54 protein-coding genes (1 of these 54 only partly in view) are annotated in these 57,671 nt (G+C 41.9%); 38 read left to right on the top strand and 16 right to left on the bottom strand.

Annotation, left to right across the window (positions count from 1 at the left end; all coding sequences use genetic code 11):
• Positions 1 to 267 precede the first annotated feature (267 nt).
• From infA to aroQ, 10 genes are all read left to right on the top strand, one after another.
• On the top strand, positions 268 to 486 hold the full coding sequence (gene infA, locus B2746_RS06235) for a translation initiation factor IF-1 (RefSeq protein WP_234863970.1): 219 nt from the start codon (positions 268 to 270) through the stop codon (positions 484 to 486).
• A 10-nt stretch (positions 487 to 496) separates the two neighbouring features.
• The gene (gene ykgO / locus B2746_RS06230; RefSeq protein ID WP_014220631.1) at positions 497 to 613 is read left to right on the top strand and encodes a type B 50S ribosomal protein L36; all 117 of its coding nucleotides are present in this window, start codon (positions 497 to 499) and stop codon (positions 611 to 613) included.
• A 55-nt stretch (positions 614 to 668) separates the two neighbouring features.
• Complete coding sequence (rpsM, locus tag B2746_RS06225; protein WP_290791993.1) at positions 669 to 1,049, top strand: 30S ribosomal protein S13; 381 nt, start codon at positions 669 to 671, stop codon at positions 1,047 to 1,049.
• 110 nt (positions 1,050 to 1,159) lie between these two features.
• On the top strand, positions 1,160 to 1,561 hold the full coding sequence (gene rpsK / locus B2746_RS06220) for a 30S ribosomal protein S11 (RefSeq protein WP_290791992.1): 402 nt from the start codon (positions 1,160 to 1,162) through the stop codon (positions 1,559 to 1,561).
• A gap of 131 nt (positions 1,562 to 1,692) precedes the next feature.
• Positions 1,693 to 2,298, top strand: coding sequence for a 30S ribosomal protein S4 (rpsD, locus tag B2746_RS06215; protein ID WP_290791991.1), 606 nt, complete (start codon positions 1,693 to 1,695; stop codon positions 2,296 to 2,298).
• A 46-nt stretch (positions 2,299 to 2,344) separates the two neighbouring features.
• Positions 2,345 to 3,343: a DNA-directed RNA polymerase subunit alpha gene (locus B2746_RS06210; protein WP_290791990.1), complete on the top strand. Its 999-nt coding sequence runs from the start codon at positions 2,345 to 2,347 to the stop codon at positions 3,341 to 3,343.
• Positions 3,344 to 3,551: 208 nt separating this feature from the next.
• Positions 3,552 to 4,085, top strand: a complete 534-nt coding sequence (rplQ, locus tag B2746_RS06205) for a 50S ribosomal protein L17 (RefSeq protein ID WP_290791989.1) — start codon at positions 3,552 to 3,554, stop codon at positions 4,083 to 4,085.
• An 88-nt stretch (positions 4,086 to 4,173) separates the two neighbouring features.
• Positions 4,174 to 5,283 carry a glutamine-hydrolyzing carbamoyl-phosphate synthase small subunit gene (gene carA / locus B2746_RS06200; protein WP_290791988.1) on the top strand — a complete coding sequence of 370 codons (1,110 nt, stop codon included), beginning with the start codon at positions 4,174 to 4,176 and terminating at the stop codon, positions 5,281 to 5,283.
• A gap of 17 nt (positions 5,284 to 5,300) precedes the next feature.
• Complete coding sequence (locus tag B2746_RS06195) at positions 5,301 to 5,840, top strand: GNAT family N-acetyltransferase (protein ID WP_290791987.1); 540 nt, start codon at positions 5,301 to 5,303, stop codon at positions 5,838 to 5,840.
• Positions 5,837 to 6,253 carry a type II 3-dehydroquinate dehydratase gene (gene aroQ, locus B2746_RS06190; protein WP_290791986.1) on the top strand — a complete coding sequence of 139 codons (417 nt, stop codon included), beginning with the start codon at positions 5,837 to 5,839 and terminating at the stop codon, positions 6,251 to 6,253. Before B2746_RS06195 ends, aroQ begins: the two co-directional genes overlap by 4 nt.
• On the opposite strand, the gene B2746_RS06185 is transcribed toward aroQ, so the two are convergent.
• Positions 6,235 to 8,769, bottom strand: a complete 2,535-nt coding sequence (locus B2746_RS06185) for a VPS10 domain-containing protein (protein WP_290791985.1) — start codon at positions 8,767 to 8,769, stop codon at positions 6,235 to 6,237. The genes aroQ and B2746_RS06185 overlap by 19 nt on opposite strands.
• 44 nt (positions 8,770 to 8,813) lie before the next feature.
• Here B2746_RS06185 and B2746_RS06180 point away from each other — a divergent pair, with 44 nt between their 5' ends.
• Complete coding sequence (locus B2746_RS06180) at positions 8,814 to 9,479, top strand: hypothetical protein (protein ID WP_290791984.1); 666 nt, start codon at positions 8,814 to 8,816, stop codon at positions 9,477 to 9,479.
• Here the strand turns inward: B2746_RS06180 and B2746_RS06175 are convergent.
• The gene (locus tag B2746_RS06175) at positions 9,473 to 10,339 is read right to left on the bottom strand and encodes an alpha/beta hydrolase (protein WP_290791983.1); all 867 of its coding nucleotides are present in this window, start codon (positions 10,337 to 10,339) and stop codon (positions 9,473 to 9,475) included. The genes B2746_RS06180 and B2746_RS06175 overlap by 7 nt on opposite strands.
• A gap of 130 nt (positions 10,340 to 10,469) precedes the next feature.
• Here B2746_RS06175 and B2746_RS06170 point away from each other — a divergent pair, with 130 nt between their 5' ends.
• Both B2746_RS06170 and B2746_RS06165 read left to right on the top strand, forming a co-directional pair.
• Positions 10,470 to 11,333 (top strand): SPFH domain-containing protein, encoded by an 864-nt coding sequence (locus B2746_RS06170; RefSeq protein WP_290791982.1) that lies wholly within the window; start codon positions 10,470 to 10,472, stop codon positions 11,331 to 11,333.
• Positions 11,334 to 11,365: 32 nt separating this feature from the next.
• The gene (locus tag B2746_RS06165) at positions 11,366 to 11,575 is read left to right on the top strand and encodes a hypothetical protein (RefSeq protein ID WP_290791981.1); all 210 of its coding nucleotides are present in this window, start codon (positions 11,366 to 11,368) and stop codon (positions 11,573 to 11,575) included.
• Between the two features lie 258 nt (positions 11,576 to 11,833).
• Here the strand turns inward: B2746_RS06165 and B2746_RS06160 are convergent, their stop codons facing one another.
• Together B2746_RS06160 and B2746_RS06155 are read right to left on the bottom strand one after the other, a co-directional pair.
• The gene (locus tag B2746_RS06160; RefSeq protein WP_290791980.1) at positions 11,834 to 14,203 is read right to left on the bottom strand and encodes a M1 family metallopeptidase; all 2,370 of its coding nucleotides are present in this window, start codon (positions 14,201 to 14,203) and stop codon (positions 11,834 to 11,836) included.
• On the bottom strand, positions 14,200 to 14,817 hold the full coding sequence (locus tag B2746_RS06155) for a HupE/UreJ family protein (protein ID WP_290791979.1): 618 nt from the start codon (positions 14,815 to 14,817) through the stop codon (positions 14,200 to 14,202). The genes B2746_RS06160 and B2746_RS06155 overlap by 4 nt, the downstream gene beginning before the upstream one ends.
• Positions 14,818 to 14,875: 58 nt before the next feature.
• On the opposite strand from B2746_RS06155, the gene B2746_RS06150 reads away from it, so the two are divergent.
• Positions 14,876 to 15,364 carry a DUF6702 family protein gene (locus tag B2746_RS06150; protein ID WP_290791978.1) on the top strand — a complete coding sequence of 163 codons (489 nt, stop codon included), beginning with the start codon at positions 14,876 to 14,878 and terminating at the stop codon, positions 15,362 to 15,364.
• Here B2746_RS06150 and B2746_RS06145 read toward each other — a convergent pair.
• Both B2746_RS06145 and B2746_RS06140 read right to left on the bottom strand, forming a co-directional pair.
• Positions 15,361 to 16,662, bottom strand: a complete 1,302-nt coding sequence (locus B2746_RS06145; protein ID WP_290791977.1) for a hemolysin family protein — start codon at positions 16,660 to 16,662, stop codon at positions 15,361 to 15,363. The genes B2746_RS06150 and B2746_RS06145 overlap by 4 nt on opposite strands.
• Positions 16,663 to 16,672: 10 nt before the next feature.
• A complete protein-coding gene (locus B2746_RS06140) occupies positions 16,673 to 17,260 on the bottom strand; it encodes a phosphatase PAP2 family protein (RefSeq protein ID WP_290791976.1) in 588 nt (195 codons plus the stop codon).
• Between the two features lie 79 nt (positions 17,261 to 17,339).
• On the opposite strand from B2746_RS06140, the gene B2746_RS06135 reads away from it, so the two are divergent.
• Entirely contained in the window at positions 17,340 to 19,340 is a 2,001-nt protein-coding gene (locus B2746_RS06135; RefSeq protein ID WP_290791975.1) for an LTA synthase family protein, read from the top strand.
• Here B2746_RS06135 and B2746_RS06130 read toward each other — a convergent pair.
• Complete coding sequence (locus tag B2746_RS06130) at positions 19,333 to 20,085, bottom strand: class I SAM-dependent methyltransferase (RefSeq protein WP_290791974.1); 753 nt, start codon at positions 20,083 to 20,085, stop codon at positions 19,333 to 19,335. The genes B2746_RS06135 and B2746_RS06130 overlap by 8 nt on opposite strands.
• A gap of 116 nt (positions 20,086 to 20,201) precedes the next feature.
• Between B2746_RS06130 and glmM the strand changes: the two genes are divergently transcribed.
• A complete protein-coding gene (gene glmM, locus B2746_RS06125) occupies positions 20,202 to 21,584 on the top strand; it encodes a phosphoglucosamine mutase (RefSeq protein WP_290791973.1) in 1,383 nt (460 codons plus the stop codon).
• A gap of 85 nt (positions 21,585 to 21,669) precedes the next feature.
• Entirely contained in the window at positions 21,670 to 22,797 is a 1,128-nt protein-coding gene (locus B2746_RS06120) for a cysteine desulfurase family protein (protein WP_290791972.1), read from the top strand.
• On the opposite strand, the gene B2746_RS06115 is transcribed toward B2746_RS06120, so the two are convergent.
• A complete protein-coding gene (locus B2746_RS06115) occupies positions 22,769 to 23,812 on the bottom strand; it encodes a glycerophosphodiester phosphodiesterase (protein ID WP_290791971.1) in 1,044 nt (347 codons plus the stop codon). The genes B2746_RS06120 and B2746_RS06115 overlap by 29 nt on opposite strands.
• A gap of 17 nt (positions 23,813 to 23,829) precedes the next feature.
• Positions 23,830 to 26,457 (bottom strand): DNA mismatch repair protein MutS, encoded by a 2,628-nt coding sequence (gene mutS, locus B2746_RS06110; RefSeq protein WP_290791970.1) that lies wholly within the window; start codon positions 26,455 to 26,457, stop codon positions 23,830 to 23,832.
• Positions 26,458 to 26,548: 91 nt separating this feature from the next.
• Here mutS and B2746_RS06105 point away from each other — a divergent pair, with 91 nt between their 5' ends.
• From B2746_RS06105 to B2746_RS06085, 5 genes are read left to right on the top strand one after another with little or no spacing between them, the layout of a single operon-like run.
• A complete protein-coding gene (locus B2746_RS06105; protein ID WP_290791969.1) occupies positions 26,549 to 27,076 on the top strand; it encodes an RNA methyltransferase in 528 nt (175 codons plus the stop codon).
• A 6-nt stretch (positions 27,077 to 27,082) separates the two neighbouring features.
• The gene (locus B2746_RS06100) at positions 27,083 to 27,970 is read left to right on the top strand and encodes a UbiA-like polyprenyltransferase (protein WP_290791968.1); all 888 of its coding nucleotides are present in this window, start codon (positions 27,083 to 27,085) and stop codon (positions 27,968 to 27,970) included.
• A gap of 18 nt (positions 27,971 to 27,988) precedes the next feature.
• Entirely contained in the window at positions 27,989 to 28,402 is a 414-nt protein-coding gene (gene ruvX / locus B2746_RS06095; RefSeq protein WP_290791967.1) for a Holliday junction resolvase RuvX, read from the top strand.
• 26 nt (positions 28,403 to 28,428) lie between these two features.
• The gene (gene def / locus B2746_RS06090; protein WP_290791966.1) at positions 28,429 to 29,007 is read left to right on the top strand and encodes a peptide deformylase; all 579 of its coding nucleotides are present in this window, start codon (positions 28,429 to 28,431) and stop codon (positions 29,005 to 29,007) included.
• 21 nt (positions 29,008 to 29,028) lie between these two features.
• Entirely contained in the window at positions 29,029 to 29,964 is a 936-nt protein-coding gene (locus B2746_RS06085) for a hypothetical protein (protein WP_290791965.1), read from the top strand.
• Here the strand turns inward: B2746_RS06085 and B2746_RS06080 are convergent.
• The gene (locus B2746_RS06080) at positions 29,944 to 31,020 is read right to left on the bottom strand and encodes an RluA family pseudouridine synthase (RefSeq protein WP_290791964.1); all 1,077 of its coding nucleotides are present in this window, start codon (positions 31,018 to 31,020) and stop codon (positions 29,944 to 29,946) included. The genes B2746_RS06085 and B2746_RS06080 overlap by 21 nt on opposite strands.
• 58 nt (positions 31,021 to 31,078) lie before the next feature.
• Between B2746_RS06080 and lipB the strand changes: the two genes are divergently transcribed.
• Complete coding sequence (gene lipB, locus B2746_RS06075) at positions 31,079 to 31,774, top strand: lipoyl(octanoyl) transferase LipB (protein WP_290791963.1); 696 nt, start codon at positions 31,079 to 31,081, stop codon at positions 31,772 to 31,774.
• On the opposite strand, the gene B2746_RS06070 is transcribed toward lipB, so the two are convergent.
• Positions 31,758 to 32,657, bottom strand: a complete 900-nt coding sequence (locus B2746_RS06070; protein ID WP_290791962.1) for a hypothetical protein — start codon at positions 32,655 to 32,657, stop codon at positions 31,758 to 31,760. The genes lipB and B2746_RS06070 overlap by 17 nt on opposite strands.
• A 39-nt stretch (positions 32,658 to 32,696) precedes the next feature.
• The gene (locus tag B2746_RS06065) at positions 32,697 to 33,596 is read right to left on the bottom strand and encodes a 1-aminocyclopropane-1-carboxylate deaminase/D-cysteine desulfhydrase (RefSeq protein ID WP_290791961.1); all 900 of its coding nucleotides are present in this window, start codon (positions 33,594 to 33,596) and stop codon (positions 32,697 to 32,699) included.
• Positions 33,597 to 33,636: 40 nt separating this feature from the next.
• Between B2746_RS06065 and B2746_RS06060 the strand changes: the two genes are divergently transcribed.
• The 5 genes from B2746_RS06060 to B2746_RS06040 all read left to right on the top strand — a co-directional run bounded on the left by B2746_RS06060 (position 33,637) and on the right by B2746_RS06040 (position 41,920).
• Complete coding sequence (locus B2746_RS06060) at positions 33,637 to 34,536, top strand: nucleotidyltransferase family protein (protein WP_290791960.1); 900 nt, start codon at positions 33,637 to 33,639, stop codon at positions 34,534 to 34,536.
• A 138-nt stretch (positions 34,537 to 34,674) separates the two neighbouring features.
• Positions 34,675 to 37,020 carry a DUF1549 domain-containing protein gene (locus B2746_RS06055; protein ID WP_349680605.1) on the top strand — a complete coding sequence of 782 codons (2,346 nt, stop codon included), beginning with the start codon at positions 34,675 to 34,677 and terminating at the stop codon, positions 37,018 to 37,020.
• A 21-nt stretch (positions 37,021 to 37,041) separates the two neighbouring features.
• On the top strand, positions 37,042 to 38,478 hold the full coding sequence (locus tag B2746_RS06050; RefSeq protein WP_290791958.1) for a DUF1501 domain-containing protein: 1,437 nt from the start codon (positions 37,042 to 37,044) through the stop codon (positions 38,476 to 38,478).
• A gap of 19 nt (positions 38,479 to 38,497) precedes the next feature.
• The gene (locus B2746_RS06045; RefSeq protein ID WP_290791957.1) at positions 38,498 to 41,197 is read left to right on the top strand and encodes a c-type cytochrome; all 2,700 of its coding nucleotides are present in this window, start codon (positions 38,498 to 38,500) and stop codon (positions 41,195 to 41,197) included.
• Between the two features lie 3 nt (positions 41,198 to 41,200).
• Positions 41,201 to 41,920, top strand: a complete 720-nt coding sequence (locus tag B2746_RS06040) for a 3-keto-disaccharide hydrolase (protein WP_290791956.1) — start codon at positions 41,201 to 41,203, stop codon at positions 41,918 to 41,920.
• Here B2746_RS06040 and B2746_RS06035 read toward each other — a convergent pair.
• Together B2746_RS06035 and B2746_RS06030 are read right to left on the bottom strand one after the other, a co-directional pair.
• Complete coding sequence (locus tag B2746_RS06035) at positions 41,914 to 43,011, bottom strand: S1 family peptidase (RefSeq protein WP_290791955.1); 1,098 nt, start codon at positions 43,009 to 43,011, stop codon at positions 41,914 to 41,916. The genes B2746_RS06040 and B2746_RS06035 overlap by 7 nt on opposite strands.
• Positions 43,008 to 43,577 (bottom strand): RNA polymerase sigma factor, encoded by a 570-nt coding sequence (locus B2746_RS06030; RefSeq protein ID WP_290791954.1) that lies wholly within the window; start codon positions 43,575 to 43,577, stop codon positions 43,008 to 43,010. Before B2746_RS06030 ends, B2746_RS06035 begins: the two co-directional genes overlap by 4 nt.
• A 136-nt stretch (positions 43,578 to 43,713) precedes the next feature.
• Here B2746_RS06030 and B2746_RS06025 point away from each other — a divergent pair, with 136 nt between their 5' ends.
• From B2746_RS06025 to B2746_RS06005, 5 genes are all read left to right on the top strand, one after another.
• Positions 43,714 to 43,923, top strand: a complete 210-nt coding sequence (locus B2746_RS06025) for a hypothetical protein (protein WP_290791953.1) — start codon at positions 43,714 to 43,716, stop codon at positions 43,921 to 43,923.
• Between the two features lie 435 nt (positions 43,924 to 44,358).
• Positions 44,359 to 46,341: a T9SS type A sorting domain-containing protein gene (locus tag B2746_RS06020; RefSeq protein ID WP_290791952.1), complete on the top strand. Its 1,983-nt coding sequence runs from the start codon at positions 44,359 to 44,361 to the stop codon at positions 46,339 to 46,341.
• Positions 46,342 to 46,362: 21 nt separating this feature from the next.
• Entirely contained in the window at positions 46,363 to 46,908 is a 546-nt protein-coding gene (locus tag B2746_RS06015) for a hypothetical protein (protein ID WP_290791951.1), read from the top strand.
• 25 nt (positions 46,909 to 46,933) lie between these two features.
• Positions 46,934 to 51,079: a beta strand repeat-containing protein gene (locus B2746_RS06010; RefSeq protein WP_290791950.1), complete on the top strand. Its 4,146-nt coding sequence runs from the start codon at positions 46,934 to 46,936 to the stop codon at positions 51,077 to 51,079.
• Between the two features lie 6 nt (positions 51,080 to 51,085).
• Positions 51,086 to 51,346, top strand: a complete 261-nt coding sequence (locus B2746_RS06005) for a hypothetical protein (protein WP_290791949.1) — start codon at positions 51,086 to 51,088, stop codon at positions 51,344 to 51,346.
• Positions 51,347 to 51,421: 75 nt separating this feature from the next.
• On the opposite strand, the gene B2746_RS06000 is transcribed toward B2746_RS06005, so the two are convergent.
• The gene (locus B2746_RS06000; protein ID WP_290791948.1) at positions 51,422 to 52,657 is read right to left on the bottom strand and encodes an isocitrate dehydrogenase (NADP(+)); all 1,236 of its coding nucleotides are present in this window, start codon (positions 52,655 to 52,657) and stop codon (positions 51,422 to 51,424) included.
• A 103-nt stretch (positions 52,658 to 52,760) separates the two neighbouring features.
• Between B2746_RS06000 and B2746_RS05995 the strand changes: the two genes are divergently transcribed.
• Both B2746_RS05995 and B2746_RS05990 read left to right on the top strand, forming a co-directional pair.
• A complete protein-coding gene (locus B2746_RS05995; protein ID WP_290791947.1) occupies positions 52,761 to 53,360 on the top strand; it encodes a Crp/Fnr family transcriptional regulator in 600 nt (199 codons plus the stop codon).
• Positions 53,357 to 53,968 (top strand): Crp/Fnr family transcriptional regulator, encoded by a 612-nt coding sequence (locus B2746_RS05990; RefSeq protein WP_290791946.1) that lies wholly within the window; start codon positions 53,357 to 53,359, stop codon positions 53,966 to 53,968. The genes B2746_RS05995 and B2746_RS05990 overlap by 4 nt, the downstream gene beginning before the upstream one ends.
• 3 nt (positions 53,969 to 53,971) lie before the next feature.
• Here B2746_RS05990 and B2746_RS05985 read toward each other — a convergent pair whose 3' ends face one another.
• Complete coding sequence (locus B2746_RS05985) at positions 53,972 to 54,649, bottom strand: metal-dependent transcriptional regulator (protein ID WP_290791945.1); 678 nt, start codon at positions 54,647 to 54,649, stop codon at positions 53,972 to 53,974.
• Between the two features lie 97 nt (positions 54,650 to 54,746).
• Here B2746_RS05985 and B2746_RS05980 point away from each other — a divergent pair, with 97 nt between their 5' ends.
• The 3 genes from B2746_RS05980 to B2746_RS05970 all read left to right on the top strand — a co-directional run.
• Complete coding sequence (locus B2746_RS05980) at positions 54,747 to 55,721, top strand: hypothetical protein (protein WP_290791944.1); 975 nt, start codon at positions 54,747 to 54,749, stop codon at positions 55,719 to 55,721.
• A gap of 70 nt (positions 55,722 to 55,791) precedes the next feature.
• Positions 55,792 to 57,453: an alpha-glucan family phosphorylase gene (gene glgP, locus B2746_RS05975; protein WP_290791943.1), complete on the top strand. Its 1,662-nt coding sequence runs from the start codon at positions 55,792 to 55,794 to the stop codon at positions 57,451 to 57,453.
• 86 nt (positions 57,454 to 57,539) lie between these two features.
• Positions 57,540 to 57,671, top strand: partial view of a PKD domain-containing protein gene (locus B2746_RS05970; protein ID WP_290791942.1) — the 5' portion only. The gene runs 201 nt beyond the window's last position; 132 of the gene's 333 nt are visible here — the first part of the coding sequence; the start codon lies at positions 57,540 to 57,542; the stop codon falls past the right edge of the window.

Genomic DNA, 57,671 nt, shown 5'->3' with positions numbered 1-57,671 from the left:
TGAATCGCCTTTATTTACACTCTCTTTTCCGATATTATCAGGTGTTTCACCAGCCCCCGACAATATTCCCGCTTAAAAAGCGTACGCCCTAGATTTCACCCGACGGGTACCCATCGGGTGGTTTTTGTCCCCTTTCCCCCTTCTCCTTTCCCTTTTTTTCCTTATTTTTGCAGCCTAAATGCAAGATTTTCAACTGAATGGGGAAAAAATCTCCATTTTTTTCATTTTAACTAATATTAATACTATCTTTGCGCTCCCAAAATCTGTATGGCAAAACAAGCACTCATTAAACAGGATGGAATTATTGTTGAAGCACTTTCGAACGCAATGTTCAAAGTGAAGCTCCAGAATGAACATGAAATTCTGGCTACTATTTCAGGTAAAATGAGGATGCACTATATCCGGATTCTGCCTGGTGACAAGGTAGGAGTGGAGATGAGTCCATATGATTTAACAAGGGGTAGGATTATTTTTAGGTATAAATAATAATAGCATCATGAAAGTTCGTGCATCCATTAAAAAGCGCAGCGCCGATTGCAAAATAGTGCGTCGGAAGGGAAGGCTGTATGTGATTAACAAAAAAAATCCGCGTTATAAGCAAAGACAAGGGTAATACCTGGTTGCTTTAACTAATCAGTCATTCGTAAAATTGAAAATAGAATCAGATTATGGCTCGTATTGCCGGTGTTGACTTACCAAAAAACAAAAGAGGCGAAATAGGCCTGACCTACATCTTCGGAATCGGTCGTTCTACTGCCAAGCAAATTCTTGATCAGGCTGGAATCAGTCATGATAAGAAAGTGAATGAGTGGAACGATGATGAATTAGCGGCTATCCGTAATTTCATCACCGACGAAATCAAAGTGGAAGGCCAGTTGCGCTCTGAGGTACAGATGAGCATCAAGCGTTTGCTTGATATCGCTTGTTACCGTGGTTTACGTCACCGTAAAGGGTTACCGCTTCGTGGTCAGCGTACCAAAACGAACAGTCGTACCCGTAAAGGAAAACGTAGAACAGTTGCTGGTAAGAAAAAAGCTCCTAAGAAGTAAGACATAGTGCGTTCGCTACCGGATCCAAATCTTAGGAGGGGGAGGAGCGAAGCAGTCCTGATTCAGGTGAAACAGGAAATTTTAGTAAAAGATTACCTCATTATTAAGTAATGGCAAAACAACAGACCAGCGCAAAAGCCGCTGCCAAGAAAAGGATTGTGAAGGTAGATGCATATGGTGATGCCCATATCTCTGCTACATTCAACAACATTATCATTTCATTGACGAACAAGAATGGTCAGGTTATTTCCTGGTCATCAGCCGGTAAAATGGGCTTCAAGGGTTCAAAAAAGAACACTCCTTATGCTGCCCAGATGGCCGCTGCAGATGCTGCTAAAACCGCTCTGGATGCCGGTTTGAAGCGTGTAGATGTATTCGTTAAAGGTCCGGGTTCAGGACGTGAAGGAGCTATTCGTTCCCTTAGTCAGTCAGGAATTGAAGTGGTACAAATTAAAGACGTTACTCCGTTGCCACACAATGGTTGCCGTCCTCCTAAAAAACGTCGGGTTTAAACTTTTTTATATACCGAAACCCAAGGCCCCATCAGGCTTTGGGTTTCGGATTTTGTATTTTCTAACATGGGTGTACAATTAATTTTAAGATTTTTACCGATTGTACATCGCAACTAAAAAATCAAGTTGATATGGCACGTTACACTGGTCCAAAGACCAAAATTTCAAGAATCTTCGGTGAGCCTATCCTGGGTAACGGGAAATGGCTGAACAAGAACAGCAATCCTCCCGGACAGCATGGTGCTGCCCGTAAGCGCAAGAGCCTGGGTGAATACGCCCTACAGCTCCGCGAAAAACAAAAAGCCAAATACACCTATGGTGTATTGGAGAAACAATTCCGCAGAACGTTTGAAGAAGCTGCACGTAGGAAAGGCGTAACAGGTGAAAACCTGATCAAATTGCTGGAAGCCCGTTTGGATAACACTGTTTTCCGTATGGGTATTGCTCCTTCCCGCCCGGCTGCCCGTCAGTTGGTTAGCCATAAACATATAATGGTAAATGGTGAAGTAGTGAATGTTCCTTCTTTCCAACTGAAAGCCGGAGATATCATTACCTTCAAACCAGGATCTGACGAAAAATCAGGACTGACCAGCCAGGTTCGCGGAAAAAACCAGAAATTCAGCTGGATCGACTGGAACGAAACTACTATGACCGGTACATTCATCACCTATCCTGAAAGGGAAAGTGTTCCTGAAAATATCAAGGAACAACTGATTGTTGAATTGTACTCTAAGTAATAGAGTTTAGTTAATAACCCATACAAAACGTAAATCGAACATACAAATGGCCATTTTAAACTTTCAGAAACCCGACAAAATCGTTTTGCAGAAAGCAAATGATTTTGAAGCACAATTCGAATTCCGTCCCTTAGAGCCAGGATATGGTGTAACCATCGGAAATGCCCTTCGCCGGGTATTGCTCAGCTCATTGGAAGGTTTTGCGATCGTGGGTATCAGAATTGAAGGGGCTGAACATGAATTTGCTACCATCAAGGGGGTAACAGAAGATCTTACTGACATCATCCTGAACCTTAAGCAAGTTCGTTTTAAGAAGGTAGTAGATACAGAAGTTACCAACGAAAAGATTGTTCTGCATGTTAAAGGTAAAAGTGAATTTACTGCAGGTATGATCCAGGATGGTACGCAAAGTTTCCAGATCATGAACCCTGAGCAGTTGATCTGCACAATGGATCCTTCTGCGAAACTTGAAATTGAACTGACAATCGGTAAAGGCCGTGGCTATGTTCCTGCTGAAGAAAATAAGCAGAAAGATGCGCCTCTTGGATTTATTCCAATTGACTCTATTTATACGCCTATCAAGAACGTTAAATACAGTGTGGAAAATACAAGGGTTGAACAAAGAACCGATTTCGAAAAGCTGATCATGGATGTTGCTACCGATGGAACCATCCATCCGGAAGAAGCGGTGAAGCAGGCTTCCCGTATCCTGATTCAACACCTGATGATCATCACTGATGAAAACATCACATTCGATAATAAGGAAGAGAAAAAAGAAGACCTGGTAGACGAACAAACCCTGCAACTACGCAAGGTATTGAAGACTCCACTGGAAGATCTCGACCTGAGCGTTCGTGCGTTCAACTGCCTTAAAGCAGCAAAAATCAATTCGCTGAGTGAGCTGGTTCAGTACGAGCAGGAAGACCTTATGAAATTCCGCAATTTCGGTCAGAAATCGCTGGCAGAAATCGAGCAGGTTTTACATGAGCGTGGACTAAGCTTCGGTATGGATCTCGCTAAACTTGGAATTGACAAGGAAGACTGAGGAGAAATTGGAAGTGAGAAGTTGGAAGTTGGAAGTTTTTCAACGATAAAGAGTATTTGAAATTTTTATTTATAGGTAGAAAAGAGAAGGTAGATTTTTTTGTGGTTATTCGGTTATCTGAGTGCCCACTTTTGAATTTATACTTCTAACTTTTTACTTTGAAACGGCTGCAATTCCTGACACGGTGCAGCTTTAAAACAACAATGTCATGCGTCACGGAGACAAAATCAACAACCTGGGTCGTAAGAAAGCCCACAGAGAAGCCTTACTGGCTAACCTTAGTATCAATCTGATCGAACACAAACGTATCGTTACTACGCTTGCAAAAGCCAAAGCATTACGGGTGTACATCGAGCCATTGATTACCAAGGCAAAATCAAATGATACCCATAATCGTCGGGTAGTATTCAGCTATCTGCAGAATAAAGAAGCAGTTACTGAACTCTTCAGCACCATCGCTGAAAAAATCGGTGGCCGTCCCGGTGGTTATACACGTATCCTGAAACTCGGTGCACGTCCGGGTGATAACGCTGAACAGGCGCTGATTGAACTCGTAGACTTCAATGAAGTGTACGGTAAATCAACTGATGCTAAGGCTGAACCAGCTAAGAGAACACGTCGTGGTAGCAAAAAGGCAACTGATGCAAAAGCTGAAGCTCCTGCTGTAGCAGCTGCTCCGGAAGCTGTTGCCACTGCTACTGAAACGCCTGCTGAATCAACCCCTGAAAAAGCGGCTGAATAAGGATGAATGATTGATTTTCAATACAAGGCAGAATGGTTTTCCATTCTGCCTTTTTTTTACGGATATTTGCAAAACTTTTCCAATTAACATGCAACAAGTTCCTCAACAAAAGGCTGTCCTCGTATTGGAGGATGGTTCGGTTCACTATGGTAAAGCTTTCGGTAAAGTAGGTACTACCACCGGAGAATTGTGTTTTAATACCGGAATGACCGGATACCAGGAAGTTTTTACTGATCCCAGTTACTATGGACAGGTAATTATTATGAACAGTGTTCATATTGGTAATTATGGAGTAAAAGACCAGGATGTGGAATCTGACTCTGTTAAAGTTCGGGGTATCATCAGCCGTAACCTGGAAGAACAGTTCAGTCGCCGTTTGGCAAAGGGGTCGCTTGATGAATACCTGAAAGAAAACAATATCGTGGCAATAGAAGGTGTTGATACCCGTGCATTAACAGCAAAAGTGCGTACCAAAGGGGCCATGAACTGCATCATCTCTTCTGAAATTTTTGATATAACAGAATTGAAAGCCCAACTCAGTAAGGTTCCATCCATGGCCGGACTGGAACTCGCCAGTGTTGTGAGTACGAATGAAGCGTATGAAATGGGAGATCCTGCAAGCGTAATCCGCGTGGCTGTTCTGGATTATGGTGTAAAACGTCATATTCTGCAATGTATGGTTGACAGAGGCGCATTTGTTCGGGTTTATCCGGCTAAAACAAGTTTTGAAGAATTACAGCAATTCCGCCCTGATGGCTATTTTATAAGTAATGGTCCCGGTGACCCAGCTCCAATGGACTATGCCGTATCCACTGTTCAGGACATTCTTAAAACGGAAAAACCACTGTTTGGAATCTGCCTTGGACATCAATTACTGGCGCTTGCCAACGGTATTCCCACATTTAAAATGCACCACGGACATCGTGGCCTGAATCATCCGGTTAAAAATCTGATTACAGGAAAATGTGAAATCACTACCCAGAATCATGGTTTCGGGGTTGATCCGGAAGCGGTTCGCAAAGCCGATCATATCGAAATCACCCATGTAAATTTGAATGATCATTCCATTGAAGGAATCAGGGTTAAAGGCAAACCGGCGTTCTCCGTTCAATACCATCCGGAAAGCACACCGGGACCGCATGACAGCCGCTATCTGTTTGATGATTTCATGGACATGATCCGATCTTCGAAAAATTAATTTCGTAGATTTAGCAGATGTTGCTCGCTGAAAAAGTTGTTGGTGATTATCTGTTAGAACCTATTCAAAGGGAGGATCAGACTTTCGTTTTCCAGGGATTAAGTAACCCGGAAGTTATTCGGTATTATGGTGTTTCGTATGATTCCCTTGAAGCTACTGCTGAGCAGATGGATTTTTATGAACGTCTGATAGTTGAAAAATCCGGTGCAAGCTGGAAATTAGTGGACCGGAAATCAGGTATTCCAATGGGGATTGTTGCAGGTTATTTGTACCAGGCAGCACACCAGCGAATTGAAATTGGATTCTGGCTGGTCCCTGAGTATCAGAGAAAGGGAATTATGAAATCGATCCTCCCTGTTTTTATACAACTACTGACCGATCAATTTGACCTCCACAGAATAGAAGCGATGGTTGAAACAGAGAATGCTGCCAGTTGCAGTTTGCTTGAAAAGGCAGGTTTTCAGAAAGAAGGAATCTTACGGGATTATGAAATCAAAAACGGCAAAAGAATTAGTATTGTCGTATATTCTTTACTGTTAGATAAAAGAGTAAAATGAAAATAGCGATCATCAACGGGCCAAATCTGAATCTGCTTGGTAAACGTGAACCGGGCATTTACGGTGCACAGGATTTTGACAGTTTTTATAAAGCACTTCAGGAAAAATTTCCATCCATTAGCTTTAGCTATTTTCAATCCAATGTGGAAGGTGAATTAATCAATGAATTGCAATCCGTAGGTTTTAGTGTGGATGGAATCATTCTGAATCCGGGTGGATACACGCATACTTCTGTTGCACTTGGTGATACCATTGCAGCGATCAGTGCGCCACTAATTGAAGTTCATATCAGTAATGTACATGCGCGCGAAGATTTTCGCAAACTCTCTCATGTTAGTGCTAAGGCCAAAGGGACCATAGCCGGACTTGGACTAAAGGGATATGAACTGGCTGTTCAATTCTTTTTGCCCTGATTGGATTTTACCATTTCCTGAATCGCATTCATCGAGCAGATGTACAAACTGCGTCCATGTGTTCCTACAACTAATTCATTGGCTTCTTCCTGAATGGCGAGGTCATGAACGGGGATGGCTACAGGCAAATCTTTCGTAAATGCATGAAAGTTTTCACCGCTGTCAATACTTCCATAAACGCCACCGTCTGTCCCTACATATAGAATCTCCTGCATCTTTGGATCCTCTCTGATAACATTCACCGGTTCAGGTGGCAGGTTTTTACCAACCTGTTTCCAGTTTTGCCCGTAATCTTCACTTACAAAAATGTATGCTGTAAAATGATCATTGCGATAACCGTTTAAACCGACAAACACCCTACCTTCTTTCCACTTACTTGCAATAACTCTTGACACATACAAACCCTGTGGCAAACCCGCTTGCTTTTTGCCGGGTTTCCCAAGCATTGTCCAGCTGTTACCACCATCTTTTGAAACCTGTATATTTCCATCATCTGTTCCAATATAAATCAAACCAAACCGTATCGGAGATTCAATTATGGTAGTGATTGTACCAAAAGGAACATCCCCCTGTTTACCGCCATTGCTGAGGTCTGAACTCATGGTCTGTAAATTTTCTCCCTGATTCAGCGACCGGTGAAATTTACTGGATCCATAATACAATACATCCTGATTATGCGAGCTTAAAAGGATCGGTGTTTGCCAGTTAAAACGCAAGGGGAATTCACCCATAGCATGTGTCGGACGTATCAATTTCCGATCCTTTGTTGCGAGGTTTATTCGGGTATAAAATCCAAACTGTGAGCCGGTATATACTAGTTGATTGGTTCTTGTGTCAACCTGCGCCTGCATCCCGTCTCCACCGCCTATACGTTTGTACGCATACTCACCCCTTTCTGTCCAGTAAGGAGATTCCTTATGATTGGATGGCCCATACCAGCTTCCATTATCCTGTAATCCGCCATAGATATTATATGGTTTAGCTTTATCTACGGTTATAGAATAGTACTGTCCAACAGAAGGCGCCTGAACTTTAAACCAGGCAGCACCTTTGTCATAACTGATGTTACAACCACCATCATTTCCATTTATGATATGATTGTCGTGCGAGGGATTTATCCAAAGCGCATGATGATCTGAGTGTACATTCGGTTTATCAATGGAGGCAAATGTTTTACCGCCATCTTCTGAAACCATCAGGTCAATACCAAGTATGAATACCTTCTCCGGATTCATCGGTGAAACATAAATTTTTCCGAAATAATAACCATAGCTACTATAATTTTCAATTGGTTTCTGGTTTGTTTTAGTCCAGGTTTTTCCTGCATCAGCTGAGCGATACACTTCACAACCTTTCACCGATTTATTTTGAAAACCATCATCCACGAAAATGTAATTGTAGAGTGCATTGGGAGAGATCGAATCAAGTGCAACCATTTGCTTCAATCTTTGAACGGTATAAACTGCGGGGACCCGATTGGCCCGAAGGAATTTATTCAGTTTGGCACTATCCAGCTCCTGAAATGCGGTTTTGGTGAGTGATTTAAAATCTGCCAACTGATACGTGGAATCATTTACTTTTTTGGAATCTGGCTCTCTGGGATCCTGGTTATCTACCACTGCATAAACGATGGAGGGCTTCTTTGGATAAACCGCCAAACCTATTCTCCCGGTACCGGGACCAGTAACAAATCCGGATTCAGCACCACTGACCAGCTTCCAATTGCTGCCACCATCAACGGATTTATAAATGCCGCTGGTTACACCAGATTCTTCGAAATTCCAGGCTGATCTTGTACGATACCACATGCCTGCATAAAGTTCATTTGGCTGCTGTGGATTTATTTGAAGATCAATGGCGCCGGTAGTTTCATTTATATAAAGTGTTTGTTTCCAGCTTTTACCGCCATCTGTTGTTTTATAAATTCCTCTTTCTTTATTTGGACTATACAAATGGCCCATTACGGCTACCCATGCAGTTAACGAATCTGTGGGGTGAAGGGTCACTTCCCCGATATGATGTGAGTCCGACAGTCCCAGATAGGTCCAGCTCTTACCGTTATCAGTTGATTTATACATCCCAATGCCGGCATAAGTAGAGCGACTGCTATTTACTTCCCCGGTTCCCAGCCAGATCGTTCGGGTTGGGCTGTCCCAGTTAATGGCAATATCTCCAATACCGATAACCATTTCGTTATCAAAAATTGGTTCAAAGGAAAGGCCGTTGTTTTTGGTGTGCCACAAGCCGCCAGTAGCATAAGCCAGGTAAAATTCTGTCGGATCTTCGGGATTCACTTCCATATCAATTACCCGTCCGCCCATGATAGCAGGACCAACATTCCGAAAGGAAATCTCCTTAAAAGGGGAGTTTTTGCGGGATTCCTGGTGCTTTTGCAAAGCATTAAGACGATCTTGACCTGAACTGGGCGAGATTTGTGCATAGCTTTGTAAAACCAGCAGCAGAAGGCCTAATCCGGCATATTTATTGGGACGTATAAATGAACACAAAGATACCATGCGAAACGGGATTTCGTTATAGTTAAAAATCAAACATAACAACTATGCGTTGGATTTTGATAATTGTCCTATTTATTTCCTTACCTGCCGCAGCGCAATTAAAGGAGTATATTATTGGAGTAAAGGGTGATACACTCAACAGGGTGGATATGCAGGGGAGAAAACAGGGGCCCTGGGTGCACCGGTATGAAACCATCCGGGGAGAACGAGGTTTTGAAGAAGAAGGGGAATATACCGACGACCGTAAGGAAGGGGTTTGGAGAAAATATTCATTGATGGGAGATCTTACAGCAATTGAAACTTATCGCTGGGGATTTTTGGATGGTAAAGCACAATATTTCAATACAGCCGGAATGGTTTTTAGGGAGGAATCCTGGAGAGCATTTAATCCGGATAAGCTGTATGATACGATTGATGTGGAAGATGTATTGCTTCCAGGTAATTTCAAACAGGTGATTGTAAAAAATGAAGGAGCATCGGTGAAACATGGCACCTGGAATTATTTCGATCCCGGTTCCGGTCTGATTGTAAAAACGGAAACCTTTACCCTTGGGAAAATAGAGAAGAACAACAATCCCGCCAGTCTGGGGTCCGATACACTTTCCATGAGTACAAAAAAAGTAGCCAAGCCGAAAGAAGTATTGGAATTTGAAAAGAAAAATGCCGGTAAGAAAAAAATCAAAGTTCGGGATGGCAGTGTAGGTTATTGATCCTGCTTAAACCGGTTCCATCTTTTTCTAAAGAACAGTAATTGGTAATCAATCGCATTTTCCCAGTAAAACCAATTATGCCGACCCGGACGTTCGGTGTAATCATGCGCAATTTTCAGATCTGTTAATCTGCGGTGTGCTGATCGGTTGGCAGCCAGCAGATAATCTTCTGTGCCACATTCCAATGCAAGTGCGATGGTATTTGCTGAGCTCGTATCTCCGCTATTATATTCTTTTAGCTTATTCCAATTGATCTGACAGCAACTGCTGTCGATCGTTTTATCTGCGCTTTTAGCGATGATCGATCTTGCAATAGGGTCTACCATCAAAGCGCCGCTCATACTGCCGGCAGACGCAAATAATTCAGGATAATTACTCGCCATGAATAAGGATCCGAAGCCACCCATACTCAATCCGGCTATGGATCTGAATTTCCTGTCTTTTGCCGTTGGATAATGAGAATCTACATAAGGGATCAGTTCCTTTATAAAATGCGATTCAAAACGATAGGTACTGTCCAGCGGATTATTAAAGTAGAGAGTGGTTCTGCCTCCATCCGGACAAACAATAATGCAATTAAAGCGATCTGCTGCATCCTGAAGGGCTGGTACTTTTGTAATCCATAAATTATAAGTTCCCCCCATTCCATGTAATAAATAAACTACCGGGAATCCACCATCAGGAATTGTTGTTGAAGGCTCCACAACAATAAACTTCATGTCTTTTTTCATTGCTGAACTGTATAAACTCAGTGTATCCACTTTACCCGCCTTAAGGGTGGTGCTTGATAAAAGCAAAATGAAGAAAGTGATCGCTAAAATAACATGGTTGAGACCAGACATGTTTCGTTTTCCCAGCATAAGAGACAAGAATTGATGTTGCAGAAATAACTAAAAATAACTGATTCTGGTTCACAATTAAATAATAAAAGATTTTAGGAGAATGTTAAAAAATAAGGTAAATTTGATATCATTTTAATATCATAACAATATGGAAAAGAATGTGAAACCTGTTTCAGGTTATTTGACCCTTGTATTAACCCTGGTGCTACTTGTAGTGGCGATTGTCCTTTTTATAAACAGCCATAAAAACGGCTGGATAATAACATTGGGAATTATACTGACATTAACGGCTTTTTATTTATCAGCCGGATTGATTGTCGTTTCTCCGAACCATTCGAGAGTATTAACCTTTTTTGGAAAATACATTGGTACAGCCAAGGAAAATGGGCTATTATTTGTAAATCCGCTGTATACCAAGCAAAAAATTTCCCTGCGTTCAGAGAATTTGGAAAGTTCCCGTCTTAAAGTGAACGATAGTATGGGGAACCCGATTGAAATAGCCGCTGTAATTGTTTGGCGGGTAGCTGACACCTATAAAGCTGCTTTTGAAGTGGAAGATTATGAGCAGTATGTAAAAATACAGAGTGAAGCAGCAATACGGCACCTGGCAACAAGTTTTCCCTATGATCAGTTTGAAGATGAAAACGCAAGTATTACCCTGAGAGGTGGTGGTGAAAAAGTGAATGAGTTGCTGGAAAAGGAATTAACTGATCGCCTTGCACCAGCAGGTATTCAGATAATTGAGGCAAGAATCAGTCATCTTGCCTATGCGCAGGAAATTGCAGGTGCCATGTTGCAGCGTCAGCAGGCTACAGCGATTGTAGCGGCGAGAACAAAAATTGTTGAGGGTGCTGTTGGTATGGTTGAGCTTGCATTGGAACAATTATCGAAAAAAGAAATTGTACACCTGGATGAAGAGAAAAAGGCAGCTATGGTTAGTAATTTGATGGTGGTGCTTTGCGCAGAAAAAGCGGCGACTCCCATTTTGAACACCGGAACTTTATACCAGTAATTTCCAATATTTTGATCATGAAATAATCCATTGTGGCAGAAAAGAAAAATTTCATACTCCGGTTAGATGCAGATGTATATAAGCTACTGGAAAAATGGGCCGCCGATGAATTTCGCAGCGTGAATGGCCAGCTTGAATGGATCATTCACCAGCAACTCCGTGCGGCGGGTAGAATGGAGAAGGGAGAGGGGAAAAAGGAGAAAGGAAAGGGGAGAAAGGAAGAGCCGGAAGAGGAGGAATGAGTTCGGTAAAAACACCGAACATTTCAATAATTCGGTATTTTTACCGAACTATATACCGGGCAGCATTGCATACGAAATTTCCTTGTGCTCAGAAGGAAGATGAGAATGAAGAGGGAAAAGGGAGGAAAAGGTGGAGAGAGAAAAGCTAGCACCATACCAATAAAAAATAACCCGCGAACTTCGCGGGTTATTTTTTATTAATGAAAGCTCTATTTTTTAGGCTTGCTCCCTTTCACTTTTCACTCCACTTCCCACTTCCTAAAAGCCTTTCTTCTCTTTATTTTCCTGTGCTTTTTGCATTGGTGTAATTCCGGTGCTTTGGCCGCGTGCAGCCTGCTTCATTTTGTAAAGCTGGAATTTGCTTGGTGCGGCGATGCTACCCCAGGTGTTATTTCCTTCATTGATATCAGCCGTTTCCTTCATCGGATCAAGCTGAATGGATTTCACTTTTTTATCCTTCACATATACTTTAGTTACCTTGTTCTCATTCTTTCTCCAGATCTGGGCAGGAATCCGATCCACTTCCTTGCTGCCATCTTCATAGGTGAACTCAACTATTACAGGCATTACAAGTCCGCCTTTGTTAGCAAAAGCAATTTCATAAATATGTTTGTTGCCATATTTTGACTGGATTTCTGCATCCGCTTTCTCCACATTTACGTTGGAAGGAACTTCATAACTGGTGGTATCATATTTCTCAATTCCTCTTGCATATCTCCAGTAAAAATCACGAAGGGTCGTGTCACGATCCACTTCAAAAACAATACTCTTATCTTCCCTGTTTCTGATTTTGCTGATATCCTCAAACTCATTCACCTGAGGTTTTGCCAGTTTGATTTTACGTGTTCCTGTAGCCTGTGCTGGTAAATCTGCAAATTCCGGCGTCAGGTATTTTACGGTATCAATGGCAATATCGGTTGCTTCCGTACTGTAGAACCAGCCTCTCCAGAACCAATCCAGATCTTCTCCACTCGCATCTTCCATGGTGCGGAATAAATCAGCAGGTGTAGGATGTTTGAATGCCCAGCGACGGGAATATTCTTTAAATGCATAATCAAACAACTCACGCCCCATGATAGTTTCGCGGAGAATATTCAAACCAGTTGCGGGCTTGGAATAAGCGTTAGGGCCAAACTGGATGATGTTTTCGCTATTGGTCATAATTGGCTCCAGCTGATCTTTTGGAAGCTTCATATAATCAACAATTCCTACAGCCGGACCACGACGGCTGGGGAATTTATTATCCCATAATTCTTCGGTCAGGTATTCCACAAAGGTATTTAACCCTTCATCCATCCAGCTCCACTGACGCTCATCGCTGTTCACAATCATCGGGAAGAAGTTATGCCCAACTTCGTGAATAATTACGCCCAGCATACCATACTTGGTGCTTTCACTATAAGTGCCATCCGGCGCTGTACGTCCATAGTTGAAACAGATCATTGGGTATTCCATACCGTTGGATGCTTCCACACTCTGAGCAACAGGGTAAGGGTAGGGGATAGAGAATTTTGAATAGGATTTGATTGTATGTGCAACTGCTTTGGTAGAATAAGGACGGTATAAGCCATAGGCCTCTTTACCATAGAAACTCATACACATTACTTTTTTACCTTCTACCATTGCCGGCATGGCATCCCACACAAACTTGCGACTTGAAGTCCAGGCAAAATCACGCACATTGTCTGCTTTGTAAACCCAGGTTTTCTTTGTTTTGCTTTTGGACTTTTCTGCCTTTTTAGCTTCTTCCAGGGTCACTATTTCAATTACATCTTTGGCCGACTGGGCTTTTTGGTAACGAGCCATTTGAGTCGGAGTCAAAACCTGTGCATAGTTTAAACATTCGCCGGTTGATCCTACCATATGGTCTGCAGGAACAGTCATCTGAACTTTGTAGTTTCCAAAAGTGAGAGCAAATTCACCTCTTCCGGTAAACTGGTGGTTCTGCCAGCCCTGAAAATCACTGTATACACAAAGCCGGGGATACCATTGTGTTATCGTGAAAAGATGATTGCCATCTTCCGGAAAAAACTCATAACCGCCACGACCACCTTCTTTCATGCGGTCGGTGATTTTATAGTTCCAGTCGATTTTAAGAACGATTTTTTGTCCGGGTTTTAATACGGTTGGCAGATCAACGCGCATCATGGTTTTATTAACCGTGTACTTCATTGGCTTTCCGAGTGCATCAGTCAGTTTTAGGATGTTCACGCCGCCATCCGTTTTTTCAGGAGTAAGCCGGTCAATCTGAATATCCACTGCCTGCTTGCCCATACTGGAAGCATCCTGGTAATTGGCATTACGGTCTGAACTATGCTCATTTTCATCCAGCTGAAACCAGAGATAGGTTAACTCATCCGGAGAATTATTAAAATAGGTAATAGTTTCCGAGCCGGTCAGACGCAGTTTTTCTTCATCCAGCTCACATTTAATATCATAATCTGCCCGTTGTTGCCAGTATTTTGGACCTGGCGCTCCACTGGCAGTACGATACTCATTTGGTGTAGGCAGAATGGTTCCCAACTGCTCAAATTTATTCCCATGGTTGGAACCCGGATTGTTTTGAATGTTTTGGGCCATTGCCGTTCCCGACATAAGTCCCAGACATGCAAATAGGAGTTTTCTCATTGCTTTGTTATTATTGCTGTTTGTGTTTCTTTTTTTAATTCGGGAATTCGCTCCCAGGCGATTTTTAATGTAAATACCAGAATAAGGATCGACCATATTCTTATCCACCAGATCTGGGGCAATTTCAGCTTCTCTACAAAAATAAAGGTTAGTGCCAATACAACCGCAACTACAAGGAGTTGCGCTACCTCGATTCCCAGATTAAAGGCCAGTAGATGACTTGTCAGGTTCTCTCCACCTTCCAGATCCAGCAGCAGATTGGCATAAGCCAGTCCATGTATCATACCGAAGAAGAGCGCAAAGAAATAAATAACTGGCAGTTTTTTCTGCGTATTCCCCCCCTTGAAAAACAAATTATTCATGGCGGTTCCGGCAATCGTCAACGCAATCAGGAATTCAATCCAGGGTACAGAAACCGACACATAACCCAAAACGCTCAAAACAAGAGTAGCACTGTGCCCTATGGTAAAAGCAGTCACCATTATCGCCACTTTTTTCCAGTCTGCAAACCGATACCTTAAACAGAGGGCCGTTACAAATAAAATATGATCCAGTGCATCCCAGGTTAGGATATGTTCTACGCCCAACCCGAAGTAAAGGTTAAAATCTTGCATAAATTAGTAGGCTACCAAAATAAACCAGAGTTTTGTGCTGAAAAAATAAAAATGTTTAATGGCGGCAATTTTGTTTAAGTGGGTACTTGTTTCCTGGCTCAGCTGGATGCACCCTTTTTATGTTGGTGTCACGGAAGTTCAACATAATCAACCCGAAAAAACGCTGGAGATCAGTATAAAACTATTTATTGATGATTTTGAACGCGGACTCACTGACCAATACAAAACTGCTGTTGATCTAAGTAATCCGAAAGATCCCAAACAAACTGAAACATGGGTATTTCAATATATTCAAAATAATTTTAAATTGAAAGTGGATGGCAAACCGGTTCAGTTGGAATTTGTCGGATATGAAAAAGAACGGGAAGCCGCCTGGTGTTATGTGCAGGTAAAAGGGATTGGTTTTGTTCAGAAAATGGAACTTACCAATACACTTTTATATAATGTACTGAATCAACAGATTCACCTGATTCACCTGAATGCGAATAACCTGCGGAAAAGTGGCAAAATAATGTTTCCGGAAAGGCAGTTTTCCGCCAGTTTCTAGTCTTCATCATCCATTCCTTCCCTTATATCCTGCGAAATGGTAACCATTATTTTATCAATCCGAAGAGAATCCATATCGATTATTTCAAATCGGAACCCTTTCCATTCCAATGTGTCCCCGGTATGAGGGATTCTTTCCAGTTTGTGAAGAATAAATCCGGCCAGTGTGTTGAACTCCTGTTCACCTTCATTCATCCAGTCGGTCATTTCAAATCTGGATAAGAAATCATAAAAAGGAATCTGGGCGTCAACCAGATAGCTTCCATCATCCCGCTTGATGATTTCATAATCTTCTATATCCGGCTGCGGTAAATCACCAACAATTGCTTCCAGGATATCATTTAATGTTATCATTCCAAGTACAGAACCATACTCATCCACAATAAAACAGGAATGTAATTGAGTCTCCTTGAATTTTTCCAAAACGCGGTAAGCAGTATTGTTTTCAGGAACAAACATGGCCGGCTTCATGATATGCTTAAACAAAGTAAGGTCATTTGTAATGTATAGGTCCTTTATCGATACAACCCCCTTTATATCGTCGATGTCTTCATTGCATATAGGATAGATGGAATGTGGTTCCTTGATGATTTTTTCCTTGATGGACTGTTCATTGTCATTGATGTCGAACCAGATAATATCACTCCGGTGGGTCATCAGGGATGTAATATTTCTGTCGCCAAGATGAAATACCCGTTCAATTATTTCCTGCTCTGCTTCCTCTATGGTACCCTGCTCGGTTCCTTCGCTGATGATGGCTTTGATTTCTTCTTCCGTTACCTGAGAGTCATTGGGCTTAACACCTAATAACCGGCTTAAAAGGTTGGTTGATTTGCTCAGTAACCAGATGAAAGGGTGTGTGACCATACTAATGATTCGCATTGGTCCGGCTACCAGTTTGGCAATTTTTTCAGGATTGGACAGACCAATTCTTTTTGGTAATAATTCACCCAAAACCATGCTGAAATAGGTAAGAATTATTACAACAATTGCGGTGGCAATTCCATTGGCATACTGGCTGATGGCTGGAAACTGACGAAAAAAATCTGCTGTGTCGGTGGTAAGTGTTTCACCGGAAAAAATACCAGTCAGGATACCAATTAGTGTAATCCCAATTTGCACCGTAGATAAAAAAGTGTCAGGATGATTGGCCAGGGCCAGCGCCTCTTTCGCCCTCAGGTCACCTCTTTGCGACTGAGATTCGAGTCTTGCTTTCCTCGCGGAAACCAGCGCGATTTCCGCCATTGAAAAAATACCATTTAAAAGAATTAAACCTAATATTATAAAGATCTCAAGCATGTTTTGAAGTTCAGATAGCCTCCGGTTTCGGAAGGCCAATATTTTTATTGAAGATACTACTCATTCCATAACCCAGCATGGCGCCAAGCAATCCGCCAGCTATTACGTCCAGTGGATAGTGTACGCCTACATATACCTGGGCAAATGATACTAGGGCCGCAAACAGAAAGAGAATATTTACCCATGGTCCAAGCAAAGGCCTTAAGGATAAAGCAACAAATCCGGCAAAACCAAAATGATTGGTGGCATGGGAAGAGGTGAAACTGCTGCTACGTGGACAATAGCGTACAAAAAAACGAACCTGGTCCATAATCTCGGGATCCCGGCAGGGCCTGATGCGTATTATATTGTTTTTTATGAGGTTGCTGCTTATCTGATCAGTTAACGCAATAGTACAAATAGCAAAAAGTACCCACCACCAGCCTTTTTTACCTAAATTCTGGATAGCCAGAACAAAGAAAAACAGATAGAGAGGTATCCAGAAATAAGTTTCACGGATATGCTGGAAAATAAAATCCAGTAGGGGATGATGCCAATGGCTGTTTATCTGAACAAAAATCTTTTTGTCCATTTCAATCACCCGGTTAAAAAATTCCATATTTATTACAACTTACACAAAAATAGGTAGTTAGCAATAATAAAGCCGGGATGTTTAAATTATTACGAAATTCGCGCGCATGTTCAGGATTTCCCCCATACTACGATGGATCTTACTTATTAGTTTGTTTCTGCTTGTAACCATGTCATTGGCAAGACTGTTCACCTGGATGGTATTTGCTGTTCCTGAATCCGGGGATAGTTCTGTATTTCCTACTTTTTGGCTAGGGTTTCGATATGATTTCAGAATTGTTGCACTGATTGGATTGCTCTTATTTGTTTTTGGTAATATTTCTGCATTAAATCCTTTCAAGAAGGAAAGAGCAAAAAAAGCCTGGACCTGGATTCTTGGGGTGGTATTTCTTTTATTAATTATTTTTTATATTATTGATTTTCTTCACTTCAGGTATCTTAATCAGCGATTGAATGCCAGTGCGCTCGGTTTTCTGCAGGATGCGGGAATTTCCGCCAGTATGGTATGGCAAACCTATCCTGTAATTCGACTTTTACTGGCTGTTATTTTTCTCACCTGGTTGATGGTGCTAAGTATCCGGCGAACCTTTAAATGGAGCAGGGTCGAAAATTATCGACCGGTAAAGCCGTATTCCTGGTTGCTCCCAGTTTTACTTTTTCTGATTTGGGGTATTGGTATATTTGGAAGAATAGGCCAGTATCCATTAAGATGGAGTGATGCATTTAACCTGGGCTCCGACTTTAAAGCCAATATTGCATTGAATCCTGTCCAATCTTTTTTCAGCTCTTTTAGTTTCCGAACTTCTTCCTATGATATAAAAACCGTTCGTAATAGTTATTCCGAAATGGCAGACTGGCTGGGTGTTGATGAAAAAGACAGTGTGAAATTGAATTTCCGAAGGGATATGCAACCCGATACCATTGCAAACTGGTCGGGTAGTTCAACGCCCAATATTGTGCTGGTAATCTGCGAAAGTTTCAGCGGTTATAAAAGTTCGATGTGGGGAAGTCCGTTAAATACAACTCCTTATTTTGATCAGCTATGTCGGGAAGGATTGTTTTTTGATAATTGCTTTACACCAACCATCGCAACCGCCAGAGGCGTATGGGCAACTATTACAGGTGTTCCGGATGTTGAACTGGTTAAAACGGCAAGTAGAAATCCTATGATGGTAGATCAGCATACCATTATAAATGATTTTAAAGACCATACTAAATTCTATTTTATCGGAGGTAGTACAAGCTGGGCAAACATCCGTGGAATCCTGAACAATAATATAAGTGGATTGACCATTTTTGAGGAAGATGATTATGAAGTACCTCGCATTGATGTTTGGGGTATCAGTGATAAACACCTTTTCCTTGAAGCAGACAAAGTTTTACAAAAAGAAAAACATCCATTTTTTGCAATCATTCAAACAGCGGATAATCATCGCCCCTATACAATTCCGGAGGAAGACAGGGAGGCACTGGGTATTGTTGATTTTCCACTCGATAGTCTTCGCAAATACGGATTTGAATCAAATGAGGAATTAAACGCTTTCCGATATACCGATTACTGCTTTAAAACGTTCATTGAAAAGGCAAAAAAATCTGCTTATTTTAATAATACACTTTTTGTATTTATCGGAGATCATGGTATTGCTGGTAATGCAGGATCGCTTTTTCCAGATTCCTGGACAAAAAATTCACTCTCTTCCAATCATGTTCCGCTTTTGTTTTATGCCCCTGGAAAAATACCTGTAAAAAGAGTGCATGATATTTCTTCTCAGGTAGATGTTCTTCCAACGATTGCAGGTATAGCTAATATTCCCTATCGGAATACAAGTTTAGGGCGTGATCTGGCCAGCATGCATTTTAACGGAGAAGGAAGACTTAGCAGGGCATTTATCCTCGATATCAACAATAAAAACCGCGGAATTCTATACAATCAGTATTATTATAGCAGGTCTCTCCAGGGAGGGATTAATTCATTGGAATGGGCTGATTTCTCTGCGAAGCAAACTGGTTCTTTGCCAGATAAAAACTGGTATGAGTGGTGGTCCAAAGCCTATTTTGAAACAGCCAGGTATATGCTGTTAAATAATAAAAAAACTGGAGTTAGGTAGGCGGGAAAAACTTTTTTGCCATAATAATCATTCTGGGTGAGTTTTTCACATGATAATGCCCGAAATTATAATCACCATATACTTCCTGAATTTGTAAGTCATGAAAGGCAAGCATGTCTGTCATATCGCCCAAAGAAAATTTGGTAACCTTTTCAGTATATATCAATGGTTCAGGAAAGGTTGAATCCATTATTTCTATTTTTTTGTAAAAATGGGTTTCATCGAACCATTTGGTAATGTAAAATTCTATCCCGTTTACCACTTCCTGGTGTGTATGAATAAGATTGTCTTCTGTAAAATGAACATTCAAATAATCGATAATAAAAATGCCGCCCTGTTTTAAAGATTGGGCAATGGTTCGGATCACATTATAATTCTCTCTCTCCGTTTTGAAATAGCCGAAACTTGTAAAAAAATTAAAGGCATAATCAAAATAATTCACCCAGAATGGAAGACGCATGTCGTGTAAATAAAAATGAAGCTGATCATGGGCGTATTTTTGGGCTTCCTCTATGCTTGCAGGAGCCAGATCAATTCCGGTAACTTCGTAACCAAGAGCAGCAATCACCTGTGCATGTCTTCCTTTTCCACAAGCAATATCGAGCATTCTCGATCCGGAGGGAGGATGTAAATATTGAATAAGGCGACGAACAAAATCATCCGCTTCTGCTTCATTGCGCCGATGATATAATAAATGGTAATAGGGTGAATTGAACCAGTTTTCAAACCAATCTCCCGTTGACATTTGAATATTTTTATCAAATGTAATCGCCGGGGCGCAAATTTTGATAAATCTTCAATAATTAGACTGCTCACCGCATGGCAGAATCGCTTATTTTTGACCCTATAAACCTTTGAACTGTGGCATTGATAAAAAGTATATCCGGCATAAGGGGAACAATCGGCGGGCACCCAACTGAAAATTTGACACCTCTTGATATTGTTCGTTTTGCGGCTGCCTATGGCAGCGTTTTAATTGAAAAAAATAAAACACCAAAAGTTGTGATAGGCCGGGACGGTCGTATCTCTGGTGAAATGGTGAGTCAACTGGTATCACAAACCCTGGTTGGATTGGGGATTCAGGTCGTTGATCTTGGTTTGAGCACAACTCCTACGGTGGAAATGGCCGTTGTTTGGGAAAAAGCAGATGGGGGAATAATTTTAACTGCCAGTCATAATCCCAAAGAATGGAATGCATTAAAGCTTTTAAATAGTGAAGGGGAGTTTATTTCTGCTGAGACAGGAGCACTGGTACTTGAACTGGCGGCAAAAGAAGCTTTCCAATTCTCCCCGGTCGATAAACTCGGCACCATCACGGCCAATACTGCCTATCTCGAAAAGCATGTTCAGGCAGTATTAGACTATCCTCTGGTAAACAGGGAAGCAATTGCGAATAAGCAATTTAAGGTAGTGGTGGATGCCGTCAATTCGAGCGGCGCATTTGCTATCCCAATGCTCTTGAAAGCGCTCGGCGTAGAGGATGTCATTGTTCTGAATGGCGAGGTGAATGGCCGGTTTGCCCATAATCCGGAACCATTGCCTGAAAACCTGGTCGGACTAAGTGCTGAAGTGAAAAAACAAGGCGCTTCACTTGGTATTGCAGTTGATCCGGATGTGGACCGCCTCTGTTTTGTTTGTGAAGATGGAAGCATGTTTGGAGAGGAGTTTACCCTGGTGGCAGTATCGGATTATGTACTTTCTAAGCGTAAAGGCAATACGGTTTCCAATATGTCTTCAACCAAGGCATTAAAAGAGATTACACTGCAACACGGCGGTGAATACTTCCCTTCAGCTGTAGGTGAAGTTAATGTGGTTAAGAAAATGAAAGAAGTGAAGGCGGTAATCGGTGGTGAAGGAAATGGTGGCATTATCGTACCGGATTTCCATTATGGCAGAGATGCACTTATTGGAGTTGGTCTGTTTCTCAGCGCATTGGCACAGCATAAAAACGGAATCAAATCATTCCGTACCAGATATCCGGATTATTTCATTTCAAAAAACAAAATTGAACTGGAAAAAGGCGTAAACGTGAAGGACATTTTCGATAAAATTGAAAAAAAATATAAAAAACAGCCCATCAATACGGAAGACGGATTGAAAATTGAATTTGAAACTGACTGGGTCCACTTAAGAACATCGAATACGGAGCCAATAATCCGGATTTATGCGGAAAGCAATTTCGAAACAACTGCAAATAATATAGCCCTTCGACTAATGCAGGATATTAAAGAGTTCATCCAATAAAGCTTAGGAAGGAGATATCAGAAATATTTTGGAAATTTGCGGCTCGCTGAACAGGCGAGCTTTTTTTATCGCTCAAATTACCCAAGTGCAACGAATCTATTTTGACAATGCAGCAACTACCGCTCTGGACCCAATCGTTCTGGAAGCCATGATGCCCTATCTGACCAATAAATTTGGAAATCCATCTTCCATTTATTCCTATGGGCGGGAAAGCCGGCTGGCTATTGAATCTGCACGTAAAGTTGTTGCTAAATTACTGGGTGCACACCCGGCAGAAATATTTTTCACTTCTGGTGGAACTGAAAGTAGTAATACTGCTATTCTGGCCGCCGTTCAGGATCTTGGCTGCACCCATATAATCAGTTCTCCTTTGGAACATCATGCCACCCTCCATACGGTTGAATTTCTGCAGAAAACCCGTGGAATTTCGGTGAATTGGGTAAAAGTGGATTCAAACGGACATATAGATTATGATGATTTGAGAGAAAATCTGGCAAAACTTTCCGGAAAATCGCTGGTTACCCTGATGCATGCCAACAATGAAATTGGAAACCTGACAGATATCAACAAAGTAGGAGAATTCTGTAAGGAATTTAACGCTATTTTCCATTCCGATACTGTTCAGACTGTAGGACATTATCCGTTTGATCTTAGAAATACTCCGGTACATTTTATCACCGGAGCCGGACATAAGTTTCATGGACCAAAAGGGGTCGGTATTTTATATGTTAATGAAAATGTTCAGATTCAACCTTTTCTTCATGGCGGATCTCAGGAAAGAAATATGCGCGCAGGAACTGAAAATCTATATGGGATTGTAGGATTTGCCAAAGCATTAGAACTGGCAATGGAGAATTATGAAAAGGATAGTGCTTATATCGGTGGATTAAAGAAATATATGGCAGAGAAGGTGCTTGCAGATATTCCAGGCACGTCACTTAATGGTGATTGTTATGGAACTAGTTTGTATACTGTTCTGAATATTGCATTTCCAAAAACAGAAAAGTCTGAAATGCTTCTTTTTAACCTTGATATCAGCGGTATTTGCGCTTCAGGCGGAAGTGCCTGTACAAGTGGTGCGGACCTTGGGTCTCATGTTATCAGAGCATTCAATCAGGATCCGAATAAAGTAGCCGTTCGGTTCTCCTTTTCAAAACATAATACCAGAGAAGAAATTGATCTGGTTATTGGGAAGCTGAAGGGGATGCTTTGATCAATTCAAACAATAATTCAGGTTCGTTGGTGGTAATCATTGGAAACTGATGTGCCAGGAAGTAACGAAGGTTTTTCTCATCGTTCACTGTCCATACATTAAGCATCATCTTATTCATCTTTGCCTGTTTTATCCAGTTTTCGTTTTTCTGAAAAACGGATAAATGATAATCAAGTCCGGTAATACCATCTTTCAATAATTCATCAGGAGATTTATTGCCTGACAAAAATTGCACATGAGCAGCAGGGTCCATTTTTTTTACTTCCAGCAATATCGAATAGTCAAAACTAATATAACTTACCCAGGCCTGTGCACCCAACTCATGTACCAGTTCAACTGTCTTACGGGCTCGGCTGGCCGCCCTTTCCGGGCCTTTATCTGTAGGTTTGATTTCTACAATTAATTGAGTTCCGTATTGATTCATGCCCGATAGCAGGTAAGCGCGCAGAGTTGGTAATACTTCCCCATTACTTAGCAGATCAACAGCCAGTTCCGCATACCTGAAATCTTCAATTGCTTTTCCATTAAAATGTGCGTCATGATTTATGATCAGACTATCATCTTTCGTATAGTGAACATCAAATTCAGATCCGGCACAACCCAATTTTACCGCCTGTGCCAATGCTGCCAATGAATTTTCCGTAGTTGCCAGTTTTTTCCATGCACCTCGGTGAGCAATTACCTGGTTTTTATGAAATCTATTATTTAGTATCCTGAATTTCTTTTGTTCTTTTTGTCCATTTCGAAGAAAATCCAACTCAACCATCAATTCGTTCCTGCTTTTTATTTCCTGCTGTCCTTTTTTGGTGAGCACCAATTGATTATTCTTCCAGAAAAAAAAGTCAGAAGAACCAGTTACCCGTACATTCTCATAGCGGCCATTTATTAATTCACCGATAGTTGCTTTTCCAGCATACCGGTAATTGGATAATCCTGCAAGCCCGGTCTGAACCGATTGTGCTGTTACTATCATAGCCGAAAAAAATGTTACCAATATTATAATGCCCGTTTTCATTATGGCAAGTTAATTAATCAACGGATCATGTTTTTGATTTCCTGCAATTTTAATAAGGCTTCAACCGGGGTGAGCCGGTTGATGTCCAATCCATCCAGCGTTTTTCGGATACTCTCAAATGTTTGTGTATGAACATCAAAAATGGATAATTGCATTTTGGGTCCACCTATTTCTTTCACTTTTTCGTTTAGGGAAGCAACTGAAGGATCCTTACTGTCTATTGTCTGAATAGATTGGGTTTCCAGTTGTTCCAGAATTTCATTGGCTCTCCTGATCAGGGAGGAAGGCATACCCGCCATTCTGGCAACATGAATACCAAAACTATGGGTGCTTCCACCCGGTGCCAGTTTTCTAAGAAAAATAATTTTATTGCCGACTTCCTTATTAGTGATATGGAAATTCCGAACCCTGGTCAGGTTGTTTTCCAATTCGTTCAATTCATGGTAATGGGTTGCAAACAGTGTCAGCGGTTGCTGAGCAATCTGGTGCAGATGCTCCACCATACTCCAGGCAATGGATATTCCATCATAGGTAGAAGTACCCCTTCCTATTTCATCCAGTAAGATCAGGCTGCGATGGGTAACATTATTCAGAATGCTGGCAGTTTCATTCATCTCCACCATAAATGTGGATTCTCCTCCACTCAGGTTATCAGAAGCCCCAACACGCGTGAATATTTTATCTGTCAATGGTAGCTTTGCCTGATTTGCCGGTACAAAACTTCCCATATGTGCCATAAGGGTAATAATTGCTACTTGTCTTAGCAATGCACTTTTACCCGACATATTGGGACCGGTAAGTATAATAATTTGCTGATCCGTTTTATTCAATGTCAGATCATTGGATACATATTGTTCACCCGGATTGAGGAAACGTTCAATTACAGGATGACGGCCCGCTTCAATAAAAAGATCTTCCTGGTCTGTAATAACAGGTTTTTTATAACCAAAATGGACCGCATTGGATGCAAAACAAATCAAGCAATCGAGTATCGCCAGAATATTTCCATTGGTCTGAATCGGAGAGAGGAAATCCTGCAATTCGTTCAGCAGGGATTCGAATAACGCGAATTCCAGTGCAAGGATTTTATCCTCCGCTCCGGTTATTTTTTCTTCATACTCTTTTAATTCCGGCGTAATATATCGCTCCGCATTGGTAAGGGTTTGTTTTCTTGTCCAGCTGTCCGGAACCTTATTTTTATGCGTGTTCGTTACTTCTAGATAATAACCAAACACATTATTAAATCCGATTTTTAGTGAGGGAATCCCGGTTTTGGCAGCTTCCTCCTGTTGCAGACGGACCAGGTATTCTTTTCCTGTGGTAGCAATTGCGCGCAAATCATCCAACTCTTCATTTACTCCCGCTGCTATATAGTTACCCTTAGCAGTTGTAGGAGCGGGGTTCTCCATCAGTTCTTTCAGAATTTTTTCTGCTATATAGGTACAGGGATTTAACGCATTGGAAAGTCGACGCAGGTATTCATTGGTAGAACCTGTTGAGTATGCCTGAATTTCCTTTACCTGCTGCAGCCCCTTGGCCAGATGGATGAGCTCCCTGGGGCCGATTTTTTTCAATGGTATTTTACTTACCAAACGTTCTACATCCCCGCATAGCCGGATATGATGACTGGTTTTATTGCGCTCCTCCACCTGGGTTATAAAATGTTCTACCAATCCTAGCCGCTCATTAATTTTCGTCAGGTCTTTCAAAGGAAATACCAGCCATCTTTTTAAGAGTCGGGCTCCCATAGGCGAAACTGTCTGATCCAATACTTTTAATAGCGAATGTGCATCGCTGTTAGGTCCGCCCAGTAATTCCAGATTCCGAATGGTGAAACGATCCATCCAGAGAAAATCTTCCCGATCAATGCGCTGCATGGAAGAAATATGCTGCAGGTTGGGATGCTCGGTATCCCGCAGATAATGCAGCACAGCCCCGGCAGCTACCAATCCGAGTGATAACTCTTCCACACCAAATCCTTTCAGGGAATGGGTTTGGAAATGTTTAAGCAGGGTTTCCTGCGCATATACATCCTGGAAAATCCATTCATCCAGTGTATAGGTATAAAATTTTGCACCAAAATATTCTTTAAAGCTCTTTTGGCGGTTTCGCTGGAAAAGGACTTCAGCCGGTTGAAAGCTTTGGAGTAATTTGTCAGCATATTCCCTGTCTCCCTGTGCAAGAAAAAATTCACCCGTAGAAATATCCAGAAAAGCGATACCAAATAAATCATCATCGGCAAAATACAAGGCTCCCAGAAAATTATTGGAATGATGTTCCAAAAGTTTTTCATTGGTGGTGGTACCCGGAGTAACCATTTCTGTTACGCCTCTTTTCACAATTCCCTTTGCCTGTTTGGGATCTTCCAACTGATCGCAGATGGCCACCCGATAGCCTGCTTTAACCAGCTTATGCAGATAGGTATCCAACGCATGATGGGGAAAACCAGCCAACTCTGAAGAGGATGCCGATCCATTGTTGCGTTTCGTAAGAGTAATTCCCAATACCTGAGAGGAGATAATGGCATCCTGTCCGAAGGTTTCATAAAAATCACCCACCCGAAACAGTAAAACGGCGTCCGGATAACGTTGTTTGATCGCTTTATGCTGCTGCATCAGCGGAGTATCTGCACTGGATTTAGACATAGCCAGCAAATATAACGCCTTCATATACAAACCCATTCGGGTGAAAACACGGTGGGGAAAAGTTGGGAATCAAAGGTTGTATATTTGCACCATGCGAAAATTGAGCATGGATGAGTTGGGTAGGAAATCGGTAGAGGAATTCAGGCAGTCAGACAAAATTCCCATCATCGTTGTACTTGATAATATTAGAAGTATGCATAATGTGGGAAGTGTATTTCGTACGGCCGACGCTTTTTTGATTGAAGCCATTTATCTCTGCGGGTATACCCCCCAACCTCCTCACCGGGATATCAATAAAACAGCCCTGGGAGCAACAGATTCCGTAAACTGGTCCTATTTTCCCACCACCCTGGAAGCTGTGGAAGCGCTTCGAACTAAAGCATATGGCATATATGCGGTGGAACAGGTAACGGATAGCTTTTTGCTAAACCGTCTGAGTACGGATCCGGATGAAAAAATTGCACTGGTTTTCGGAAATGAAGTGACCGGTGTTGACGCTGAAGTGCTACCATTATGCAACGGTTGTATTGAAATCCCGCAATTTGGAATGAAACACTCGCTCAATGTTTCCATTGCTGCGGGTATTGTATTATGGGAATTGGTTCGGCAAAAAATTTAAGCAGTTATGTCTACCATAAAAAATTACCTGAGTCTGATCAAATTTAGCCATACCATCTTCGCAATGCCCTTTGCGATGATCGGATTTTTCCTGGCTGCCACCGGATCTACTGGATATTTTGGCCTTCTGACACAGGATTATCGACTGGTGCTCTTAAAATTTATACTGGTTATCCTTTGCATGGTGTTCGCCAGATCTGCAGCCATGGCCTTCAACCGGTATCTTGATCGTCATTTTGATGCAAAAAATCCCAGGACCGCAATTCGTGAAATTCCGGCTGGTATTATCAGCGCAGATAAAGCCCTTTGGTTTACCATAGCCAATGCCCTTCTGTTTATAACCACTACGTTCTTTATAAACCGGCTTTGTTTTTATCTTTCCCCGATCGCTTTATTGGTGGTATTGGGTTATAGCTTTACCAAGCGCTTTACCGCACTTTGCCACCTGGTATTGGGACTCGGACTTTCCCTTGCTCCAATAGGAGCCTACCTCGCTGTAACCGGCGAATTTGACTGGCTTCCGGTCCTCTTTTCATTTGCAGTTATTTTCTGGGTAAGTGGTTTTGATATCATTTATGCATTACAGGATGAAGAATTTGACCGGTCGCAACAATTGCATTCCATTCCGGCCTCTTTGGGTAAACAAAAGGCGTTATGGATTTCAGAACTATTGCACCTGCTGAGTGCAACCAGCGTTGTGCTTGCCGGTATTCACGGCCATTTTGGCTGGTGGTATTGGGCCGGGGTGATCGTTTTTACAGGAATGCTGGTGTATCAGCACTCTATTATAAAACCAACTGATTTAACCCGGGTGAACCTGGCATTTATGACTGCTAATGGGATTGCCAGTGTTGTTTTTGCACTATTCGTTATTGCAGACTTATTAGTTCGATAAACTGCTTAAATTCATTTCATGCCAAGAATAATGGCCATTGATTATGGCGGAAAAAGAACCGGTATCGCGGTAACGGATCCCTTCCAAATCATTGCAACCGGTCTTACTACTATCCCCTCCAAAGAATTGATACCCTTCCTGAAAAAATATATGGCAACCGAGGAGGTTGAACGGATCATTATCGGCGAACCCAAGAATTGGGATGATACGGATACACATGCTACTCCACTGGTTGCTGCTGCAGTAAAAGAAATCCAAAAAAACTTTCCTCTTATCCCGCTGGAAAAAGTGGATGAACGTTATACTTCTGTAATGGCTAAACAAACCATGCTGCAATCGGGGCTCAAAAAAAAGGCCAGGAGAAATAAAGCACTGGTGGATGAAATCGCTGCTACCATCTTATTACAGGAATGGTTGGGCCGGATTATGTAACTTTGCCCGCTAAGCTTCTAAGAATCATGATATTACCAATAGTGGCCTATGGCCATCCTGTTTTGAGGGAAACAGCTAAAGAAATTGATAAAAATTATCCAGGTCTGGAGCAACTCCTTGCTGATATGTGGGAAACCATGTACAATAGTAATGGAGTTGGCCTTGCTGCACCGCAAATCAATAAATCCATTCGACTGTTCGTAGTGGACAGTTTACAAATTATCAATAACCTCGAGGACGATGAAAAGGAAGACTATCCGGGAGATGAAGGTATTCGGGAAGTTTTCATTAATGCAAAGATCAAACAGCTGGATGGTCAGGAATGGTTGTATAATGAAGGCTGTCTGAGTATTCCTAAAGTGCGCGAGGATGTTTCCAGAAAAACAGCTGTTACGATAACTTACCTGAATGATGCTTTTGAACCACAGGAAAAAACCTTCACCGGCATCACCGCCAGAGTAATTCTGCATGAATACGACCATATAGAAGGGAAACTTTTTATTGATCATATCAAACCATTGAAGCGCACCCTTCTGAAAAGAAAACTCGATGATATTTCCAAAGGAAAAATCAGGGTGGATTATCGTATGCTTTTTCCCAAATAACCAGCCAGACAGATTTATCCTATGAAAACAGGGCACCGTATCCTATGGGTAATTATGTTGCTTTCCATCCAAGTGCAGGCACAGGACTCCTTGCTCAAAGTAGGGGATAAAATTATTACCCTGAAGGAAGTAGTGGTGTTGTCCAATATGGACGTACCTGGTTTTATTAAAAGGATACAGCTGGATACCAGTTTTTACAGAGCGTTTAAAAACCTGCATGAGTTAAATTATACGGCATTGAATGATGTTCGCATGCTGGATAAAAAGGGGAGTGTGGAAGCTTCGCTTGAAAGTAAAACGGAGCAGAAATATCAAAATGGCTGCAGGGAAATGACCGTTCGCGAGGAGAAAACCAGTGGCAAAATGAAGGATAAGCACGGCGAATGGAATTATACCACCATGGAAATGTATGCCGGTCTGTTTTTCACTGATGGAAAAATTTGTGGTGAAAATAATTCTGTTTCCCAGGCAGAATTAAATCTGAAAAATAAACGTGGACTGGAAAAACATAAAGAGCAACTGAAAATGCTGTTCTTTAATCCCGGAAGAAAAATCCCGGGAATTCCTTTTATCGGAGATAAGATAAATATCTACGAAGAGCCAATGTCAGCACTCTATGAATATGTGCTGGATATGGAAAATTATAAAGGTGAAAACTGCTATGTTTTTAGAATTGCAGCCTTACCCGATCTTCCACCCTCCAGTCAAAATGACATCGTTATCAATAAGGTGGAAACCTGGTTCAATCCTACAGATATGCGCATAATGGCGCGACGATATGATCTTAGTTACCGGGCAGGGGTTTATGATTTTGATGTTCAGATGGATGTTGAAATGACCAGTTTGGGTGAACTGCTGGTGCCTTCACTCTTGCGTTATACAGGAAACTGGAAAGTGGCACTAAAAAAAAGGGAACGAGGTATTTTCACAGCCACACTATTTGGATTCAGTAAATAAATCTCCCTTTGCTTTTACATATCTTCTCCATTTTTCAATAAGTTGATCCATGTCAGCAGGTAATTCAGAATCAAAACGCATTTCCTTTCCAGATGTTGGATGCAAAAAACCTATACTTTTTGCATGTAGTGCATGTCTTGGGCAGAGTGCAAAACAATTATCAATAAACTGTTTGTATTTGGTATAAACAGTACCCTTAACAATTCGGTTGCCCCCATAGAAATCGTCGTTGAACAAAGGGTGCCCGATATGCTGCATATGAACCCTGATCTGGTGGGTACGGCCTGTTTCCAACCGGCATTCTATCAGGGAAACATAACCGAATCTTTCCAAAACGGTATAATGGGTGATGGCATCTTTACCATAATCCCCTTCGGGATAAGCATCGTATAATTTCCTGAAACGTTTATGCCTGCCAATATGTGCTACTATGGTTCCTTCATCTTCAGTGGGGTCACCCCAAACCAGGGCAATATATCTTCTGTAAACTGTGTGGTTAAAAAACTGTTTAGCCAGCGAAGTTACCGCCAGATCAGTTTTTGCCATTACCATCAAACCACTGGTATTTTTATCGATCCGATGAACCAATCCAAACCTGGGCAGATTTTCTTCCGTAATTCCCGGATTTTGCTGTTGCAAATACCAGGCAATTCCATTCACTAAGGTTCCATCCGGATTACCGGAACCAGGGTGTACAACCAAACCTGCTGGTTTATTAATAATCAGGATATCGGAGTCTTCATACTCAATTGGAATCGGCATTTCCTGCGGCTCAATTTTTTCGCCTCTTTTTTCATAGTGGGAATACACAACGATTTCATCAGCAGGCCGGATTTTATAGTTTGACTGCGTTGTTTTACCATTGACCAGCACCCTGCCCGCATCAATTGCCTTCTGCACTTTGTTTCGGGTGGCATGTTCAATCCGGGCAACCAGAAATTTATCTATCCTCAGTGGTTCCTGTCCACCATCAATCCGAAAGCTGTGCTGCTCATACAGCTCTTCGGAGCCTTCTTCCTGATCGTCCAATTCATCTTCCACCTGATCCGATACCATTTTTACCAAATTTTTGCAAAAATACAAATCCCCGGCCAGTCGGTCGTAAATTTGCAAAATGCAAAATCTGCACCTACAAGATCTGGGACGAATGAATTATCAGCCCGCATGGGAAATTCAGGAAAACCTGCTGCAATGGAATCTTGCAAAAAAAGCCGGTGGCGAGCCTGAAAATACACGTCATCATTTATTGCTGGTAGAACACGCTCCTGTTTACACGCTGGGTAAAAGTGGTTTAATGGAACATGTTCTGATTGATGAGGAAACCAGAGAAAAAATGGGTATTGAATTTTTCAAAACTAACAGGGGGGGAGATATTACTTTTCATGGACCCGGGCAATTGGTTGGTTATCCCATCCTGGATTTGGAAAAGATATATACCGATATCGGAAAATACCTGCGAAATCTGGAGGAAGTAATCATTCGGACCATGGCTTTTTATGGTTTGAAAGGGGAGCGTTCGCCAGGAGAAACAGGTGTTTGGGTGGATCCCGCAATTCCGGGAAAGGAACGGAAAATCTGTGCCATGGGCGTTCGCTGTAGCAGATGGATAACCATGCATGGTTTTGCATTCAATGTAAATACTGATCTGACCTATTTTGACAATATTATCCCTTGCGGAATCCATCAAAAATCAGTTAGTTCTCTTGAACTTGAACTTCAACGTAAGATTGATATGGATGAAGTGAAAAAAGTACTGATTCGTGAATTTCAGGAGGTTTTTGAATTACAGGAACTTAAAAATCACGACTGACAAAAACCCTGTTCTTCTCAAGTAATTTTCCATCTTCGAAGATTTCAAAATAGTACCAGCCGGCTTTCATGAAATTGGCTTTATCAAGTAAGAGGGTAGCATCTCTGATTTCTTTGATTTCGAATAAGGGACTAAGGTCCTCTTCAAAAAACTTCACCAGGTATTTTCTTCTGGCATACCAGGGCAGTTCAACATGGATTAAACCGGCTTTATCTATAAAAATATACCTGGATAAACCAAATACTTCTTTGGGTCTGAAGGGTCTGATAACAATGGTGTCCCGGCTTGACATTGTTATGGTATCCTTAGTTTTCATACTGATCGAATCCCTGAATCGTTGAATGAAACGATCATTTAATTCCCCCACGATTTCATCACCCCGTTTGATGATGAGGTATTTTTCCGGTTCAGGTTGTGGAATTCGGGGTTTTTCATCTGGAACCGGCTCCGGTTTTTTAACTGGAGCAGTTTCTACGGGTGGTTTGGGTTGCTGCACCAAAAGTCTGGGTTTGGGAGCCGCCGGGATGGATTTAGCCATTTTTGACAGACTAAAACTATATTCTCCACCATCCAGCATAATATAGATACGGTAATAAAAATTGGTATCGGGCAAATTTTGATCAAGGAATCCATTCTTAAGCACTGTTGGATCAGGGATGCTTATGATTGTCTTGAATAATTTCGTACTATCCCTTGATCGCTGAATGCTTAACTGCTTTATTTTAGTTCCATAAGGATTTGTCCAACTTACGAGAATCTTATTTTTTGCCTTTATTTCTGCCGAAAAAGAGGGCAGGGTATCCTGCGCGATTCCGGCGTGAGAAAGGAATAAAAAAAACAGGATCGGACAAAGCCGGAAAAAAAAGCGGTGTTGATTCATCATCGCAACAAATATAAGATAGTCAGTATGCTTTCTGTACAATTAAAAGATCAAATTATCAGGATCAATTGAGCGATTTCCCTGTAATCCTCCACTATGAATTAACAATATTTTTGAATCTTTGGGAAAATAGTCTGTTGTACATAATTCATGCCATGCATAACATAGTTTCCCTGTATAAACAAAATCAGTAGGTATTTGGGTTGCTGCATAAAACTGATTCATAAAGGCAAGCAAGGTAGGATTGTGTCGGGCATATCCGCCAAAATGATATTGATTAAGCACCTTTATTCGATTCTGTAGGGAAGGGAATTTTTCCAGTATACCTGCTGCTATCCTTTCTTCCCCTTTAAGGCTGCTTATTCCTACTATTTGTTGGTTTGATATTGATGCCAGAGCCAAACCGGCAAGCATAGTTCCGGTGCCTACCGCCACTAGAATATGGGTGTATTTTTCCAGATCCTGTACAAATTTTAGAATTTCTCCAGCACCTAATATTCCCGGCTCTCCCTGTCCGCCCTCATTGATCAGCAAGAAATCAGGGTGCTGTTTCTGTAGGGAAGATAGTAATGCATCCCGCTCTTTATAGATACTCCTGTTGATAAACTTCAACTGCATGCCCAGTTCTGATATCTCTTGTAAAGTACTTCCGGGGGTATGCGGTTTTTCCCCTCTTATAATTCCAATACTTTCCAAACCATTGATTTGTGCTGCAGCTGCTACCGCCAATAAATGATTGGACCAGGGGCCACCCAATGTAAGAAGTCCTGTTTTATGCGCCTGTTTTGCCATTTCCAGGTAATACTTCAACTTAAACCACTTATTTCCACTGATTTGCGGATGAATTTTGTCGAGCCGAAGCATATCGGTTTCAATCGATTGCTTCGGCGACAACTGGATTTTATCAATTGTAATGAGGTCGGTATCAATGGATAAAGTCATTATGATGTTTTATATTCGTGCCCGAAACAAAAATAGAAGAATGAAACCAACCTTAGTAATTCTGGCCGCAGGAATGGCATCCCGCTATGGAAGTTTAAAACAGATACAATCTTTTGGTCCTAGTGGAGAAACTATTATGGAATATTCCATATTTGATGCAATCCGGGCAGGGTTTGGCAAAGTTGTATTCATTATAAGAAAAGAGTTTGAAACTGACTTTAAAGAGGTTTTTGGTTCTAAGCTCGATGGTAAAGTAGCCGTGGATTATGTTTTCCAGAGCCTGGATGCCTTTCTTCCCGGTGTTTCCGTTCCTGAAGGGAGAACCAAACCATGGGGAACTGCTCATGCCGTTCTTTGCGCAAAAACTGCCGTTCAGGAGCCCTTTGCCGTAATTAACGCCGATGATTTCTACGGACAGGACGCATTTGTAAAAGCATACAATTTTCTAACCACAGCTTGCAGTCCGTCTAAATATGCAATCATTGGGTATGAATTATTAAAGACACTCAGTGATCATGGTACCGTTAACCGTGGTGTCTGCAGGGTAGATGGAGCTGGCAACCTGGAATCCATTGCAGAGCGCCTGAATATTTCCATGAAAGAAGGTAAAATAGTATGTGATGATAACCAGACACCTGCTGAACTCCCGCTGGATTCAAGCGTGTCCATGAATTTCTGGTGTTTCCATCCTTCCGTTTTCACCATCAGTCAGGAAATGTTTGACGCCTTTGTTAAACAACACTACGAAGAACCCAAGGCTGAATTCTTTATTCCTATAGTAGCGGATGACTTTATTAAATCGGGAAAAGGTGTGATTCCGGTAATTCAGACAAGTTCCAACTGGTTTGGTGTAACCTATAAAGAAGATGCACCAAGTGTTCAGGCCAGTCTGGATGCACTTGTTGCGGCAGGAGAATATCCCGATAATCTCTGGAAATAAGTTTCGGGAACCGTTTTTTCATTACAGGCCGATTAGTTCAGGCACTATATCAATAAGGGAAAATCTATCAGTAGGACAGAGCAGGACAGTTGATTGATTTTCCCTTATTAAGTTCCCCTATCAATTGATTGCTTTGTAATGAGAGAAGAATCTGTTTTTTGGTTATGGTCCTTTTTGGGCAGGCTGCATCCTATGCTTGTCCATTTTCCTATAGGTTTGATCTGTATGGCTTTTCTGCTGGATCTGATCAGCTGGAGAAAAAAAGATAGTTCCTTTCAATCTGCTATTCGCCTGATTTTGATGGTAGCTTCTGTTAGTGCGATCCTTTCTGTAATTGCCGGCTTATTTTTAATCAATTCAGCATCCTATGGCAGTTCCATTCTTCCTATTCATCAATGGGTAGGCATCGCTACGCTGGTTTTAGGTAGTGTAGCTACAGGCTTCTATTATAGCTCTAAACCAGGGATGGGTAGATTTTTTCTAATCAGCTCGATGGTTAGTGTATTGGTTACCGGACATTTCGGAGCTGCGCTTACTCACGGAGAAGATTACCTTACAAGCGTGTTACCCGGTAATGAAATAAAGAAGGAAGAATCGGGTGGTCTCATAGTTAATTTCGCATCCTTTCAGGGACCCTTAACCGAAACTACTGAACAGGAACTGAATTTTCAGGTGCGAAGTATCCTTGCTCATCATTGCTATAGCTGCCATGGTGCTGCTAAGGTGAAAGGAGAGTTGCGACTCGACAAAAAAGAATTTGTTTTTGCAGGAGGCGAAAACGGACCCGTACTTATTGCAGGAAACGCTGCAGGATCCGAACTTATACGTCGTGTCAAACTTCCCCGCTCGCATAAAGAGGCCATGCCTGGAAAAGGTAAGGGGCTTTCTGCTGAAGAAATAAAGTTGCTGGAATTTTGGATAGATAAAGGTGCACCCTGGCCGGATGGTCCGGTTAAAAGTTTGTACAGGGTGGCTGAACTGGCACAAAGATTACCCGAACTTCCACCTATAGAAGGGCGGTATAGTCATCCGGTAGACAGAATTATAACGGCCTATTTTAAAAAAACAAAGCAGCAATGGCCGGCACCAGTGGAAGATCGGATTTTCATGAAACGGGTATATCTGGATCTGGTGGGTTTATTGCCCAATCCCGTTTCCATCGATTCATTTATTTCTGATAAGCATCCTGACAAAAGGCTGAAACTGATTCAGTCGCTACTTGATAATAAACATGCCTATAGTCAGCACTGGCTCAGCTTCTGGAATGATTTGCTCAGAAATGATTATACCGGTACCGGTTATATTACTGGTGGGCGTTACGATATCACGAAATGGTTATACAATTCCTTATACACCAATAAACCATATAATGAATTTGTTCGGGAACTGATTAGTCCGGGTGCTTCCTCACAAGGCTTTATAAAAGGAATCCAATGGAGAGGCACCATAAATTCCAGCCAAAGTACCGAAATGCAGGCAGCACAAAATGTATCACAGGTTTTTCTGGGATTAAATCTTAAATGTGCAAGCTGTCACGATAGTTTTATCAGTGATTGGAAACTGGAAGACTCCTATGCGTTTGCTAATCTTTTCTCGGATAGCATACTTCAGATTGCCCGCTGCGATCAGCCAACCGGAAAATGGGCCGATAGCCGGATTCTATATCCTCAGTTGGGTGAAATCGATAAAGGATTGCCGAAAGATAAACGGCTGGAACAGCTGGCTGATAAACTGGTACAGCCGGAGGATGGCAGACTTTACCGAACCCTGGTAAACAGAATCTGGGCGCAATTATTTGGCCGCGGATTGGTGGAGCCGGTTGATGCAATGGATAATGAACCCTGGAATCAGGACCTGCTGGATTGGCTGGCACATGATTTCGTAACTTCAGGCTATGATATTAAAAAACTGTTGGTAACAATTTTGACTTCTCAGGCATATCAGGCTCCATCTGTTACTGTAAAAGAACCGGAACTATTATTGTCGAAGGATTTTAAGTTTAAAGGAATGATCAGGAAAAGAATGACAGCTGAGCAATTTGCAGATGCTATTGCCACCGTTTTTGAACCACTCTATCCTGATTCAGTAATTGTATCAAATCTGTTACCGGATTCTGTTCGCTGGAATATGCCATTTGCCAGAGCTGCATTGGTCAAAAATGATCCTTTTTTAATTGCCCTTGGACGGCCGGCAAGAGAAACGGTCACGACCAGCCGAAGTTCACAGGCCAATCTTATTCAGGCATTGGAATTAACCAATGGAACCATCCTTCATGAAGCTGTAAAAAGGGCAGCAGAGAAATGGAAAAATAAATTACCTGCGGAAATGATTCCTGATGTATATAAAAAAGCACTGGGGAGAAATCCAACTTCGGACGAAACAGACCTTGCAAAAAAAGCGCTCGGAGCAAAACCCGACGCTTCGGCTGTGCAGGATTTTCTCTGGGTTATGGCCATGCATCCGGAATTCCAGTTAATTTATTAACCCGTTAATTGGTAGAATTTTATGAACAAAAAATGGAATCGTCGAAACTTCTTGAAAAATAGTTCCGGTGCCACACTTGCTGCGCTGGCTGCAGGAGCACCCTTTACCAGTTTTCTTGCCGGTTGCAGCAGTTCCAGTGCAACTCATTCCACAGCAGATACGGTAATCCTGCTTTGGATGGCCGGAGGAATGGCGCATACAGAAACATTTGACCCCAAAACCTATACTGCTTTTGAAAAGGGGATGGATGCCAACAGGGTGCTCAGTACATTTCCTTCTGTTCCTACCATTCTGGATGGAGTCAATTTTTCAAAAGGGCTTGAATCAATTGGACAGGTTATGAATCGCGGCACCCTGATCCGTTCCTATACTGCTGCTGATATGGGACATATATTACATGCCCGTCATCAATATCATTGGCATACCTGCTATGAACCGCCTCAAACTGTTGCCGCTCCCCACCTTGGTGCCTGGATTGCTCATTTAAAAGGGCCACAAAATCCGGTAATACCGGCATTTATCGATATTGGACAACGATTCAGTGTGGGGGAAGCAGAAGAATTGAAAGCATTTCACACAGCCGGATTTTTGGGTAATGAATTTGGTCCCTTTATGATCCCTGACCCATCTGCCGGATTGGATGCTGTTCGTCCGCCTGTTGGTATGGATGCCAAACGATTTGAAAAAAGAAATCAACTGTACAAAGACTTAATAAAAAGTAGTCCGATTGGTGAATATGGAAGTGATTACCAGAAAGAATCACTTCAACGGTCTCTGGAGCAATCTTATCGGTTACTAAATTCGCCGGAAGCGCAGGCATTTAACCTTAGCCTGGAACCAAAAGAATCCTACGATATTTATAATACCGGGCGGTTTGGGCTTGGTTGCCTGATGGCAAAACGTCTTACACAGAAAGGAGCCCGATTTATCAGTGTTACCACTGAATATGAACCTTTCATGGGATTTGATACACATGAAAACGGACATACCCGCATGGTGGATATGAAGAAAATGATAGATGCTCCGATTGCACAATTAGTGCTTGATCTTGAAAAATCCGGTCATCTTGACCGAACCCTTATAATTATTGCGAGTGAATTTAGTCGCGATATGATGGTGGAAGGAAAACCGGAATTTAAAGTGCAGGAACAGGTAGATCAACCGAATGTTTTACATGATTTGAAGTTCTATGGAATGCACCGTCATTTTACGGATGCCGGCTCTGTGCTGCTTTTTGGAGGAGGCGTTAAAAAAGGGTTTGTATATGGGAAAACTGCAGATGAACGTCCCTGTAAAACAATTGAAAACCCTGTTCGCATAGAGCAATTGCATCAGACAATCTATCATTGTCTTGGAATTCCGGAAGAAACCCAGGTAGAAATTGAGCAACGGCCATTTTATACCACACCAGATGGAAAAGGAAAAGCAATCCTTGATTTACTTAATTTAAAAGCCTGAATCTTTAACCTAAAGTTTAATGCAATTACCAACTTTCGCCCAGAGATTTATTCGAATTCTCGCTGTATTTATATTGGTTTTTATTTTTTCCTGCCGTGATGATAAACCGGCTGTTCAACTATATTCCAATCCCAAACTGGCAGCTTTGCAATTACCGGAAGGTTTCAGGGCCGATCATTTATTCGGACCCTCAGAAAATGGGGAAGGTTCCTGGGTGGCCATGACCTTTGATGATAAAGGCCGATTAATTGCATCTGATCAATATGGTGCACTTTATCGCATGACCATACCCGTTATCGGCGATACGGTAACCAAATTGATTTCGGAACCGTTGCGGATTCCATCAACAAAAGGAGATACCAGCGCTGTTTCAAATAAAATAGATATAGGATATGCACATGGCCTGTTATACGCGTTCAATAGTTTATATGTAATGGTCAATCACTATGGCGACAGTAGTTTTCCCAAAGGAAGCGGTTTATACCGGTTAAAGGATACCGATAATGATGATGTGTACGATTCTATCACGTTGCTAAAATCATTACAGGGAGATGGGGAACATGGGCCGCATAGTATTGTGTTATCACCAGATAAACAATCGCTTTTTGTAATTGCCGGAAATTTTACAAAGCTTCCAAAAATGGATACCTATCGAAATAGTCCGGATGCTGAAATCGACAATTTATTACCACTGATCAAAGATCCTAATGGCCATGATAATGAAGTTGGTAATCAGGGAGGCTGGATTGCAAAATTGGATTCAACCGGCAGTCAGTGGGAATTATACGCATCCGGATTTAGAAATCCATTTGATCTTGCATTTAATGATGCCGGAGATCTTTTTACCTATGATTCGGATATGGAATGGGATATGGGAACACCCTGGTATCGCCCCACCCGTATTTGCCATGTAACCAGCGGTAGCGAGTTTGGCTGGCGCCCGGGTACCGGTAAGTGGAATCCCGGTTTTGCAGATGGTCGTCCGGCTTTATTGAATATTGGTCAGGGTTCGCCAACCAACCTGGTATATGGATCAAATGCCCGATTCCCGGAAAAATACAGAAAAGCGTTGTTTGCTTTTGATTGGAGTTTTGGAATTATTTATGCCATTCATCTGGAACAATCCGGCAGTACCTATAATGCGAAGGGTGAGGAGTTTTTATCAGGATCTCCACTTCCGCTTACAGATGGTGTAATTGGTCCGGATGGTGCGCTGTATTTTTTAACCGGGGGAAGAAGGCTGGAGTCGGATCTGTATAGGGTATATTATGGGGATGGGAAATTGCCCAATGAGCAATTACCTCAACCAGTATTAAATGAGGACCATCAAATCCGTAGAAAACTGGAAGCATTGCATAGCTCTTTTGATAAAAACGGCTGTAAAACTGCCTGGACCTATTTAAATCATTCAGATGAAGCTATCCGGTTTGCTGCCAGAAAGATTCTTGAAATAAATCCCCTTACCGACTGGGAGGAGTTGTTTAGGACAGAATCGAATGCAGGAATCAGGATTCAGGCCATGCTGGCAATGGCAAAAAAATCAAGAAAAAATGCCGACTGGACTAGCTGGATCAATAACCTGCATAAGATCAAGTTTGAAAACTTATCTTCTCGGGAAAAATTAGATCTGGTTCGGGCAACGGAAGTATTGGCAAGCAGAAATGCCTTGCCGGAGCCTTCTGTGCGTAAAGAACTAAACATTTATTTTGGCCCGACTTTCCCGGTTGATAATGAAGCCTTACTAAACAGACAGCTGAGTAAATTACTTATTTACCTCGGAGATTCAGCCGCCATTCAAAAGTCCATGGACTTGCTGTTTGCTGAAAAAGAACTGGGATTACCAGAAGAGAAAAACCTGACCAATTCAGAGGATCTCATCATGCGAAACCCGGATTATGGTATGAGTATTGCAAATATGCTGGCAAAACTTCCACCTCAGAATCAGACATTTTATGCAACCGTCCTCAGCCAGGTAAAAAATGGCTGGACAGAAAATCAGCTTGAGCAGTATTTCAAATGGTTTAGTACTGCTTTTCAATATAATGGAGGCTATAGTTATGCTGGTTTTATAAATCGGGCAAGAAAAAATGCACTTGCAGCATTTCCGAAAGACAAATTCAGGTATTTCAATGACCTATCCGGAGATTCCATTGCAGAACGTCCTCCAGTAATGCAAACTAAGGATGCGGTTCAACCAAAAGGGCCGGGCAGGGATTGGACAGTAGAAGAGGCAATGAAATATGTTGACAGCGGAATGGGGAACCGGAATTTCGAAACAGGCAAAGGGCTTTTTGTATCGAGTTTATGTGCATCCTGTCATAGTATGCAGGGACAGGGAGGTGTTTCCGGTCCAGATCTGACTCAGCTCGGCTCAAGGTTCACTTATCGGGATATGCTGGAAGCCATTATAGAACCAGGAAAGGTTATTTCAGACCAATATGGTGCTACGGTATTTTATCTTAAGTCTGGAAAATCAGTAATCGGCAGGCAAATATCAGCTGATAAATCCGGTTATACGATTGCTCAAAATCCATTTGCACCACAGGAACATCGATTGATCCCAAAAGAGGAGGTGCTCAGAACCAGGGTTTCTGAAATTTCTCCCATGCTTCCTGGAATGATTAATCGGCTCAATGCAGAAGAGCTAAAAGATCTGCTGGCGTTTTTAAAATCGGGCGGTAATCAGAAAGACAGTTTGTTTACATCTGGTAAAAAATAAAAGATGAATTTTAAAAAATGTTTGTTTTTAATGGTTTGGGGTATTCTTTCTGGTTTTCTTTTTGTCTCCTGCAAAGAATTTGCCCAACAAGCTGAACCTGAAGTTCTGTTTGATGGGGTAAGCTTTGCAAATTGGGAAGGAGATACCAGTTATTGGCGAATAAAGGACAGCACCATAATTGGAGAAGTGACTCCTGCCAACCCGTTAAAAGAAAATACCTTTCTGATTTATAAGGGACCAATGCCGGAAAATTTTGAATTGGAATTGGAATACAGAATCAGTGCAGATGGGAATAGTGGAGTTCAGTATCGTAGTCAGCCTGTTCCTGGATTAGCGTATGCTTTAAAAGGGTACCAGGCAGATATTGATGGAGCCAATGTATATACCGGTCAAAATTATGAGGAGAGGGGAAGGGGTTTTCTGGCTATGCGCGGACAATCAGTGGAACTGCGAACCGGCCAGGCACCCATCATTCTGGATACTATAGGATCTTCTGATGAACTTCAAAAGCAGATCAGACCAGCAGATTGGAACAAGTTAAAATTATATGTGCAGAAATTTCACCTGATTCACTTTATTAACGGAATAAAGATGAGTGAAACCATGGATTTGGATTCGAGCCTGCGTCAGCCAAGCGGTTTATTGGGTCTTCAATTGCATGTAGCTCCTCAAATGCGCGTGGAATTCAGGAATATTAAACTGAAATCGCTAAATGATCAATAACTCATTACATTGAAGATACATTCTTCGATCCGTTTAATCTGCTGAACCCGATCAGCACCTTTAACTGAAGAATTTGATTGAATCCGGATTATTGTACTGCTATCCTGTTTCAATGAATCCAGTGCCATGTAAATATTTTTACTTTGGCTGCTAAAAACAACCCCTTCAGCTGTAACCTGTTTTCCGCTTAATACACCGATTACTTCACCATGCTGATTGAAAATTGGACCGCCTGAGTTACCTGGATTGGCAGATATTGCAATCTGATAGGCAACAGTATCGCCATTATACCCTGTTTTGGCACTTAAATACCCTTCATTGTAAACAATTTCTGTGCGGGGATATCCAAGTGTGAAAATTTGTTCACCTAAATCAGCTTTGGCTTTTTTGAAGCCATAGGGGAGATGGCGGATCGGTTCAAACCTGGGATCCACAATTTTTAAAATGGCAATATCCGTATGATCATTAACATGGAGAGTTTTGGCTTTAAAATATTCTCCGCGGGTATTAACTATATAAATGGAATCAGCTTTTGCCACCACATGTGCGGAAGTAACCAAAAAGCCTTTCCCGTCAATAAGAAATCCCGTTCCACCAAATTTTCCCGGAATAGCCGGCCGGTTGGAGGGAGTATGTTTTAGCGTATTGATTTCGTTCTGGGCTTGTTTCTGGCTGATTTTTACCGTATTAATTTCTTTTTTCAGCTGTGCAATTTCAGACGGATTGCTTTTGGGTGTAAGATAGGTTACCAGTCCGGATATTGCCAGTGCTGTAATGCCCGCTATGGAAGCTGCCAGCGCTAGTACTTTTTTATATTTATTAACCAGGGAAATAACTTTTACAACTGGGGCGGCTGGCTTAATTTCTCCTGCATTTAAAAGTGCATTATGCACTTCATTTAAGGAAGCCTGAATTTGTTTTCTTTCACCATACTTATCTATTTGATTAAGAAAGTGCTGGTGTTCCACTACCAATTGATCAATTTCCGGGTTAGAAGCACGTAATTCCTCAAAATAGGTTCTTTCCTCCTGGCTCATTTCATGATTCAGGTAGCGTTCAACAGCCTCCAGTAATTGTAAATCCTCTCTCATACATCCAGGGTTTTATAATGGGCAAAGAATATTTTTTTCAACCGGGTAAGGCATTTATATTTCTGGGTTTTCGCATTATCCGCATTCGTATAACCAAAGGAAGAAGCAATTTCAATCATTGATTTCTTCTGCAGGTAAAATGCGTCAAGCAAACTTCTGCATGGTTCTCCAAGGCTGTTCATAGCTTTTTCCATTTGATGGAAAGCATGATTTTGCTGTTCATGCTGCTCAATATCATCTTCTGCTGAAACCCAGGCTTCCTTTCCTTCCAATTCCGAAACAAATTTTTGCTGTTGACTTAAGCGCTTGAGCCACAATCTCCTACATACAGAATAAAGATATGTTTTGAGTTGGCAACTCAATTCAAACTGACCTGATTTAGCCTTTTCATATAATACTACCATTGCTTCCTGGAAAATATCCCGGGCATCATCCACTGAGCCATTATTGTTGATGATCATAGTCTGGATCATTCCATAATGGTCTTTATATATAGTGGTCGTTGCCTGTCGGTCGTTCCTGGCCAATCCTTCCAATAAGTCTTTTTCTATCGGGTCAAAAGTCACAGTTCACTATTTAATACTCAAAATAACAAATAGTAACCCTGAAAAAAATCTGGATTTTTTTTTAACAGACAGGTTACCTTTTCTCAATTACGGTATAAATGTCAAATCATTCATTCAAAAACAAAACGAAGAACAAATGAAAAAGCTCCTGTTCGTATTGGCTATCGCTGCTTTCGCTGCTTGTAACAATTCTGCTGAAACTGCTACTGAAGCTGCTGAATCTACAATTGATTCAACTGTGGCTACTGTTGAAGCTGCAGCTGACAGCGCAAAAGCTTCTATCGACTCTACTGCTTCTGCAGCTGTTGATAGCGCTAAAGCCGCCGTTGATTCTCTGAAAAAATAAGAATTTTCATATGGCAAGCAATCGTTAGAGGCCGTCCTGCTCTCAGGATGGCATTCTTTAACAGATTGTAAAAGAGGTCGTTACCACAAGGTATCGACCTTTTTTTGTATATAAAGAAGCAATAACAGAAAAAACAACAAGAATTGAAAGAATAAATACTAGGTAGGTAATGAAAATATACTATTTTATAATATTTACCGGTTTATGGGTAGTTTATATAGAATTTTTTCTATAGTTTGGCGTTGTTAAGTAATCCAGATCCTTTGTCCAAAAACGTCCTCTTATGAAAACAACTGTACTTTACAACAAGTCTAACATCATTTGGCTGTGTCGAACCCGGCATTCAGCAACCAGTAATCCCAACGCTTTCTCGGATTGATAGCATCTGTCGGAATTAAATTTCCGTAGGTTATTTTATCATTTAATCCGTTATCTATGAAAAAGCTGTTGCTTCTGTTTGCAATCCATCTTGGTTGGATGGTTCAAATACAATCACAAATCACCACTCCCGGGTTTAAAGCCAATTTTGGAGTGGATGGAGAATTAAGGTCTTCCTTTTTAGGAACCGCACCGGCTCCGTCCTCGATTGCCCATGATTGGTTTACAAATACGACCACGGGTACCCAACGTTTCATGATTGATACTACCGGTGCTTCTTATATGGTTAACCGGTATGCTACAGATATTGCCTTTCGTCGCCTGCCTTTTTTCCGGACAATGCGGTATCCTGCCTTTAGTGTACTTGATAACCGCCGGTTGATTGATGCCGTTTATATCCGCGATTATCATGGTTCTGATTCCACCGTTTATGCTATGTCGAACAAAAATGGTGGTAGTCCCGGTGGCTGGACAGGTGCAATTGATGGTAATATTCCACAAAAGAATGATATCCTGGATATCATGGTGCATGTTAGGAGAGCTGGCAGTTCCTTTACACATACTGTAGCCGACTCCCTGTTTTTTATCGGGGGTATTGCCATTGATGCAACTTCCGGAAGCCGTTATTTTGATTTTGAACTGTATCAGACCAATATATTTTATGACAGGTCTACCCAAAAATTTACCGGATTTGGTCCGGATGCCGGACATACCAGCTGGCAATTTGATGGATCCAGTGGTGCTGTGACCATTCCGGGCGATGTGATATTTTCCGCAGAATTTGGTGGCAGTGGATTACAGGATTTGGTTGCCCGGATTTGGGTTCACAAAGATGCCTTGCTTATAAACAGTCCAAATTTTGATTGGGACGGCAGTTTCGACGGAGATGGTTCGGGGGCAACTTATGGCTATGCAGGGATTCGGCCTAAATCAAACAGATATTTCTACAGTGGATTGCAAAATAATATTGCTACCTGGGGTGGACCGTTTAAAGTAATCCGGCGGGATGATTCCATTCAGGATACCTATGATGCCAATCAGTTTCTTGAATTTGCCGTGAACATGGGAACACTGGGACTGGATCCCATTAATTTATTGGGAGGGGGTAGTCAATGCGATATGCCCTTCAGACGTATTTTAGTGAAAACCAGATCATCTGCATCATTTACCGCTGAATTAAAAGACTTTATTGGACCCTTTGATTTTTTCAATTTTGACGCTACCGATGCGTATGCTGACATACCAATGATATGTGGAGATGAATCAGTAAGTACCATAAGCGTTGTCAATCCTTTACCTTCTTCCGTGTATACCTGGTATACACCAGATGGAAACATTCTTGGAGAATCAACAGGGGTAAGTATAACTGTTGATACACCAGGTACTTATATAGTTCGTCAACAATTATTAAATGGTTGTGATGTTTATTCGGAAGATACTGTACTGGTGGTTGAAACACCCAATTGCGGAGTTCTACCCATTGCCCGTGCTGATCTAAAAGGTAAGCTATTTGGGTCTGTGGCCAATTTGGAATTGGGGATATCACCCAATGAAACAGTTCAGCGTTTTGTGGTTGAAAGATCTATCGATGGAAAACAGTTTAATGATGTTAAAGTATTCAGCAGCAAATTGTTAAATGGGTATACTGAATATAAAATAGATGATAATATTAGTAAAGCTTCAGGTATTCAGTTTCACTATCGGATCAAATTGATTCGGCAGAATGGGTCTATCCGATATTCGAATACAATCAGACTTTCCACATCGGAAAAAAACACAGAGGATTTTGTGCTTCTACCCAACCCTGTTCGTACATCTACTAAAATATCCATCGTAGTTTCAAAAAATCAATTGGGTACAATTAAAATTTTTAATGCGGTTGGTGCGTTAATGAAAATGAAACCTGTTCAACTGGTGAGTGGAATGAATACAATTGAGCTGGATGGTTTTGATCATTGGAGCAATGGTATATATCCAATCCAGATTCATGCTGATGAACAGGTGCTGACTCAGAAAATGATTTTGAGTCGGAAAAAATAAGGACCCAACGAAATCCAAACTATGTTTTTCACCAAGTTATTAAAACCAATGGTGGCTGCTTGCGGATGTCTGCTATTTTCGCAACTGTCATTATGCCAGGATGCACACAGTTCTGCAATTAATTCAACCGGTGGCTCATTTAGTAACGATAAAATGGTTATTGAATGGAGTGTGGGTGAGCTGGTAAGAATTGATACCCGAAATTCTGAAAACAAATCGCTTTTATTAACACAGGGTTTATTACAACCAGATTTTGGCAGACAATTGATCCTTGTAACAGATCCTTCCTTCGCTGCCGGGGAAATAAAGATTTTACCCAATCCCGTTCGTTCTCTTTTACAGGTACAAATTTCCGGAAGACAGGCAGGCTATATGCGCTGCATGCTCTACGATGAAAAGGGGGTGCGTTTAACTCAATCCGGATTCCAATACTACGGATATGGATATACGCAAACCATTAATATGACAAAATTAGCCGGAGGAAATTATTTCCTTTATGTTGAGCTGGAGCCGGTAACCGGTTCTCAGGTCAGAAAAGGATCTTATAAAATCGTGAAGCTCAATTAACCCAATAACCGAAAAATCCAATTCCATGATAAAACAAGTTATGCCATTAGTGGTAGGCCTGTTTTTGTGCAGTTCCCTGATGGCGCAGGTGCCAAAACAGATCAATTACCAGGGTATCGCAAGAAACAATTACGGGACAGCATTGTCCAATCAAACCATTTCCCTTCGTTTAACCATCCGGGATGTGAGTGCCAACGGTACCATATTGTACCAGGAAACCAGGTCTGTTACAACGAATCAATTTGGACTTTTTTCTACTGCAATCGGGGGGGAAGGGGCGAATTCTGTTTCCGGATCCCTGAACGGGGTTAACTGGGCGGCTTCCTCCAATAAATTTCTTCAGGTTGAAATGGATCCCAAAGGAGGAACACAGTATAGTTCACTGGGAAGCAGTCCGCTTACGAGCGTGCCTTTTGCGTTTCGGGCCGAATCTGCCAATCCGGTTGGAGCAGCTGGAGGAGATTTAAATGGAAATTTTCCTAATCCGATTATTAAGGATGGTATTATAACTGCTGAAAAAATTGCGAATGGTACAATTACTGCCGACAAATTAGCTCCTGGTGTAATTCCAACATCCTTGCCGGTCAATGGTACAGCAGGGGGAGATTTAACCGGAACCTATCCGAATCCAACCATTTCCAATAATGCTGTAACAAATGCAAAACTTTCAAATAATGCTGTTGGTACAGCTAATGTACAAGACGGAGCCATCACAGCAGCGAAATTGGCACCAGGAGTAATTCCAACCTCCTTACCAATGAGTGGAACGGCAGGAGGTGATTTAACTGGTACTTATCCTAATCCAACAATTGCCAACAATTCGGTAGGCAGTACCAAACTGGAGAATGGTTCAGTAACAACAGCAAAACTTTCTGATGGGGCTGTGAATTCAAATAAACTGGCGGACAATGCGGTAAATGCAAATAAGCTTGCAGCAAATGCTGTTACCAATGCGAAGCTGTCCAATAATGCAGTAGCAACCACCAATGTACAGGATGGTGCTATCACAGCGGCCAAACTTGCACCAGGCGTTATTCCAAGTTCTTTGCCGGTAAGTGGTACAGCAGGTGGTGATCTAACTGGATCCTATCCCAACCCTACGATTGCAAACAATGCCGTAGTTGCAACTAAAATTGCAGACAATGCAGTTAGCTCGAATAAGATTGCAGCGAATGCTGTAACGAATGCCAAACTTTCCACCAATGCGGTGGCAACCACCAATGTACAGGATGGTGCTATTACAGCGGCCAAACTGGCACCGGGAGTAATTCCCACATCATTGCCGGTAAGTGGTACTGCTGGAGGGGATCTTACAGGATCCTATCCAAACCCCACCATCGCAAACAATGCTGTAGTTGCAACCAAAATAGCGGACGGTGCTATTGGTAATACCAAATTAGCAGATGGATCAGTTACCACAGCAAAAGTTTCAGATGCAGCTATTAATTCAAATAAGATTGCTGCAAGTGCAGTAACGAATGCCAAACTTTCCACCAATGCTGTGGCAACCACCAATGTGCAGGACGGAGCAATTACAGCGGCCAAACTGGCTCCAGGAGTAATTCCGACCTCACTGCCAGTGAGTGGTACTGCGGGCGGAGATCTTACAGGATCCTATCCTAACCCAACCATTGCCAATAATGCCATAGTTGCAAATAAAATAGCAGATGGAGCGATAGGGAATGCCAAACTTTCCGCGAATGCAGTGGCCACCACCAATGTACAGGATGGTGCTATTACCGCATCCAAATTGGCACCGGGAGTAATTCCTACTTCTCTTCCGGTAAGCGGTACAGCGGGTGGTGATCTTACAGGATCTTATCCAAACCCCACCATCGCAAACAATGCTATAGTTGCAACTAAAATCGCCGACAATGCAGTTAGCTCGAATAAGATTGCAGCGAATGCGGTAACCAATGCCAAACTTTCCACCAATGCAGTGGCAACCACCAATGTGCAGGACGGAGCAATTACAGCGGCCAAACTGGCTCCAGGAGTAATTCCGACCTCACTGCCAGTGAGCGGTACTGCGGGCGGAGATCTTACAGGATCCTATCCTAACCCAACCATTGCCAACAATGCAATTGTCTCAACCAAAATAGCAGATGGAGCGATAGGGAATGCCAAACTTTCCGCGAATGCAGTAGCCACCACCAATGTACAGGATGGTGCTATTACTGCGGCCAAACTGGCACCTGGAGTAATTCCTACTTCTCTTCCGGTTAGCGGTACTGCGGGTGGTGATCTTACAGGATCTTATCCTAACCCAACCATCGCAAACAATGCTATAGTTGCAACTAAAATCGCCGACAATGCAGTTAGCTCGAATAAGATTGCAGCGAATGCTGTAACGAATGCCAAACTTTCCACCAATGCAGTGGCAACCACCAATGTACAGGATGGTGCTATTACAGCGGCCAAACTGGCACCGGGAGTAATTCCTACTTCTCTTCCGGTTAGCGGTACTGCGGGTGGTGATCTAACCGGTACCTATCCCAATCCAACCATTGCAAACAATGCTGTTGTTGCAACAAAAATTGCAGACGGCGCTATAGGAAACACCAAACTGGCAGATGGTTCGGTTACCACAGCAAAAATTTCTGATGCTTCTATCAACTCAAATAAATTGGCAGACAATGCAGTTAGTGCCAACAAAATTGCTGCAAGTGCAGTAACCAATGCCAAACTTTCAACCAATGCCGTTGCAACTGCAAATGTGCAGGATGGAGCAATTACGGCTGCTAAAATTGCACCGGGCGTAATTCCAACCTCCCTGCCTGTCAGTGGTACGGCTGGTGGTGATTTAAGTGGAACCTATCCGAATCCTACAGTTGGGCGTTTGAACGGGGTAACCGTTTCAGCAACTGCACCTGCTGCCGGCCAGGTTCTAAAATATAATGGTACACAATGGGAACCTGGTACAGATAATGCCGGTGGCGGTGGATTAACCTTCCCCTATGCTGGTTCTGCAAGTGTTGCAGGTGATATGTTTGCTTTAACCAATTCCGGAAATGGAACTGCTCTGGCAGGTTCCAGCTCATCCAACGGTCCGGCTGCAACGGGTGTTTCCGGTAAAATAAGCAGTGCAACGCCAAGCGCAAGTGCCACGGGGGTTTATGGTGAAATTGCTAACACTGCACCAGCAACCTATGGGTATGGAGTTTTCGGTAGAAACAGAGCCAGTGGGTATGGCGTTTATGGTATTTCAGAAGGTGGAAATGGTGTTTTTGGACAATCCACAAGTGGAACTGGTGTTTATGCGACGAGTAATGATGCCTTTGGTTTATATGCAACAAGTAATAACAATATAGCTGGTTATTTTGATAATCAAACAAATAGCAATGATGCAGTTTTTGTATGGGGACAGTTCGGACATGCAATCGGTGCGGGCTCTTTTGAAGGTTCAGCTATTAATGCTGTGAATTATAATGCAAATAATGCTGCGATAGTTGGGCAAAATGGTTTCGATGGCAATGGAATATTAGGGATAACCACTTCAAATTATGCAGCTGCTATTATTGGATATAATTCGGATACGTATGCAGGTGTTCACGGTTATGCGCCCCTTGGTATTGGTTTACTTGCGGAAGTGAATGTGGAAGGAGCTTCTGGAGGTACCGGTATAAAATCGATTATTGGTGCAGCCGGACCAGGTTCCAACCACGCCATATTTGAAACAGACGGAGCACCTGTTGCACGAATTGATCAGGATGGCCACGGATACTTCAATGGCGGTACAACCAATTCGGGTGCGGATGTTGCAGAATTATTCCATGTTGTGGGCAATCGGGGCACCTATGAACCGGGCGATGTGCTGGAAATATCCACCACTGATGATCGTAAAATGGTAAAATCCAGCGGTCCTTATTCCACCCTGGTGGCAGGTGTTTACGCTACCAAGCCCGGACTTCTTCTAACCGAAGAAAATGCCACAATGGGCGACCTGAAAGCAGGCGTACCAATGGGGGTAATAGGTGTATTGCCAACCAAAGTTTGTTTGGAAGGTGGAGCCATCAAAAGAGGCGATCTCCTTGTAACTTCCAGTATTCCGGGTGTTGCAATGAAAGCCGATCCTGATAAAGTTAAAGTGGGGCAGGTATTGGGAAAAGCATTGGCGGACTTCTCCGGCAATGGTATTGGAAAAATAAATGTATTAGTCAGCGTAAAATAACCAACTATGAAAAACCTGATCATATTAGCAATTGCATTCTTAAGCACGGGATTTTTACAGGAAGCAAGTGCACAACAAAAACTTACTCCGGCTCAATTAAAAGCAAAACAGGCCAACCTGCCGTATAAGAGACGTACGAATCATAAGGCAGAAGCGGAAGCTTTTTTAAATAAACACAGAGCTGAGTCAAGAGAAATAAGGGAAAAGCATCAGCGTATGGAAGCAGTTCGGCTGCAGCGGGAAAGGGCTGTAGAAAATAAAGAATAAAACCTCCGGTATATAAATAGAAAAAGCGTCTGAACAATCAGGCGCTTTTTCTATTTATAGGCTAACCGGGATTTTTTAAACGCCCAGTTTCTTTTTCAAATTTTCATCAATTGCATCCAGGAATTCTTGTGTATACAGGAAATGTTCTCCATGTTTCACTTTGTTTCCATGAACACAAACGGCCAGGTCTTTGGTCATTTTGCCGCTTTGCACAGTTTCTATACAAACAGCTTCCAGTGCATTGGCGAAATCAATCAGTTCCTGGTTATTATCCAGCTTTCCTCTGAATGCCAGCCCTCTTGTCCAGGCAAAGATAGATGCAATGGGATTGGTGGAAGTTGGTTTGCCTGCCTGATGATCGCGATAATGACGGGTTACGGTACCATGGGCTGCTTCTGATTCCAGGGTTTTCCCATCAGGAGTAACCAATACAGAAGTCATTAATCCAAGTGAACCGAAGCCCTGAGCCACTGTATCACTTTGAACATCCCCATCATAGTTCTTACAAGCCCAAACAAAATTGCCGTTCCATTTTAATGCGCTGGCAACCATGTCATCAATCAATCGATGTTCATACACAATTCCTGCTGAATCAAAGGCTGTTTTGAATTCATTCTGGTAAATTTCTTCAAAAATATCCTTGAAACGGCCATCGTATTTTTTAAGAATGGTGTTCTTGGTGGAAAGGTATAAGGGCCATTTTTTACTCAGTGCCATATTAAAGCAACTGCGGGCAAAACCTTTGATACTTTCATCCGTATTGTACATCGACATGGCAACACCGTCTCCTTTGAAGTTGTACACTTCAAAAACCTGTGGTTCACCACCGTCTTCGGGAGTAAAGGTCATTGTAAGTTTACCTTTGCCTTTAATAACGGTATCTGTTGCGCGATACTGGTCTCCGAAGGCATGACGTCCAACAATAATCGGAGCTGTCCAGTTGGTTACCAGTCGGGGAATATTATTAATCACAATTGGCTCCCGAAACACTGTTCCGTCCAAAATATTCCGGATGGTGCCATTTGGACTTTTCCACATTTGTTTCAGGTTAAACTCTGTAACCCGCGCTTCATCCGGAGTAATGGTGGCACATTTGATACCAACACCGTATTCTCTGATGGCATTTGCAGCATCCACGGTTACCTGATCGTTGGTGGCATCCCGGTGTTCCACACCAAGATCATAATATTTAATATCCAGCTCCAGGTAGGGTAGGATTAGCTTGTCTTTAATGAACTGCCAGATAATCCTGGTCATTTCGTCGCCGTCCAGTTCTACCACCGGATTGGCTACTTTAATCTTTTTACTCATAGTTGCCTGATTTTGTATTGCAAGTTTGCAAACCTAATGCAATTGGCTAAAAATACAAATGATAAAAATATCAAATGCCGGATTACAGTAATTTTACATTATTATGATGATGACGGGTGCGAATGTTTTCAATTATATCAGCCGTTTTGTGGTTCTAACAGAAACAGAACGAAAACTGCTTGGGCAGCAAATTCAGATTATGACCTGTGCCCCAAAGCAGGTGCTGACCGGAATTGGCGAATTGGAACAACATACCTATTTCATTGAAAAAGGATTGGTAAGAAAATATTTTTACCAGGGACAGGATGAAATAACCGTGCAGTTATCAAAAGAAGGTGATATCATCAGTTCGGCAGTGTCCTTTTTATCCGGAGTTCCTTCCGAATATGTAATTGAGACAATGGAGGAATCTACGCTCGCTTTTATCACCAAATCGGGAATGGATACATTATATGAGTCGAGCATCAATTTTGAAAAAATGGGGCGACTCATCATTCTGGAATGGATGCTGGTGAAAGAAAGAAACGATACCTTTCGGATGATCAGTAGTCCACGTGAACGATTTATCCGGTTTGTTCAGGAAAACCCTGGTTTATTATTGAGGGTTCCACAAAAGTACCTCGCTTCCTTATTGGACATTAAACCGGAAACCTTTAGCCGGTTCAAAAAACAACTGGCAGCAGGAGGACAGGAAAAGCAATGAAAACAACATCCCTCCAACCATACCAGTCTGCCATGCAGCAACTTTTTGGTTATATGAATGCCTATTGTGGCATTACCAAAGAGCAATTCAAACAATTGTCGGGTTATTTTATTGTCAGAAAACTGGATAAAAAAAGTCTGTTGATCCAGCCTGGTGAAGTTGATCACTATTTTAATTATATCCTTACGGGTATTGCTCGTAAATATGTTCTCGCGGGAAAAAAGGAAATAACCCTGCAATTATCAACAGAAGGCCATTTTATTCATGCAGAACTATCCTTTCATACTGGTAAACCTGCGGATTGTTTTGTTGAAGCTATTGAAGCCACTACTTTTTTAGCCATACATAAAGAGGATCTTGAAAAATTATTTATTGAGATTCCAATTCTGAATAAACTGGCGCGGTTGATGGTATCGGAGATGTATATACGAAAAGAATTGCGGGATCTTTCCCATTTGCGATTGACCGCCCGTGACAGATTTTTTAATTATATGCACAAACACCCTGATATGATGCAGCGGGTGTCACAGAAATATATTGCCTCTTACCTGAATATCAAACCTGAAACTTTCAGCCGGTTAAAACATCTGATCCGGCAACGAAAATAAGTTTTATTTACCCGGAGTATCCTTTGCATAGGCAACAAAAAGATGAGTGGCCAGGTGTTCACTGATCGTTACTTTTGAATTTCCCTGTACTATAACCTGAAGCGAATGATCGAATTGAAACCGGTTACTTACTTCCAGGCGGGTTCCAATTTCGATCGAATAATGTTTTAAAAGATCCAACATATCAGCAGATTGATTGGAAACACTGATCAGATCAGCTGCAACTCCCCCGGGAAGATCCAACAGGCAAATTCGTTCTATTAATGGCATCTTTCCTCCGGCATCCGGAATAGGATCACCATGAGGATCCGTTTTTGGTTTTCCAAGGAACTCATCCAGGCGATCAATCAGTTTCCTGCTGCTGATATGTTCCAATTCCTCTGCAATTTCATGCACTTCCTCCCAGCCAAAACCCAATTTTTCCACCAGAAAAAACTCCCATAACCGGTGTTTTCGGATAATCTGCAAGGCCAGCATTTTACCGGATTCTGTCAGCCGTACCCCTTTGTAAGGTTCATATTCCAACAATTCCTGTTCATGCAATTTCTTAAGCATATCCGTTACAGAAGCGGGTTTGGTGCTTAATTGGCGGGCCAGTGAATTGGTACTCACCACCGGTTCATCCTGTTCCAGATGGTAGATGGCTTTTATATAGTTTTCCTTACTGCTGCTATATTTCAAATCACAATATTTAGGCGAATCTAAAAAAAATAGATCAACCAAAAAATTGAGGCTATTTGAAATGGAGTATTTTAGCGACTCAAGGAAAACCTAGCCAATGTATTGGAAAAGCCGGATCGCAGTTATTTTTATTCTAATTTGGATGGTCGGATGCAAATCGAAAAAAAAGCAGCTCCTTGATACCGATGAAGTGGTAGCTGCTGATTTTATCGAATTTTTTCCGGAAATAAAATTGCCTTTTCACCTGGCAGATACATCACTTGCTAAAAAATCACCGGACTCTTTACGAATCGGAAATAAAATTTTTGCTCAGTTTGTGCCGGATTCTATTCTGCAACCCGTTTTTGGAAAGAAAGCAAAACCACAGATCTATCCAATTGGAAAAACTTCCATAAAAGATGCTGAAACCTATTTGTTGATAAAAGCTGCGCTTGGTACCAAAAGAGCCGGCTATGCGCTTGTTTTTGAGCAGGAACAATTTCGGGCAGCATTACCGTTGGTTATCAGTAGTTCAACCCCACAAAAAAAAGAACAATCCCTATCCAATTTGGACAGCCGTTATACATTTACAACGCTACGACAACGAACTGCTCCGGATGGTCAGATTTTTTACCATAAGGATGTATTCGTTTATAACAGTGCCGGCGTTTTTACATTGATTCTTACAGAATCCAACGACCAGGCAAATAAAACACAAAAGATTCTTAATCCGATTGATACACTTTCACTTACACATAAGCTCAGTGGTGATTATCTGGGTGCAAGCCGGAATATTGTATCATTCAGAGATGGTCATAAGAAAGGCACCCTGCTTTTCTTTATTCATTTTGAAAAAGATAAGGGAGAATGCATTGGAGAATTGAAAGGAGAAGCCAAAATTACCGGGTCAAATTCAGCAAGGTATACGGAAAACAATGGACCCTGCGTTATAGATTTTAATTTCTCCGGAAATAATGTAACAATGAAAGAATTAGAGGGATGCGGATCCTATCGCGATATAAAATGTTTTTTTGAAGGAAGGTATACCCGTAAAAAGAAAGCTACAACAACAACTTCCCGTAAAAAGAAGTAATCTGTAAGGTATCCGCTGATTCCATTAAATTGCGTATTTAATACACATTAGATAAAACCAATGATGCCATATGAGTTTTAGAAATTTCAGTGTTCCCTATCAGGGAGAAGAACGTTATTCAAAGAAGATTGCCTATTTCTCCATGGAGTTTGCCATTCATCAACCTTTGAAAATATACAGTGGTGGTTTAGGCTTTTTATCAGGCTCGCATTTAAGAAGTGCGTATGAACTAAAGCAAAACCTTATTGGAATCGGGATTTTATGGAAGTTTGGCTATTATGATCAGGCTCGGAATCAGGATCAAACCCTTCAGGTTACCTGGATGGAAAAGCAATACAGTTTTTTACAGGATACCGGCATTAAATTTCAGATTTCCATTCATGATCATCCGGTTTGGGTAAAAGTTTGGTACCTGCCTCCGGATACCTTTCAATCAGCTCCTCTTTTTCTGTTGAGTACGGATTTGCCGGAGAACGATTATGTATCACAAACCATCACCCACAGACTGTATGATGCCAATGTGGCCACCAAAGTTGCCCAGTTTATCTTACTGGGAGTAGGAGGGGCTAAATTGCTGGATGAAATCGGCTTTACTCCGGATGTGTATCACCTGAATGAAGCACATGGAATCAGTGCCGCATTCTATTTATATCGCCGATTTGGAAACAATCTCCAGGAAGTACGGAAACGGCTGGTATTCACCACGCACACCCCGGAAGAAGCCGGCAATGAAAAACACGATATCTATCTCTGCCATAAAATGAGTTATTTCTGTGGACTGTCACTGGATGAAGTTCGTCAGTTGACGGGTATTCAGGATGATCAGTTCAATCATTCTCTGGTAGCCTTAAGATTTGCAAGGATCGCAAACGGAGTTTCCCAATTACATGGCTATGTATCTAGGGCTATGTGGGAAAAACATACTGGCATTTGCCCAATTCTCTCCATTACAAATGCGCAAAACTGGAAATACTGGGCAGATAAGCAGTTGTATCGCTTCATGGAAGAGGGCAATGATTATCAGTTTGATGACCGCAAACGGCACCTTAAGCGTAGGGCTTTTGAAATTGTTGCAGACCAGACCGGAAAACAATTTAATCCGGATGTGTTTACCATTGTTTGGGCACGTCGGTTTGCCGGCTATAAGCGGGCTGATATGATTACACGGGATATTCAACGATTTACCCGTTTACTGGAAAACAGTAAATACCCCGTTCAAATAATCTGGGCAGGAAAGCCCTATCCGATGGATTATCCGGCTATTAATGATTTTAATCACCTGGTTCATATGAGCCGGAACCACCGGAATATGGCCGTGGTTATCGGATATGAATTGGCGTTGTCTAAAAGATTGAAACAGGCCGCCGATTGTTGGTTAAATAATCCACGAGTACCCCGTGAAGCGTCCGGAACCAGCGGAATGACGGCCGCTATGAATGGTGCAGCCAACTTCAGTACAGATGATGGCTGGATCCCGGAATTCGTGAATCACGGGAACAATGGATTCGTAATTCCAAAAGCGGATTACGCCAATATGAATACTCATGAACAGGATGAATATGATCTGCATATGTTATATCGGATTCTGGAAGAGCAGATTTTACCCCTCTACTATAACAACAGGGATACCTGGAGGCAGGTTGTGAAGAACGGAATGCGGGATGTCCGTTTTCAATTCGACAGCAACCGTATGGCACATGAATACTATGATTTATTATACAATGCCGGTTAATTAGCAGAGTTTTAGCATCTCCTTTCAGAATTGGCATAATAATAGCGAACTGTCAGACGTTTTAGTTTCAGTAAAAAATCCGTACTATGAATCTGATCCTTCTGACAGCTTCGCTGTTCCTGGCTTCGGCCTATTCAAATAATGGCAATATCCCGCCAACTGCCCATGCAGGGGATGATAGCCAGGTTTCCTCAAATGAATTTATTCAATTGGATGGC

The sequence above is a fragment of the Flavihumibacter sp. UBA7668 genome, from assembly GCF_002483205.1.
Taxonomy (GTDB): Bacteria; Bacteroidota; Bacteroidia; order Chitinophagales; family Chitinophagaceae; genus Flavihumibacter.
The sequence above is the reverse complement of the archived record's forward strand: the minus strand, read 5'-3'. Positions and strand labels throughout refer to the sequence as shown.

Coding starts and splice junctions, on each gene's coding strand:
- infA (WP_234863970.1), top strand. CDS start 268: ATGGCAAAACAAGCACTCATTAAACAGGATGGAATTATTGTTGAAGCA.
- ykgO (WP_014220631.1), top strand. CDS start 497: ATGAAAGTTCGTGCATCCATTAAAAAGCGCAGCGCCGATTGCAAAATA.
- rpsM (WP_290791993.1), top strand. CDS start 669: ATGGCTCGTATTGCCGGTGTTGACTTACCAAAAAACAAAAGAGGCGAA.
- rpsK (WP_290791992.1), top strand. CDS start 1,160: ATGGCAAAACAACAGACCAGCGCAAAAGCCGCTGCCAAGAAAAGGATT.
- rpsD (WP_290791991.1), top strand. CDS start 1,693: ATGGCACGTTACACTGGTCCAAAGACCAAAATTTCAAGAATCTTCGGT.
- B2746_RS06210 (WP_290791990.1), top strand. CDS start 2,345: ATGGCCATTTTAAACTTTCAGAAACCCGACAAAATCGTTTTGCAGAAA.
- rplQ (WP_290791989.1), top strand. CDS start 3,552: ATGCGTCACGGAGACAAAATCAACAACCTGGGTCGTAAGAAAGCCCAC.
- carA (WP_290791988.1), top strand. CDS start 4,174: ATGCAACAAGTTCCTCAACAAAAGGCTGTCCTCGTATTGGAGGATGGT.
- B2746_RS06195 (WP_290791987.1), top strand. CDS start 5,301: ATGTTGCTCGCTGAAAAAGTTGTTGGTGATTATCTGTTAGAACCTATT.
- aroQ (WP_290791986.1), top strand. CDS start 5,837: ATGAAAATAGCGATCATCAACGGGCCAAATCTGAATCTGCTTGGTAAA.
- B2746_RS06185 (WP_290791985.1), bottom strand. CDS start 8,769: ATGGTATCTTTGTGTTCATTTATACGTCCCAATAAATATGCCGGATTA.
- B2746_RS06180 (WP_290791984.1), top strand. CDS start 8,814: ATGCGTTGGATTTTGATAATTGTCCTATTTATTTCCTTACCTGCCGCA.
- B2746_RS06175 (WP_290791983.1), bottom strand. CDS start 10,339: ATGCTGGGAAAACGAAACATGTCTGGTCTCAACCATGTTATTTTAGCG.
- B2746_RS06170 (WP_290791982.1), top strand. CDS start 10,470: ATGGAAAAGAATGTGAAACCTGTTTCAGGTTATTTGACCCTTGTATTA.
- B2746_RS06160 (WP_290791980.1), bottom strand. CDS start 14,203: ATGAGAAAACTCCTATTTGCATGTCTGGGACTTATGTCGGGAACGGCA.
- B2746_RS06155 (WP_290791979.1), bottom strand. CDS start 14,817: ATGCAAGATTTTAACCTTTACTTCGGGTTGGGCGTAGAACATATCCTA.
- B2746_RS06150 (WP_290791978.1), top strand. CDS start 14,876: ATGGCGGCAATTTTGTTTAAGTGGGTACTTGTTTCCTGGCTCAGCTGG.
- B2746_RS06145 (WP_290791977.1), bottom strand. CDS start 16,662: ATGCTTGAGATCTTTATAATATTAGGTTTAATTCTTTTAAATGGTATT.
- B2746_RS06140 (WP_290791976.1), bottom strand. CDS start 17,260: ATGGAATTTTTTAACCGGGTGATTGAAATGGACAAAAAGATTTTTGTT.
- B2746_RS06135 (WP_290791975.1), top strand. CDS start 17,340: ATGTTCAGGATTTCCCCCATACTACGATGGATCTTACTTATTAGTTTG.
- B2746_RS06130 (WP_290791974.1), bottom strand. CDS start 20,085: ATGTCAACGGGAGATTGGTTTGAAAACTGGTTCAATTCACCCTATTAC.
- B2746_RS06115 (WP_290791971.1), bottom strand. CDS start 23,812: ATGAAAACGGGCATTATAATATTGGTAACATTTTTTTCGGCTATGATA.
- mutS (WP_290791970.1), bottom strand. CDS start 26,457: ATGTCTAAATCCAGTGCAGATACTCCGCTGATGCAGCAGCATAAAGCG.
- B2746_RS06105 (WP_290791969.1), top strand. CDS start 26,549: ATGCGAAAATTGAGCATGGATGAGTTGGGTAGGAAATCGGTAGAGGAA.
- B2746_RS06100 (WP_290791968.1), top strand. CDS start 27,083: ATGTCTACCATAAAAAATTACCTGAGTCTGATCAAATTTAGCCATACC.
- ruvX (WP_290791967.1), top strand. CDS start 27,989: ATGCCAAGAATAATGGCCATTGATTATGGCGGAAAAAGAACCGGTATC.
- def (WP_290791966.1), top strand. CDS start 28,429: ATGATATTACCAATAGTGGCCTATGGCCATCCTGTTTTGAGGGAAACA.
- B2746_RS06085 (WP_290791965.1), top strand. CDS start 29,029: ATGAAAACAGGGCACCGTATCCTATGGGTAATTATGTTGCTTTCCATC.
- B2746_RS06080 (WP_290791964.1), bottom strand. CDS start 31,020: ATGGTATCGGATCAGGTGGAAGATGAATTGGACGATCAGGAAGAAGGC.
- lipB (WP_290791963.1), top strand. CDS start 31,079: ATGCAAAATCTGCACCTACAAGATCTGGGACGAATGAATTATCAGCCC.
- B2746_RS06070 (WP_290791962.1), bottom strand. CDS start 32,657: ATGATGAATCAACACCGCTTTTTTTTCCGGCTTTGTCCGATCCTGTTT.
- B2746_RS06065 (WP_290791961.1), bottom strand. CDS start 33,596: ATGACTTTATCCATTGATACCGACCTCATTACAATTGATAAAATCCAG.
- B2746_RS06060 (WP_290791960.1), top strand. CDS start 33,637: ATGAAACCAACCTTAGTAATTCTGGCCGCAGGAATGGCATCCCGCTAT.
- B2746_RS06055 (WP_349680605.1), top strand. CDS start 34,675: ATGAGAGAAGAATCTGTTTTTTGGTTATGGTCCTTTTTGGGCAGGCTG.
- B2746_RS06050 (WP_290791958.1), top strand. CDS start 37,042: ATGAACAAAAAATGGAATCGTCGAAACTTCTTGAAAAATAGTTCCGGT.
- B2746_RS06045 (WP_290791957.1), top strand. CDS start 38,498: ATGCAATTACCAACTTTCGCCCAGAGATTTATTCGAATTCTCGCTGTA.
- B2746_RS06040 (WP_290791956.1), top strand. CDS start 41,201: ATGAATTTTAAAAAATGTTTGTTTTTAATGGTTTGGGGTATTCTTTCT.
- B2746_RS06035 (WP_290791955.1), bottom strand. CDS start 43,011: ATGAGAGAGGATTTACAATTACTGGAGGCTGTTGAACGCTACCTGAAT.
- B2746_RS06025 (WP_290791953.1), top strand. CDS start 43,714: ATGAAAAAGCTCCTGTTCGTATTGGCTATCGCTGCTTTCGCTGCTTGT.
- B2746_RS06020 (WP_290791952.1), top strand. CDS start 44,359: ATGAAAAAGCTGTTGCTTCTGTTTGCAATCCATCTTGGTTGGATGGTT.
- B2746_RS06015 (WP_290791951.1), top strand. CDS start 46,363: ATGTTTTTCACCAAGTTATTAAAACCAATGGTGGCTGCTTGCGGATGT.
- B2746_RS06010 (WP_290791950.1), top strand. CDS start 46,934: ATGATAAAACAAGTTATGCCATTAGTGGTAGGCCTGTTTTTGTGCAGT.
- B2746_RS06005 (WP_290791949.1), top strand. CDS start 51,086: ATGAAAAACCTGATCATATTAGCAATTGCATTCTTAAGCACGGGATTT.
- B2746_RS06000 (WP_290791948.1), bottom strand. CDS start 52,657: ATGAGTAAAAAGATTAAAGTAGCCAATCCGGTGGTAGAACTGGACGGC.
- B2746_RS05995 (WP_290791947.1), top strand. CDS start 52,761: ATGATGATGACGGGTGCGAATGTTTTCAATTATATCAGCCGTTTTGTG.
- B2746_RS05990 (WP_290791946.1), top strand. CDS start 53,357: ATGAAAACAACATCCCTCCAACCATACCAGTCTGCCATGCAGCAACTT.
- B2746_RS05980 (WP_290791944.1), top strand. CDS start 54,747: ATGTATTGGAAAAGCCGGATCGCAGTTATTTTTATTCTAATTTGGATG.
- glgP (WP_290791943.1), top strand. CDS start 55,792: ATGAGTTTTAGAAATTTCAGTGTTCCCTATCAGGGAGAAGAACGTTAT.